This is a genomic window from Paenibacillus sp. FSL R5-0749 (assembly GCF_038595085.1).
In the GTDB taxonomy this organism is placed as follows: Bacteria; Bacillota; Bacilli; order Paenibacillales; family Paenibacillaceae; genus Paenibacillus.
On sequence record NZ_CP152005.1, the window covers coordinates 4,437,415 to 4,495,085 of the forward strand.

Below are 57,671 nucleotides of genomic sequence, written 5' to 3' on the forward strand. Positions count from 1 at the left end.
AATGCTATCGGTTAACACTTTTTCATCCAGCTTCATGGCAGGCAATACACCATCTTCCACAAGGCCGCGAACCTGCATATCTTCATTGTAGAAATTTTTGATAAAAGCCTTTACGGCTTCCAGCTTCTGCGGATCATCCGCCACGGCTGCCGAGAATCCATATCCATTGTTCACATCCCGCATCAAGGACGTCTGATCACCTGCTCCGTTCTCTACCGGAGGCATATTAAAGAATCCAACCTTGCCAATGAGCGATTCCCCGCTTTGGCCTTCCTTGAACACAGATGATTTCCATGTTCCGTCATACATTAATACCGCTTCTCCGCTGGTAAATTGCGTGGTGTATTCGGCATATTCGAAGCCCAGTTCACCTTTTTTGAAATAACCCTTATCAACCCATTCCTTATGTTTGGCAAAACCTTGGACAACACCCGGATCAGTCCACTTCGCTTCACCTGTTGCAAACTTTGCGGTAATCTCCGGCCCGGCATAGCGGGACCACAGGTGGTTGGTTAACATAAGAGGAACCCAGCCTGCCTTGGATGCAGAAGCAAGCGGCACTTTGCCATCAGCCTTAATCTCGGCCAACATGTTGTCCAGTTCAGCCATGGTCGTTGGAGCTTTCCATCCTTTTTGTTCAAAGTACTCTTTATTATAGAAAAAACCTTCGCCCGAACCGCCAATCGGCAGTCCATACACTTTGTCTTCATACGTAAATGGCTCAAGGGATGTAAACTGGTCCTGGATGCCCAACTCTTGAAGGATTGGAGTCAGATCAAGCAGCATACCTTCCTTGGCATACACTTTGGAATCCGGACTGCCGAACAGTTCAAATATATCCGGCGGGTTACCTGCCGCCATCTCCCCGCGAAGCTTCTCTTTGCGATTCACGTCGGATTCGACACCATCCAGCGTAAAGGTCAGATTGGGTATCTCACCCTCCACTTTGTCCACAACGTCCTGCAGAATGGCCAATCGTTTCTGTTTGTCAGCCCCCACCTGCGTGTGGCGAAGGAGCATCTCAACCGGTTCCTTACTTGTCTCCTCCACAGGTGTATTGCCTGCGCCTTGCTGTGGCTCGTTACTTGAGCTTGCACATCCCGCCAAAGTCCATGAAGTGATAAGCAATAATGAAAGCAGCAATGTCATTCTTTTTTTCATCGGGTTGACCCTCCTCAAGATATTGAGCATTTGGCTTTACACTCTGATTATAAAAAGCCGGAGCTTACATCGTAAGGATGACAATTCATCAATGGAGGGATAAAATCCTTCACTGGACAAAAAACAGCCCCTGCGAAGTATATTCGCAAGGGCTGCTTGGCTCTTGGTTTTTACGTTATATATAAAGGTATATCACTTATCGGAACAAGCTATGCCAGCCGTTTCCTGGCGACCTTGTTCGATTAGGCGATACGCCCGCTCCACTTCTTCTTCACTTGGTGAAGGAACGCCATCCAGTGGATATATTTTGCCGAGTGCTTCCCATTTGTAGATCCCCATCTGATGGTATGGAAGAATTTCGAACTTCTCGACGCCATTTAATGTTCCAATAAACCGTCCGAGGTTAAGCAGATCCTCTTCCTCGTTATGAATGCCAGGCACATACACGTGGCGTATCCACATTTTCCGACCTTGCTCCGATAACCACTTGGCCGTTTTCAACGTTCTCTCGTTCGACTTGCCTGTCAGCTTGATATGTTTCTCATCATCAATATGCTTGAGATCCAGCAGAACCAGGTCTGTGTGATCCAGCAGATCGTGAATCCGTTCCGGTTCGTTAAATCCGTTGCTGTCCAGTGTCGTATGCAATCCCCAGCGACGTTTCACTTCTTTGAAAATTTCAGCTACGAAGTGAGCCTGCAACGTTGGTTCTCCGCCAGATATCGTGAGTCCGCCTCCGGAGCTGCGGTAATAGGATAGATATGGCTCAATCTCAGCCAGTACCTCCTCTAGCGTCATTTCTTTTCCACCATCCAGCGCCCATGTATCAGGGTTATGGCAGTACTGACATTTGAGTAGACATCCTTGCATAAAAAGCACGAAGCGGATGCCTGGGCCGTCAACCGTCCCGAAAGTTTCGAGTGAATGAATATGTCCGTTAACCATGCTGCCTCTTCCTTTCTGTATCCGCATCCGCTGTGCGTTTAATATGAGTTGGAATGTCTTGCTCTAGCGGTCTTCTACTTGCATATTACTTACATCGAGCCATGGAACGTACGGTTGATGACATCCAACTGTTGTTCACGAGTCAGTTTAATGAAGTTAACCGCATATCCGGATACCCGTACAGTCAGTTGCGGATAGTTTTCCGGGTGATCCATCGCATCAATCAGTTGCTGACGATCAAATACGTTAACGTTCAGATGATGAGCGTTTTGACCAAAGTAGCCATCCATCATCGCAGTGAGATTGGATTTACGTGTAGTCTCCTCTTTACCCAATGCTTTTGGCACGATGGAGAAGGTATTGGAAATCCCGTCAAGACTGTGTTCATAAGGCAATTTGGCTACAGAGCCAAGGGAAGCCAGGGCACCTTTTTTGTCACGACCATGCATTGGGTTCGCACCTGGAGCAAATGGTTCACCTGCTTTACGACCGTCCGGTGTAGTCCCTGTTTTCTTACCGTATACCACGTTGGAAGTGATCGTCAGAACGGATTGTGTTGGTATTGCGTTACGGTATGCTTTGTGCTTACGAATCATGCCCATGAAGCTCTCAACCAGTTCAACAGCAATGCTGTCCACGCTATCTTCATTGTTACCGTAACAAGGGAAGTCGCCTTCGATTTCGAAATCAACAGCGATGCCTTGTTCGTTACGGATTGGTTTTACTTTGGCATATTTGATGGCACTCAGTGAATCTGCTGTAACCGAGAGACCCGCAATACCACAAGCCATCGTACGTACAATGTCACGGTCATGCAATGCCATTTCGATACGCTCATAGCTGTATTTATCGTGCATGTAGTGAATGACGTTGAGGGTGTTCATATACAGCTTCGCGAGCCACTCCATCATTGGTTTGAAGCGTTTCATGACTTCATTGTAATCCAGCACTTCACTGGTAATGGCAGGATACTCCGGTCCAACCTGTGCTCCGGATTTCTCGTCACGACCACCGTTGATCGCATACAGGAGAGCTTTTGCCAAGTTGGCACGAGCGCCGAAGAATTGCATTTGTTTCCCGATCTTCATCGCCGATACACAGCAAGCAATACCGTAATCGTCACCATAGATTGGACGCATCAGGTCATCATTTTCATACTGGATTGAGCTGGTTTCAATGGATACTTTGCTGCAATAATCTTTGAAAGCTTCTGGAAGTTTCGTTGACCAGAGAACAGTCAAGTTCGGTTCTGGTGCAGGACCCAGGTTGTGCAGGGTATGCAGGAAACGGAAGCTGTTTTTGGTTACACGTGTTTCACCATTCACAGACATACCACCGATGGACTCGGTCACCCATGTTGGATCTCCACTGAACAGTTCGTTGTAATCCGGTGTGCGCAAGAATTTGACAATCCGCAGTTTCATTACGAAATGGTCCACCAATTCCTGAGCCTGTTCTTCGGACAGAATGCCTTCTTGCAGGTCACGTTGAATGTAGATATCCAGGAAAGAAGATACACGTCCCAGTGACATCGCAGCACCGTTTTGTTCTTTGATCGCAGCGAGGTAACCGAAGTACAACCATTGGAATGCTTCTTTTGCTGTAGTCGCTGGCAAGGAAATATCGAACCCGTGCATATCACCCAATTGTTTCAATTCTTGCAATGCACGAATCTGTTCAGACAATTCTTCCCGCAGACGAATGACATCTTCATCGATAACATCAACTTCGAGTGCGTTCAATTCACCTTTTTTGTTACGAATCAGGAAGTCTACTCCGTACAAAGCTACACGACGATAGTCTCCGATGATCCGGCCACGGCCGTAAGCATCTGGCAGACCTGTAATAATCCCTGCTTTACGCGCTGCACGCATATCGGAAGTATAAGCATCGAATACACCCTGGTTATGTGTTTTGCGAATATTTGTAAATATATCAATGACGCCTTGAGGCAATTCGAAGCCATATGCTTCACATGCATCAATCATCATCCGGATTCCGCCTGTTGGTTGAATGGAACGTCTGAACGGAGCATCGGTCTGAACGCCGACAATCTGTTCTTTGGATTGATCCAGATAACCTGGTTGGTGAGACACAATAGTCGCTGGTGTGTTCACATCAACATCAAGTACACCGCCGTTATCCCGTTCTTTTTTGGTCAGATCAGATACGATCTCCCACAATTCTTTGGTATTCTGGGTTGCACCTGCTAGGAATGCTTCATCACCGTAATACGGAGTCAAGTTGTGTGCCAGAAAATCATTCACATCTACGGATTTGGTCCATGTTCCTTTGGTAAAGTTTCTCCAGCCTGTTTGTTGTTTGACATCTTTTTCAATCACCGACATCTTAATCCCTCCACTAATTTGGATTTCTGGACACATAACATCTTGCTTCATTCGTAGCATTGTGTGCCCAGAGCCGCGATTAATGTGAATTGTTTCACATAAACCGGATCATGTTCTCTCTACTTGGGAACCGGAACCGCGGGATGAATGTTTTTCTTACATTTTCAGTATACGTCTTGAGGCTTTCATCATCTGTGATTTTTGTCACAAAGTCAGTGAACTAACTCACTCCACCTGCGCTGTGTCCCATTGAACCCCCTTTAGATTCACACTTAGCCACTGCGCGGGCAGAACAACCTTCCAATCGCTGCTCACTATTTAAATTTACTGAAAAAGCGAATGAACATTAGGTGGTGTACACTGGCCACTGCAAGTAGAGAACAACCTTCCGATCGCTGTTACCCCCGGATTTTTTTTCACTTTTTCAAAGGTGAAAATCCGTTGATAAAGGCGAACGCTCCGCTTCTTCAGGTTTTTTCTCTCCTCTCCGTTATCGTGTACATGTGTAGTTCAACTGATAAAACAACAAAGTTCATAATTTATTTTAAAGACGCATGCTTCGCTTTTTAGGTTTGTTCTGCCCCTCTGTTGTTGTGTAAAGGGAATAGTTCAAACGGCCACATCACGGATTCCGTGTAACCTCTAAAAAGACGGCAATCGGGGCTCCCCTCTCGGGGAACCCTGATCTTTTTTTGCCGCAAGGCACGCTTCGTTCTAGATTTGCTATTCAAACTTTCCGTAGAAAGCGTTGCGGTATACATCAGCCAGTTCAGTTACCAGCGGCAACTTCGGATTGGCGGTTGTGCATTGGTCTTCGAAGGCACGGTCTGCCAGATAATCTACATGTGCTTCGAAGTCTTTGGCATCAAATCCGATTTCTTGGAACGATTCTTCAATGCCCAATGTTTTGTTCAGTTTGCGAATGGCATTGATCAGACTGGTTACGCCTTCTTCTGTCGTACGTGCAGGCAATCCTAGAATCCGGGCAATTTCGGCATACCGCTCATCCGCTACAAAGTGCGAATATTTCGGGAACGATGCAAATTTGGTCGGTTTTTTCGCGTTGTAACGAATAACGTGCGGCATCAGAATCGCATTGGTGCGTCCGTGTGCGGTGTGGTACTGACCGCCCCATTTGTGCGCCAAGCTGTGGTTAATGCCCAGGAATGCGTTGGCAAAAGCCATACCGGCAATGGTGGAAGCATTATGCATTTTCTCACGTGCCAGTTTGTCACCTTGCAATGCCGATTGCTCCAGGTATTGGAATACCAGTTGAATCGCTTTGATCGCAAGGCCATCCGTGTAATCATTCGCCATGACGGATACATATGCTTCGATGGCGTGAGTCAGTACGTCCATACCTGTATCTGCAACGGCTGTTCTAGGCAGAGAGTATACAAACTCCGGATCGACAATTGCTACGTCTGGTGTCAGCTCATAGTCGGCCAATGGATATTTGGTATTCCCTTGATTTTTATCTGTGATAACCGCGAACGATGTTACTTCAGAACCTGTACCGGATGTCGTTGGAATCGCTACAAATTTCGCTTTTACGCCGAGACGTGGATATTTGTAGATCCGTTTGCGGATATCCATGAATTTTTGTTTCAGATCGTTAAAGTCCGTGTCCGGATATTCATAGAACAACCACATGGCTTTCGCAGCATCCATCGGTGATCCCCCGCCGAGTGCGATAATGCAGTCTGGCTGGAAGCGGCGCATCATTTCGGTTCCGCGATCTACCGTTGTTGTGGATGGATCTGGCTCTACATCGGAGAATACTTCGATTGCTACTGGCATTTGGCGTTGACGCAGATAATGTTCTACCTTTTCCACATATCCCAGTTTCACCATCATGGCATCCGTAATAATCGCCACACGTGTGATGTCAGGCATTTTGGCAAGATACTGCGTTGCCCCTTTTTCGAAGTAGACTTTGTTCGGCACTTTGAACCATTGCATATTCACGGTACGGCGAGCCACCCTTTTCACATTGATTAAGTTCACAGCGGTTACGTTGGAAGAAGTCGAGTTACGTCCATATGATCCGCATCCCAGTGTCAATGATGGCATATTCGTGTTGTAGATATCCCCGATGGCACCATGTGTAGATGGTGAATTCACAATGATCCGTCCAGTTTGCAGACGATCTGCGAATTTGCCAATCACTTCTTCATTTGTGGAGTGGATCACCGAGGAGTGCCCCATGCCGCCAAAAGCAACCACTTCTGCTGCACGTTCAATGCCCTCTGCTGCAGTTTTGACTTTGTAACAAGCCAGTACCGGACTTAATTTCTCTGCCGACAATGGGAATTTGGTACCTACCCCTTCAATCTCGGCTACAAGAATTTTGGTGCCTGCAGGAACTTCAATACCGCACAACTTCGCAATGCTCACCGCAGATTGACCCACAATCGCTGGATTCACTGCACATTTCTCGGCGTTAATTGCACCTGCTGTCAATTTTGCTGCTTCATCTTTGTTAACAAAGTAACAGCCATTCGCGATCATTTTTTTCTTCACTTGATCGAAGATCGGTTCTTCAATGATGACCGCTTGCTCGGATGCACAGATCATGCCGTTGTCGAAAGACTTGGACAGGATCAAATCCGTCACTGCCTGATTGATATCCGCGCTTTTCTCGATAAAGCAAGGAACGTTACCCGGTCCTACGCCCAGTGCAGGTTTACCACAGCTGTACGCTGCACGTACCATGCCGGATCCGCCTGTTGCCAGAATGAGAGCCACATCATTGTGATTCATCAGTTCGTTCGTACGATCCATGGAAGGATCATCAATCCATTGGATACAATCCGCTGGAGCACCATGCTTCACCGCTGCATCGCGCAGGATTTTGGCAGCTTCGCGGCTACAATTCTGTGCAGATGGGTGGAAACCAAAGATAATCGGGTTACGCGTCTTGATGGAGATCAGTGCTTTAAACATCGTTGTTGATGTTGGATTCGTGACGGGTGTAATCCCCATAATAATACCGACCGGCTCCGCGATTTTCTGGAAGCTCTCATACTCGTTATCTTCAATTACACCTACGGTTTTGTCATACTTGATGCTGTGGTAGACATATTCTGTTGCAAATATATTTTTGGTGATTTTATCCTCATATACTCCGCGGCCTGTTTCTTCTACGGCCATCTTGGCGAGCATCATGTGTTTATCCAGACCCGCAAGCGCCATCGCTTGCACAATCCGGTCAATCTGCATCTGATCCATCTTCATGAATGCGGCGTGTGCTTTATTCGCTTTGTCGATTAACGTTTGAATATACTGACCTGCTGTCGGTTCTTTTGCTGGGGCGACTTCGTTCTTTACAGCCATCTCCCTCATCCTCCTAAAGGTTCGTATTGGTTTGTCTCTCTTCTTTACATTCACATCGTAACATGACCATAAACTTAATTATGTGATTTTTTTCACAAAGTATAACAAATTTAATTTAAGTTTTGTAGTGTCCTTCATCCAACCATTTTCACTTTCTATTTAAAGTATAGGGCTGTAAAAATCATGCTCTCCAATAAAAGTGAATTTAATCACAATGTTTGAAATTTCGTCATTTTTGCCCCCTTTCCTTCCCCCTCAAACGGTAAGATTAGGTATATACTGAACTTAAAAATTGAACCACCGCAATTTGTACCGTCCTTCCTCCCGGCCGAGATGACCCTGATCAGGACGGCAACGGTTTGCGGCAAACCTCGGAGGCTACTGCAAGCTACAGGAGTCCATCCGACGGACACAAAGGGGAGATAGACTTATGTTAGAACTAACAACTGTACTGGAAAAACGCGGCAATACGAACTGTTTCTCGGAAGCGAATTTCAACCATCTGCTGGTTACCATGAAAGATAGAACCTATCCGGAAGGTACACATCTGTACTGGGAAGGAGACGTCTCTGACAAACTTTATTATATGAAACGGGGCCGTGCCCAGATCACCAAATCCACGGATGAAGGCAAGGAACTAATCATGTACATGTATCAGTCCGGTGATATGATTGGGCAGGCTGATCCCTTCTTCGGCTCGAAACACACCTTCTCAGCGGAAGTACTGGAGGATAGTGAGATCGGTGTACTGGAGCATAAGGACCTGGAGATGCTAATCTGCCAGCATTGTGACTTCGCGATCGACTTTATGAAATGGATGGGCATCCACCACCGGTTGACACAGACGAAGTTCCGGGATCTCATGTTATATGGCAAACCAGGTGCGCTTTGCTCCACCCTCATTCGATTGTCGAATTCGTATGGTGAGCCTCATGGAGAGCATGTCATTATTCATAAAAAAATTACCCACACGGACCTGTCCAATATGATTGGAGCTACCCGTGAAAGTGTAAACCGCATGTTAAGCGATCTGCGCAAGAAAGATGCGATCGAATATGACAATGGCATGATCGTCATCAAAGATCTGAAGATGCTGCAAGGGATCTGTCACTGTGAACTTTGCCCGAACGAGATCTGTCGTATTTAATAATTGACTATGCTAATCGAATGTTGCTTTAATTTTAATGAAAAAAGCCCAGTTCTCCTAAATAGAGATTGGGCTTCTTGGTATGCTTAGGATGCATTGGTCAATTCAAGCTTCACCGCATCACGTGGATTCAATTTCATGTCCAAACCATTTTCCATTAGTTCTTTGTCATTCACCATAATGACCCACCGCTCATTCATGCGGGGTGTGACATTCTCGACGGAAACGACGAATTTGTTATTCTCTGACATTCTTACAATTCCGCTGGACTTCAACACATCGCGAACGGTACACTCTTGAACGTAGACTCCGGCATATTGACGATTGAGGGTTGGCATAATGTTTCCACCGCTCACCTTGAGTAACGTTGTCTGATATGCAACGCCATCCCCCCCACTGTCAGCGGCTTTCACGTAAATGATCACTTCATCTTTGGCATGAAGCTCCATGTCCCAATCTTCCTGTTCAATGTCCTTGCCATTCAATTTGACAGCCCAGCTAAGCGAAGAATCCAGAGAAACTTCACCAACGGATTGTATCCGTTTGCCATCTGCCGTAAAATCAACCAGTCCGCTATTGAGTAATGCCTTTTTGAGTGTCAAACCTTCGCTAAAATCTCGCTTAATGGACTTGGTTGCATCAGGCAAAAACGTACTGCCATCTACAGCCACTGTAATCGTATTCGCTGTTTCTGTCTCTTTGACAATTGGCTGTTCAGAAGGCTGTGTCTCACTACAACCAGCCAAGATCGCCAGTAAGAGCAAACATACACCTATGTAACCGGGGATTTTCTTCATCATGTAGGTAACACCACCCTGCGTAAAATCATTCACCCTGTTGTCCATAACCTCTATTATGGCACAACCTTCAGCAAAAAAAAGTGTCAAAGCCGTTACTTTTAAGGGAGTGCCTCTCCAAATAAGGCTTGTACAAGAAAGAGAGCCTGCACACAGGCTCTCCAATCTGAATCATTTTCTCGATTTCATTGGTTCTGCTGTTACTGGACACTAGCCTGCATGTATGTCCGTCCTCCATCTCCATCTTTCAGATATGGATTAAGTCCGAAGAACTGTTCTTCAGACACATATACACCTGTCAGCAATCGCCCTTCAAGCAAGCCTCCGTCCACCTGCACGCAACATGAAGGTGCGTCTACATACTCCTGATATAACGGAATCTGCCCATATGGTTGATGTATCTTGAACACCTTGCCTTGCTCATGCAAAGGCCGTTCAGAGAAATAGGTAGGCACAATATAACGGGCAATGACATCCAGTTCCTGAACGCTATAGAAGGCGTCATCCCCAAGCCAAGGTGCAAACATTCGAATCTTCTCATATTGAGACCAGACAACCGCCTGAATCAGCATTTCTGCGTGAACCAACCGACCTTCTCCGATATCCAGAAGCAACTGCTTTTCATCGATTGTTTCTTCCATCTGAGACATCGTTAAATCAGGTTGTCTCAGTTCACATCCGATACACTTCCAGCCCCTGGACGTTTGAATCCATTTTTGCAGCACAGCCGGAGCTAATCTCGGGCCATCGCTGTTCACAGAATGTGTATTCACTTCGGTTAGATCATCTTTAACCGAACGGGAGTATGCTGTGCGCTTAAATAACTCTGCAGCTTTTTTGTATATTAGATGGACCTGAATGGATGCGCTCTCAAGTTCTGCAATATCTTTCTTGCCGTAGCGTACTTCACGGGATAAGCTTTCTTCTCTCATGACAAGTGGGCCTCCTTCGCTCCGGCCGTCTGTGGCCATTTTCTATAGATTATACTACAACTCATGACAACATGTGCAACGCCCAAGAGAAAAACGCCGATCCACGTTATTTTTAAGACAAAAACCCCTGATTTCCACAGAAATCAGGAGTCTAAGTCATTCATGCAACGAAAGTGGGTGATGTTGCTTAGACGTTAGTCAACCCACTTCTCAGCCCAGTCTTGAATTTGATTCATGACAGGCTGGAGCGCTCTACCTTTATCCGTCAGTTCATATTCAATACGAACCGGCGTCTCAGGATAGACGTGACGAACCAGAATACCTTCACCCTCCAGATCTTTCATCCGTTCGGATAACATCTTATCACTCATGGATGGAATCAGATTGGAGATATCCTTGAATCGCTTCGAACCACTCATCAACGTTTGAATAATTAAACCATTCCAGCGCTTGCCCAAAAAGGAAAACGCCGTCTCAAAACGCGGACACATCCGCAAGTCTTGACCTTCCACATTAATCACCTCTTTAGAGATCACTCAACTTACATTTTGTTAGTATATTTCATAATAACATATTTAAGCATTAAAGAAAACGTCTGCCCCTAAAAAGTTTAAATTTTAGAAGTATTACTTGTTATATCCCAGTATACCTTACAGCCCGTCTCGTAACCATGGGAAATATCGTATAACTTCCCCATAATACTATCTTACCCAAAAGGAACCCAACTGCCACAGTCATCATCGACTTGCAGAAGGGTTCCTTGGTATGGATATGTTATCCCAGATTTTTTGATTCCTTTCTAGGAATAAAGAAATTGTGAATTAAACCAGCACGCCACCAAATGGTCTTACAGGTTCGCTCTTGCCAAATTCCGGCTTAAAGCTGCGGGCAGGATATGCCCATTTTACTGCGTTACTGATTACTCGCAATATTTCCGGTTTGTAATAGGTCGGATACGTCTCATGACCTGGTCGGAAATAAAAGATTTTACCTTCACCACGCCGGAACGTACATCCGCTCCGGAATACTTCCCCACCCTGGAAGTTACTTACAAACACCAGTTCATCCGGTACTGGAATATCGAAGAATTCACCGTACATCTCTTCTTTTTCCAATACAATCTTGCCTTCAATGCCATCTGCAATCGGATGAGATGGATTTACACACCATACAATTTCCTGCTCGTCAGCTACACGCCATTTCAGATCGCAGCTGGTTCCCATCAGCGCTTTGAATGGTTTGGAGAAATGACCTGAATGTAGCACAATCATTCCCATCCCGTTCAGCACTCGCTGTGCAACCTTCTGTGAGATCTCATCGCTTACACGATCATGTGCCATATGTCCCCACCATATAAGCACATCTGTGGAATTCAGCACTTCATCACTCAATCCGTGTTCAGGCTGATCCAGTGTAGCCGTACGAATAGCAAAGCCTTCGCCGCCAAGTCCGTCAGCCAGTGCTCGATGCAGACCATCCGGGTAGACTTCCCTTACTTCATCGTGAATTTTCTCATGGACAAATTCATTCCAAATGGTGACGTTGATCATATTCAATTTCCCCCTAGTGTAGCTCTAAACCCACCACATATCGCCCAGCGGTTCTTCAATCAATACTTGCTGGAGATTTTGTACGGCTTTAGAGAATCCTTCTTCAACCGACATCAGACCGTCCTCGTGTTCAATACTTACTACGTAATCATAACCGACCAGACGCAAGGCACTAATAATATCTGCCCATGTCTTGTTATCATGTCCATAACCGACAGAGCGGAACTGCCAAGCGCGATCCAGCATATTCGTATAATCTTGCATATCCGTTACACCGTGTTTGTTCACGTTTACCGGATCAATTGTTGTATCTTTGGCATGGAAGTGATGGATGGCTCCTTCACGGCCCAAGATGTGAATGGCCTGAACCGGATCAATACCTTGCCACCACATGTGACTTGGGTCCAGATTGGCTCCGATTACTTCACCTGCTGCCTCACGCAGTCTCAGCAAGGTTGCTGGTGTATGAACGGAGAATCCACCGTGCAGCTCCAATCCGACTTTTACGTTACGATCTGCTGCAAATTTACCCCACTCTGTCCAATACGGAATCACTTTGTTCTCCCACTGCCACTTCAGGACCTCCTGGAAATCATTCGGCCATGGTGCAACAGGCCAGTTCGGATACTTGGCATCCTCATGGTCTCCCGGACAACCGGAGAATGTATTCACTACAGGCACTTCCAGCTTCTCAGCCAGTTCTACCGTTTTAACAAAATCATCGTGGAATCCCTTCGCAATATCCTTTTGCGGATGAAGCGGGTTACCGTGACAGCTCAGTGCACTAATTGTCAAACCACGTGACTCCACTGCGTTTTTGAAGTTTTTAAGTGCCGTAGGATTGCTTAACAATTCATCCGGCTTACAATGTGCATTGCCTGGATGTCCGCCTGTTCCGATCTCTACTGCTTTTAATCCCTTTGATGCTACATAATCAAGAGCATCCTCCAATTTACGTCCTCCGAATAGTACCAAAAATACGCCGAGTTTCAAGTGCGATTCCTCCCTGGATTAGATATCGAATAATTGCTGAATTCATGAAAATTGAACTGTATACACATTTACCGTTCAGAATCATATGCCTGTTTGCTTAGTGTGGAAAATCGAGAGTGTTTCTATCCTGAAATTGAACGTAAGAATACTGGTTATTCTTCATCATTCGTATGGGCATCAAGCGTTAACACTTGTTACTCATACTAGAGCGATTCCACGCTTTCAATCTCAGTTTGAACTGTGCGAGTTACTGCAAAAGCGTCATAGTTGCTCTCCAGATGTATGTGCTTGCCTTCAAGTGAAGAACGCTGGAATGAATGCATAGCTTCCAGTACGTGATAAGCGAGCTTGCCACTGGCTTTGTGTTCGCGTCCGGCACGAATGGATTCAACCATTTCGGTTACGCCGATGCCTCGTTCGTTTTGTCCACTTTCGAAGACTGGTTTGACTGTCTCCCAAGTGTCTTGACCGTATCTGCGAACCTTCACTTCCCCGTTAAAATAGTTGGGGTCCGGTACACTTAGCGTACCTTCTGTACCGTAGATTTCAATACGTGGCAGATCCGAAGCTCCGCGAATATCGAAACTGGTAATCATGGTCGCAATGGCACCTTCTGCGAAATCAATGGTTCCTGCCAAGTGGGTAGGCGTCTCTACTTGCAACGCTGTACCTTCCTTCGGCCCGGAGCCGATCTTGCGATCTGCAATCTGTATGCCTGCCGAGGCGCTAATTCTGCGTATCGGTCCAAGCAGCGTAATCAGAGCGGTCAGGTAGTAGGGTCCCATATCAAACATCGGTCCACCACCTGCAACATAAAAGAACTCCGGATTAGGATGCCAAGCTTCCGGTCCTCCACCCATGAAGAATGAAGTCGCTGCAATCGGCTTGCCGATCAGGCCATCCTCAATCGCTTTACGAGCCGTTTGAATGCCTGAACCAAGGAACGTATCCGGTGCAGAACCCACGTACAATCCCTTTTCTTCAGCCAGCTCAACAACCTTACGACCATCCTCAAGAGAAATTGCCAGCGGCTTCTCGGCATACACATGTTTGCCTGCTTCGAGTGCAGCCAGATCGGTCATGGCATGACTGCCAGGAACCGTAAGGTTCAACACAAGTTCAATTTCGTTATTTTGCAGCAACTCATCTACATTGTAAACGTTTGCGATATTAAATTCATCTGCCCGTTCCTGAGCGCGTTCACGAATCAAATCCGCAACAGCCACGACTTCAATGACCGGGTTGTTTTTGAGATTTTCCAGGTAGATGGCGCTGATGTTACCACACCCGATGATGCCTGCTTTCATTTTCTCCACTGTGACGTTCATCTCCTTACGCATGGTGAAAATCTGCGTTTGAATGGTTGAGATACATATGTTTTGTTGGATGTTTCCTGTTCCTTAAATCTAATACTATGGTATTCCGTTTCAGCTTCAATTAAAATGAATAATATGATTGAAACATGAACTATCTGGTCATAATTTTCAAATTGCAAGGAGTATGCCCATGCCGACAGATCAATCCTGCCAAGTTCTTACAGCAGGCTTTTCATTTCATCGTAAACCCTACGCTATGGTGCAGCCTGAAGGGGTCAAGAACTACCTGTTAAGACTGCAAACAGACGGACGTTGCCGTGCACGCATTGACGGGGACATGTCCCTGGTGGATGCGGGCGATCTGCTTCTTTTTGATCCTGATGAGCCCTATGAGCTGAGAATAGACAATGAAATTAATCCGATGGGAGAACGACTGGTGGAGAGTGGTGACTATCACATCTTCTTCAATGGTTCCTGGGTGGATGAGTGGTGGAAGCGTCACAAACGGCCGACACGGATCAAAGTCGAACTGACGGAAAGTCTTTTAGTCCTGTTTCGACAGCTCGTGCTGGAGCAACGCCGCATCTCTAATCCTTATCCGGAAATTTCAAGTTATTATATGCGAATTTTATGTCTCGAAGTGGATCGTCTGCTTGCGGAGCATCCAACGATAACCAATACCAATTATGTGGCTTATGAGATCAAGAACTACATTGAAGAAAACGCTTCCTCTTTATTCAAGCTGGATGATGTGGCAACACACATTGGCATCAGTGTCTCACGGGGTGTTCATCTCTTCAAAGAGGCATTTGGCAAAAGCATCATGCAATACACGCTTGACGTACGGCTGAACATGGCCAGGGAACGGATTATTTTCAGTCCAATGACCCTGGAGCAAGTGTCCGAATCTTCTGGCTTCAACAACTATACCTATTTCCATCGGGTATTCCGTTCCCGGTTCGGCATGTCCCCGAAGGAATTCCGCGTCATTCACCGGGAACAGATGTAATCATACCAGTATACGTAAGTTGAACTTATTTGCGCGCGGCTATGGCCTCAGATACAACCATCGCCAGATCTTCATTGCCAAACATGGACAACACTCCAAGTACCGTATCATCCGGGATCTCACCGGCTTCCTCCTTGGATACAATCAGCTTCTGCACCTGCTGCAAACGTTCGTTGCTCTGCTGATTCGGGTAGGCTTGCCGGTACATCTCTTCCGGGTCCAAACTATTATTCACACACCACTGGGCAAATACGAGGATCATCATCTCTTCTTCCTGTTTATAGGTTTCAATGACCGCTTCCTCGATTTGCTTGTTACGTTCCTTTTCATATTCATCCATGACGTGTAATCCTCCGTATGTGTATTCTCTAACTATTTGCGAATCAATTGTTCAGCCAGTTCATGACTGTCCATGACATGACTTGCACTGATCAGGCAATCATCTGGCGAGTCCAGACAAGCCAGGAAATTATCAACTGCTCCGCTAAAACCTCTGCGTGCTAACACGGTGTCCCAGCTCCCGAACGCTTCTTTGGTTTCCAGACTCCCCTGTTCCAAGTAGCTAATCGTGTCCATGTTCACCACTTCAGCAGAACGCCCACCACCATGCAATTCGACCTTCTCCAGATCTGCCCCAGCTTCACGCACCATATCGAATCGACCGTAGGCTGTTCTACCCAGCTTGGCCGTTCCGGTTGCATGCAGTAATCGGTCCAGATCATTCTTCCGAATCCATTGGTGAAGCAGCTCCACATTATGATCCGAGTACCACAACATCAGATCGAGCATATGGATGAGATCATCATAGATCGTTTCTGCCGCAGGACGATCCTGAATGCCTGTACGATGTTTGGTCACTGTCAGGGAGTCGAAGCCTTTTCCACCCTCCATCCATTTTTTCGCTTTTTGATACATCGGTGCGAATCTGCGGTTGAAGCCCACGGCCAGCAACAGACCTTGTGCCTCGGCAAAAGCAGTCATCTCTTCCGACTCCCGAAGCGTATAGGATAACGGCTTGTCTACATACACGGCTAATCCCTGTTCCAGACATTGCATGACAATGTCAAAGTGCGCTTCTGTTGCTGTATGTACAAACACCGCATCCAAGTCCCAGGACAACAGTTCTTTCAGATCCGTTGTTCCCCGTTCTAATCGATACGCCTCCTGAACGGCTTTGACCGGCTCCGGAGATCGGTTCATAATGCCTACAATCTCCACGTTCGGATGAGCGGTTAACAGCGGCAAATATACTTTACGTGCAATATCGCCGAGGCCGATAATTGCAACTCGTTTACGTTGGGTTGTTTCCATGATGATCATTCCACCTTCAGTTCGGTTCTATATTTCCACGTCCTATAGTGTAACCCTTCGGACAGCAACTTGCCAGTGATTGCAGCAGACTTCTCACGAATTGTTCAGACCATGGGCGAACGTGGTAAACTTATAATGAAAAGCAGTACAGATCGGGACACGACTAGACCTGCCTGATCTGAAAGGAGCGTTTGGGATTTTGCGAAAATGGTTATGGCTTCTGTTATATGTTTTACTTGCAGGAGTCACGTTTATTTACAGATATGAACTGCTGGCCTGGACCGATCTTCATCAGTCCATTCCGCTGTTACTCGCCATGGCAACATTGTTTGCTCTGGTGCCTGTAATTCCTTATAAGTTTGTTATTATCGCCTTTGGTTACAGTTACGGTACTACCACGGCAGCCTGGATATGCTGGCTTGGCACTACACTTGCTGCCATGCTCGTCTATGGCGGAGCAAGAACCATCTTCAGACATCAGGCGAGATCGTACCTCGAACGCATTCGAGGTCTGAGCCGTTTTACCACATGGATGGAAGCACATCCATTTATGGGTGTTATGTCGATGCGATTGTTGCCGGTCGTGCCTCAGATGGCCGTTAATATCTACGCAGGTATAACGTATACGCCATTCTGGGTCTTCATGGTTGCTACGGCTATTGGCAAAATGCCCGCGATTTTTGTTTTTGCCTATGCAGGTGCACAGGCTGAAACCTCGATCTGGCTGAGCTTGGCGATCCTTGCCGGATACCTGGTGTTCATGGCCATTGTATTGCTCCTATTTCGCTTTCGGTCACGAAACAAAGCCTGAATTCAGAATTCGCAAGTATTCAGATCCAGTTTGTTTTCAATCCTGCTTGGTTGGCTTGCCAATTCAGGATATAATAGAAGAGCAAGCCCAATGCTTGTGTTAACAGGTTAATAAAAATGGTAGATTGCTGGAGCTCGAACACGAGCGCTAAATCTTCATCAGAAATGGAGTGACTATAGCATGGAACAACATTCAAGTGAGTTAGCAACTTTTGCAGGCGGATGCTTCTGGTGTATGGTATCCCCCTTTGAAGAACTGCCCGGTATTCACAAGATTGTATCGGGTTATACAGGAGGACATACCGAGAATCCAACATATGAAGAGGTCTGCTCGGAGACAACAGGACATGTAGAGGCTGTGCAAATTACATTCGACCCTGCTATCTTCCCTTATAAGAAACTGGTTGAACTGTTCTGGCAGCAGATCGACCCTACGGATACAGGCGGGCAATTCCATGACCGCGGATCTTCCTATCAGACGGCCATTTTCTATCATAGCGAAGAGCAGCGCCAGATTGCCGAAGCGTCCAAAGCGGAGCTGGGACAAAGCGGGCGTTTTGACAAACCCATCTTCACGCCGATCTTGCCAGCCAAACCGTTCTATGAAGCCGAAGAACATCACCAGAATTATCACCGGAAGAACCCTGCCCACTACAAACGGTACAGCAAAGGTTCTGGACGCGTAGATTTCATCGAACGCAACTGGTCCGGCAAGGTGGACAAAGACGGACTGAAAGAGCGTCTGACGCCGCTTCAATATGAAGTGACCCAGAACAGCGCGACCGAACCTGCATTCCATAACGAATTCTGGGATCACCACGGTGACGGGATCTATGTGGACATCGTATCCGGCGAGCCATTGTTCAGTTCTACTGACAAATACGATTCGGGTTGCGGCTGGCCGAGCTTCACACGTCCATTGCGTGACCACAATGTGAAGGAAAAAACCGATCTCAGTCACTTCATGATTCGTACCGAAGTGAGAAGTCGTGAGGGGGATTCCCATCTGGGTCACCTGTTCAATGATGGTCCTGCCGAAGCTGGTGGAATGCGTTATTGCATCAACTCTGCGGCACTTCGTTTTGTACCCAAAGAAGACCTTCAAAAAGAAGGATACGGTGAGTACGCCGTCCTTTTCCAATAAGTTTGAATACCAAAAAGAGCAGTGGGATGATCCCGCTGCTCTTTTTGGTACTTTACAATCACATCATATTTACAATCCAACCAATCCAATACGCAAATGGAATTAATAACAGCTGTGCCACCAGTGTACCGAATAAACGGGATACGAGCATACAGCCATAAATCTGGTTCATGCGATCCAAACGGATCTCACCCCGTAATGATTTGTCACTGAGCAAGGAAATCCGCGGATCAATCAGGATAGTTAGCAAAATAGTCGCTATGCCATTAATTAGCCCGGTCGATTGAGATGCAGCTACAGCCTGACCGGGGTAAAGGTACGCTGCATATAAGCTGGACAGGACACCCGTGGTATAGATTGCGGTTACCGCTACATTCAGCATCATTAATCGTCTTGGCATCCCATGCTGTACCAATCGTTTGGCCATCTTCCAGGATGGCGGAGTGATGTAATACATTGCATTTCTAATCTTGCTTCGCTTCAGCATTCCGCGAACCATCACAGGAATGGAACCCGCTGCTTCAAAATGCACGACCATTCGGGATGAGAGTTTAACCATGGTCGGAAAACACAATATGGCTAATGCGGTTCCGATGGTAGCCGCCCCCATCAGCCAATGTAGTTGTGCTGCAAAGTGAGGATTAGCTCCACGTGTTGCGGTATCCACCAGATTACCTACCATCGGACCCTGAGCCATATTGGAAGTTCGAGAAACCAACAGCAAAATACCAGCCAATGAAATGGCTAGCGCGATTCTGCGCGTACGCAAGCCACCTAGACGAAGTGCATAAGATAGGCTGTCTGCTGCATGAATCAACATAGTGAATATCATCGGTATTGCCAGACTGAGGCTAAACATATGTATGTACCCCTTTATCTTCCTTTTGTTGAACTTATTTCTTTCATGCACAGCATTATACTCTTCTGTGTTCTAAAAGTATAGGAACGAGATCCTTCTATATTCGTTGTACTAAAGTATATTTACACTTGACACTCCGATGACAGAACAACCTTCCGATCGCTGTTATCCCCAGATTCTTTTGATTCCTTTATGCTTACGGAGTAGCTTTTCACAGAAAGCTTTTAGCTCTGCTTCTTCCCGTTCCTCTTCATCGTTTATCTCTTCCCTCACAGGGTAATATAGAACTAATCCATTATTGTACAGGAGGGATTCATATGCCTTGGAACAAACAGGATTATCCGGTATCCATGAAGAACCTGGAACCACGTGTCAGACACAAAGCAATTGAGATTGCGAATGCGCTGCTCGAAGACGGGTATGAGGAAGGACGTTCGATTGCCATAGCGACAGCTAAGGCGGAAGAATGGGATGAAAATCATCCCACACCGGAAGGCTCGAAATCGAACTCCACATCTTCTTCCGAAAATTCTAACCATAAAGAGTCATCTTCCACGCAGCGTCGGCATTCCGAACCTGTCTCATCGTCCAAGAGTCATGACAACATTCATGTGGTGCCTACCGACTCCGGTTGGGCAATTAAGGAAGAAGGAAAGTCTACCTATCTGTCTACATTTGAAACGAAAGCTGAAGCTGTGGATGAAGCTAAAAAACGCAGTAGCCATCAACATATTCGCGCCATTATCCATAATCAGGATGGGCAGATTGCTTCTTCAATTAAGCCTTGAATGAATTGCATTACACCGGAAAATGGCCGTATTCATTGTTGGCTGTTATTCTACAGTTCAGCGAATAATTAATCATGATCTGGACGAAAACAACAAAATCCCTTTTGCTGCTGACATGCAGTCAAAAGGGATTTTGTATGAACGTAACCGTCAATTAAGATCTCAACAAGATCCATACAGGTTATGATTATTCTGAAACGTAAGATCAATGGGATACCCCTCTAGCCACCGTAGTCCGCTGTGAAACAGCAGCAGCATTAACTGCTTTGGCTGCAGCCGATGGCATCGGCAATTTCACAGCCGAAGTTGTTACCACGGTTCCACGAGCCGGAACACTAACGACGTACGTAATGACTTTACTGGCGATCCATACGGCCAGAATCGTATATAAAGTTTCTTTTACCGGAAGAAAGAAAAGCGACAATCCCAATACAAAAGCATCACTGACAAAGAAAACGGTCCCCAGCTTCCATCCCTTCCAGCGGCTAACCAGCACGGCGAGAATATCGTCTCCGCCTGTCGCTCCGCCGAAACGAAGCACAATCCCAGCGCCTACTCCAGTCAATACACCGGATAGAACTGCCGGAATCCACAGATTTCCGTTAAACGACAACACCAGTGTGGAGTATCGTTCAAAGCCGTCATAGAATAGGGAAAATGCAGCGACGCCAAGCAATGCCTGAATCATGAATTTCCAGCCTTTGAGGAACCAGGCCAGGATCATGACCGGAATGTCGAGCAACAACATACCGATGGCAGGCGATAAGCCTGTTGCGTATTTTCCGAGCAGGGCCAGACCAACAAATCCGCCCTCCGATAAATGATTCTGAAAGTTAATGTGATAATAGGCAAAAGCTAAAATAAATGTACCGAGCAGCATAATGGCGAATTTGATCGCCTCTGTTTTAACGTGTTGTAAGGTTAACGATGTTCTCTTCATTCAGGTTCCCTCGCAGTTTGTAGGTTGGTTTTTTAGACCGACCGTACCCTGCAAAAGGCAAGCCTGGAAGAAATCATCGTGTGTGTCCTTCGAATATTCATTCCAATCCCCTCTTTCGCAGAGTCAGCCGTTTTTTTGAACCGGTTGATGTACTCTACAAGGGGCGCTATGTGTATGAGAGATCGTAACGTTTCCAGATTGTCCTTGGGGAGATTGTCCTTCGGGGACTCATGGTATCCTGATCCTTTCTGTTCTGTTGTGGTTAGCTGTGCTTGGTTAAACATTATACTTTACACTATAACACTTCGATTACAGTACCCTCTTCCGATCGCTGTTATCCACGGATTTTTTTGATCCCATATTTTAAATGGGAAAATCCGTTGATAAAGGCGAGCACTTCGTTTCTTCAGACGGGTTCTGCACTCTTCGTTACCGTGTAAAGATTCTGCTTAAACACCAAAGCTAACTTGCTTGTTCTTCTATTATATAACACCAACGTGACCGGGTCTAAACAGCGGACCCGTCAAATATGCGCATAAAGCAGCATCTGGGCTGCTCCAGCAGTCGTACGGGCACACCAGGAGTAGCAATGCTTGCTAATGGTGCAACCTGCTCCTTTATTCTATGACCGAAGCTTCCAAAAATAACTGTCAGTCACCCAACTGTGACAAATTGGGGCCTTTTTTTATTTTCTTGTGCTTTTTAAAGGAATCATTTCCCTTTCACACATACACTATAGCAAACGTAATCGGCTTATGATTTGTCCAGTTCAGACGTTTCCAGACTTACTCTGCTTTTTATGGTATAATATAACAATTGAATCCCACTACCGTTTAAGCGAGGCGGATTGATGAAAACGTTAAAGCCAAGAGTCTTTATTGGCTGCTCGCTGGAAGCGAAGCCGATTGCAGCCGCAGTACACGAAAACTTACGTTTTTCAGCTGAAGTTACCCCTTGGTATTCCGGGGTTTTTAATCCAAGCAGCTATACCATGGACGATCTGGAAGTAGAGGTACGCACGACTGACTTTGCAATTTTTATTTTTCATCCGGATGATATATCCAAGATTCGCGGGAAGTACTACGCGTCGGTCCGGGATAATACAATGCTTGAAATGGGTCTGTTTATGGGTCGTCTGGGACGAAAGCGTATTTTTTTCATTCTTCCTGAGGATATTACAGACATCAAGGACACGACCAAGATCGAAGGATTGCGGATGCCCACAGATCTGCTGGGATTAAATCCACTCGTATATGAAATCCGTTCTGACGGAAAGTGGGCACCAGCCGTGTCCGTGGCATGTTCCAAGATTGCAGACAGTATTGAGGAACAAGGACGCTGGAGTGATCCGGAATTGGAGAACATCATTGAGAAGCATAAACGCACCGAGGGAGAAGCAAGGTTACAATTGCTTAAGTTGCTGCGGTTCTTTAGGGAATTGCTGCGTACCCGCAAAGCAGATGCCAAAATGCTGGAACGAATGAGTGATGCCCTGCGTACTGCCTTTGTCTCTCATCCTCCATTCGCTGTACGTGGCACAGCCATATACCGTACAGATGACAGTGGTTATATTGAGCAATTATGTGGTAATGTTGGAGAACCGGGGAGAAAGTATGACTTGTCCGCTAATGACGACAAACAACCGGATGATCCCAAGCGCATCCTGGTGATTGATTCTTACCGGGAGAACAAGATCAAGATCAACCTATATGATGATTACCTTGAGAAAGAGTATCTGCTATGCTATCCTGTAGCCAAGAGGTATGTAATCACCGTTCACATTATTGGACATATTGAAGCGGGTGAGGCGGTTTTTCAGCAGATTGACCTACAGAATCGTCAACTGTTCAACGCCATCAACGATTTGTTAGGAGGCGAACCGGAATGAAACCGGAAACGAAAAAAATAAGCAAGCGCTGGGGCAGCGAGAAAAAGGTACGCCTCAGTTCTGCGCCCGAATCATCACGACCGGTTCCGGAACCCAAGGAAGAAGATCGTTTCCACAAGCCGGCCGTACCGCTAACGACTATTGGGCCCTCCCTGAAGGGCAAGGAAAGACCTTATAAGGTCATCCTTGAAAAAGAGGCGTTCTACGAAAAGCCTCAATATCTTGCTTAATTTCTTAAACACGTCATTAAACCTGCCGCTGAATCGGCAGTATTCCATAGGCCCCGCCGCCCAAGGCAGGGGCTTTTTTGTTGCACATTTTTAGTAGAGTGAATTGCTTTTTCTTGTTGTCATAGCATCAGCATATTAAGGCAAGCCAGCCTTAGATGATTATTGCAATTGATTGCTTTATTTCATTGCTTATTATTACTTCTGTAGTAGGCGCATTGCATAAGGCTTATTTGGTTTATGGCCTTAGGTTTCCTGCAAAACCCATAAATTATACCTAATTTTGGAGCAGGCTTGTCCTCAAATCCTTAGCCTCATACACGATCTGTATCCTCAGGAAAATACGTTAGTGCTTGCTTCCAATATTTCTCGGTTGTATTGTGTATCTCCATTACATATATTGATTATAATATAGGAACACATGTTCTGTAAATAAAAATTTACAATTATAGGTTAAGGAAGTGAACATATGACATCCTCAACTTCCGCCCCATCCCCTGCGGATGAAGACCATCGTCTAATTAAAGGTTTGGTTGTACGCACCCTATTGCTGGATGTACTTGAGCGAGATATTCGAACGTTGGATACACTTATGCTTAAGATGCCTGAAGTCTACATTCTTTCGCTGACACGTATTCAGAACAATGTGCTCAAGGAGATGTTGGGTCTTCGCAAGCAGATGAGAATTCGCGGTGTCAAAGTTCTGGAAGAGAATCGTGAAGCTGATGGTATCGAAACTCTGTATATGTGCAGGGGGTATTGGCAACGGTTCTATATGTTATGGACGTTCGCACGCAATGAAGTCAAAAAAGAACTCAGTCGGCATCTGCAGATGGACTTGGCACAGAGCTGATGCAACTCTGTTCCTATTGAACCGGAGCATACGCCTGTTGTTATCCAAACACATATGGATCTGCGTCCATCCGTCATTACGCTTGAATCCAACTCCTACTCGCTTCGTCCGATTCACTGCTCGTATGATTCCGCGCCCTCCGCTTAATTCAAAACAAGTTGACCACAGAAGGTTATGTTCATTAAGATGGAGGAGAGATAACCAACCATTCCAATAAGGCATGATCTAAATTCAATTCCTATACTAAAACAAGCATCCTGCCATTCATGGCAGACAGATTGTTCCTTAGGGTTTGAGTTCAACTGGATATCTCTCAACGTCTTATCAATCAAGGAGCTGTACTTCATGGATCTGAATACACATTCGATTAAACGAACACAAGCACATACAGGCATTGCTGCAGATGTAACCGAACTGATCGGCCAGACACCTGCCGTTAAACTGAACCGACTCACAGGCAGCGACTCTGCTGAGGTATACGTGAAACTGGAATACTTCAACCCCAGTGGCAGCGTCAAAGACCGTGCCGCATATAACCTGATCGTTCAAGCTGAACGTGCAGGACTGCTTCTTCCCGGTGCAACCATTATTGAACCAACCAGTGGCAATACCGGGATTGGTTTGGCGATGAATGCCGCTGCCAAAGGATATAAAGCCATCCTGATCATGCCAGACAACATGTCCAAGGAACGCATCAACATCCTGAAAGCCTACGGCGCAGATGTGTTGCTCACCCCTGCTGCGGAGCGGATGCCAGGTGCGATTCGCAAAGCGAAAGAACTTCAGGCAGACATTCCGGGAAGTTTCATTCCGCAGCAATTCGAGAATCCGGCGAACCCAGATATTCACCGGATCACGACAGCTCCCGAGATTATGCAGCAGATGGACGGAAGGCTGGATGCCTTCATCGCTACGGCGGGAACTGGCGGAACAATTACGGGAACCGGGGAAGAACTGCGTAAGCAGTTGCCCGATATCCGTATCTATGCGGTGGAGCCCAAAGGTTCTCCGGTGTTGTCCGGTGGCGAGCCCGGACCACACAAGCTCGTCGGTACAAGTCCGGGGTTCATTCCGGACATCCTGAATACCGACGTGTGGGATGCCATCATCCAAGTGTCCGATGAGGACGCACTGGATACGATGCGGCAGCTTGCTGCCCGGGAAGGGCTGTTGCTCGGCCCTTCCTCTGGCGCTTCGGTGTGGGCCTCCCTTCGCATCGCGAAGGAACTGGGGCCGGGGCACCGGGTGCTCTGCATTGCGCCGGATACCGGGGAACGGTATCTGAGCATGGGTATTTTTTAACACAGCTAACATCTTTACACATGAAAAAGTGGCTTCCATGTCCCACAAGCCATGAGCCCATAAGTTATAAGCTTGACAGAGGCCCTCCCTTATGAGCATTCATTTAGTACTCACTCATGTAGTGTTCATTTAGCGCTCATTGCTTCTATTGAACCTGACACACGCTATTCGCTCCTATTTATGCAGGTTTGAAGTGTAACGAATCATAGCGACGTTATTTCTCCGAATGCGGTTGATTTACAGGGTTAGAAGCCATTTTCGGCGGGATAACGTTACTGAGATTCGTTAGAATTTACATCTCTTCATTATCACCCTAATAAGGTGTGGTAGGTTCGTTAGAATTTTGGAGCGATTCCGAGTGAGGGAAAATCCCTCGAAAAAAAGGGAAAAGACGTACATTGCAGGAACCATCAAAATATCATATCAAAATAAAAAAATAAGCTCTTGCTCACATACGGATGGTGTATCCGTTGAGAACAAGAGCTTTTTTCTGATGGGAGCCATTTCGGCCCGGTTAGAACGTATAATCCAATGTAAATGTAGGATTTAGTACGATTTTGTATGATTTAGAATTCAGTCATTAGTGTGTCAGGGTTGTCCATTCCACACCCTCGGGAAGCAGAGCCGCAATGCGGTCTTTGGCTTCCTTTTTGGTATGCAGTGATTCATCGAGAATGACCGCGGAACCGGAATCCGTGCTTGTCCGAATCAGACGTCCGAGACCTTGCTTCACACGCAGGAGCATATACGGAAGATCGATCTCTTCGTATGGTGCTGCCGACGCACTGCGTTTTGCATTGAACACAGGGTCCTGTGGTGGATACGGGAGCGACCAGATCATAACATTGGATAATGACGGTCCTGGAACATCCAGTCCTTCCCACAGATTGACGGAGCACAGCACACTCTCCTCATCCTGCTGGAATGCCGCGATCAGATCACTGATCTCCCGATCACCCTCATACATAAAGCGCAAACCTTCTGCTTCAGGCACATGAACAATATCCTGCTTGAACGCGCGCAATTCTTCCATCGTACGGAACAGGATGAGCGCACGTCCTCCACTCTCCTGAAGCATGGATACTGCGTCGCGCATGCGATTTTCGTTCTCCGGGTGACCCGGTACAGCTTCATCGGTAATCTTCATCTTCATTTTGTCCGCATAATCATACGGGGAAGCCACCGAGAACGATACAAAATCATCAATGCCCAGGCTGTCCGCCACATAACGGAATGAACTGTCCACAGATAACGTTGCAGAGGAGAACACGATTGGAATACCTGTATTGAACACACGCTCGTTCAGCATTTCCTTCACCGTACGCGGCATGATCGATAATGTCGTCTCGTCTTCACTCTCTTCCGCCCAGCAGATATAGCCATCTTCCTTACGGAACAACGCAAGTGCAGACTGAATCATGTCCAAATGTTCTTCGACGACACGCATCTGGTATCCATCCAGCGAGAACAATCCACTCTCAAATACCAGTTCTTCGCCAATGGCATCCAATACGTTGGTCAGACGTTCAATCTCACGCAGCAACGGTGCTTCTACCCGAACTTCTTTCCGTTCCGATCCCGGAATCGCCACCGTGTAGGTATCCAGTAACGCAAACAGGCGTTCACTGCTCTCAATGGCTTCATCCACACGCTCGGCGAGGGATTCACGAATCTCTCCTTCAAGCAGGCGAGTCACGAGTTCCTCGAAGATGCGGTGTTTCAGCTTGTAACTCAGTGCGTTCAGGGCTGCTTCTTCCAGCAAATGTCCTTCATCAAATACAACCGAGCTGTGATCAGGCAGCAGGGGCAGTTGTCCCTCACGTTTGCGCGCATCATACGTCCACACATGCTCCATGTAGTAATCATGGGAACAGATGATGATGTCTTTGGAACGACGGTAATGGTCACGCGACAGCGTCAGGCCGCAGCGTTGTCTTTTTGGACAAACAAAACAATCCTGGAACGGGTCCCAGTTGATTTTGTTCCACTGGCGATCGTTCAGATGTGGATACTGTTTGCGGTCACCATACGGATGGAAGGCCTGAAGCGTACCCGGCGTATTCACAAAATCCGGCAGGCTCTCGTGCACTTCTTCAATAACAGGCGCATCCTCATCGGCGAATCGCACCGCACTTAATTTGTTCAGGCAGACGTATTGGTCTGGTGATTTTCCGAGACGCGCGTCCACTTCCAGATCCAGATGTGCAGCCAGCTTCGCAATATCTCCGCCGGGCTTCACAAGCTGTTCAATCAAGGACTCATCGGCACAGGCGATCACCGCCGGTTTCCCCGTATAACGTGCATAACAGACCGCGTAGAGCAGATAGACTAACGTCTTGCCTGTTCCGACACCGGCCTCCGCCATAATGGTCTTTTTATCTCCATAGGCCCGTTCGAGCTGGTACGCCATAAAAATCTGTTCATCCCGTACCTCGAAGCCGGACTCTGGCAAAATATCGTAAAAAACATCGGCTACCCACTCTCCCAGACGGGATACAAAGGGTTCAGCCGGATCATATGCAAAAGGATAACGTTGTGTAGACAATCCTAGGTCAGCCTCCATTCTTAGACGCGGTCCTCTTTCATTTCCGTTCAAAAAAGGCCGCAGGGCAAAAGTTAATTATCTCATGCAGTAAGGCTGGTGACAAGCTTTTTTTATGAGGAAATCGAAGGGCAGTTGATTAGTTTTTCAAAAGGTCGTTTAGATGTTCGTTGGTTGCCATAATGTATAGAACCTGCCCACAGGGAAAATATATACAGGAATCCAACTTAAGGAAAGGTGGCATTCCACTCCATGGATAACCATTCTTCACAATCCGAGCATTCCTCAGACCAATCAAGCGAGACTTTAACGGACCGACAGGGTCACCCCATCACGGACAATCAGAACGTAAGAACCGTGGGCAGCCGTGGACCGACAACACTGGAGAACTATCATTTTCTCGAAAAGATCACTCACTTCGACCGCGAACGTATTCCGGAACGGGTTGTGCATGCCCGGGGTGCTGGTGCTCATGGCGTATTTGAAGCGTATGGCACGGCCGGGAATGAACCGGTATCCAAATATACACGGGCACGTCTGTTTCAGGAAAAAGGAAAAGAAACCCCCGTATTCGTTCGATTCTCAACGGTTATTCACGGTGGACACTCTCCTGAGACGCTGCGGGACCCGCGTGGCTTTGCCGTGAAATTTTATACCGAAGATGGCAACTGGGATCTCGTCGGTAACAACCTGAAAATCTTTTTCATTCGTGATCCGCTCAAGTTCCCGGATATGGTACATGCCTTCAAACCCGACCCGTTGACCAACGCACAGGATATGGAGCGGTTTTTCGATTTTGTCTCACTCAGTCCCGAAGCAACCCATATGGTGACGTTCCTCTTCTCCCCTTGGGGTATTCCGGCCAATTACCGTCAGATGCAAGGGTCGGGTGTCAATACATACAAATGGGTCAATCAGGAAGGCACGGGCGTGCTCATCAAATACCACTGGGAACCGCTGAATCAAGGCATACGTAACCTGCTGCAAAAAGATGCGAGCGAGATTCAGGGGCAGAATTTCAACCATGCCACGCTGGATCTGTATCATGCCATTGAACAAGGCGACTATCCCGAATGGGAGCTGTGCGTTCAGGTGATGGAAGATGGCGAGCACCCGGAGCTGGACTTTGACCCGTTGGACCCAACCAAGTTGTGGCCCCAGGATCAGTTTCCTTTTCTACCCGTTGGCAAAATGACGTTGAATCGTAATCCCGAGGATTATTTCAATGAAGTGGAGCAAGCGGCATTTGGCACAGGTGTATTGGTGGACGGACTGGATTTCTCGGATGACAAGCTGCTGCAAGGACGCACCTTCTCCTATTCGGATACCCAGCGTCATCGGGTCGGTGCGAACTACCTGCAACTGCCTGTGAATGCGCCGAAGAACCGTGTTGCGACCAATCAGAGCGGCGGACAGATGCAATATCAGGTGGATCGTGCACCGGGGCAGAATCCGCATGTGAACTACGAGCCTTCCTCCCTTGGTGGGTTAAAAGAAGCTACACCACGCGGCCCGGAACATGAACCGTTGGTGGAAGGCAGGCTAGTGCGTGAGAAGATCGAACGTACGAATGATTTTGGACAAGCTGGGGATACGTACCGGGCATTCGAGGATTGGGAGCGGGATGAGCTGATCAGCAACATGGTCGATGCTCTGGCCCAATGCAAACCGGATATCCGGGAGCGCATGATCTCTCATTTTACCCAAGCGGATGCCGACTACGGTCGTCGTGTGGCGGAAGGACTGGCGTCAGTGCCAACCGATGATAGTGCGACGGTCCAACCAAAACATGAACCAAGTGTCGAGCAAGCGAAGAAGCGCAGTCGTGAGACGGACGGATATTAAAGTGGGCAGCGTCGTAGAACTCTCGTCTATGCATCGCTTATAGTGCATGAGATTGTTCGGACGATAAGTCCCAGCGTTGGTTTAATGGAGCACATCGCTTGATTCGATGAGTCTTGCCATGAATGACAATGCCTACAATGATCAGATAATGTCACTTCGAACATCGCCCCAATAGTCTCGTTGCCCCTGGCAGCCGCTATGGGGCTTTTTGTTATGCGTTAATTGCCCCTTCATTTCGATAGAAGGCAAGGATTATGTTTATGTCCCCCTAGTTGGATGCGTGCTGCTCTTTATTTGAAAATGCGAAGTTCATTTGGGTGGATTGAGGGTGAGTCTCGTGCCTTGAAGGTTGTAAAAGCATGCATCTCTAGGTTCATTTCAGATGATTCATCGTTAAATCAGGGCTACCAGCCAATGTCAGGATTACATGTAACCTGTGAAACCCCAGGCAATGGGAGCAACTACGCCTAACCTGCCTGTGTCTAGACCCATCTGATCAAATGATTATTGAAGATAACGTTTACAACATTTACCATAAAACTATGCTGTACAGAGAGTATTCATCCCATCGCAATGAGCTACTTCATCGATGCATCTGTCCGGCATACCGCAACAGCTCACACATTCTATTTTCCATTAAACAAGGAGGTCTATTAATGAAATTATTCCCATCCACATCTACTCATGTATCTGCACGATCTGTACATTCCCTGAAGGAGCGTTCCCTCAAATCAAAAATGGCCCAGATCTGTCTGAGTGCCGCGTTTCCTCTTTTATTGATTGGTGGTGGATCAGTTAGCGCGGCGGATGTAATTGAGAGCAGCTTGCAAAATAATCCATCAGAAGCCATGGCTACCTCAAGTGTGACACTTGCTGCGGGTGATCTCTATGTCTCCCCTAACGGCTCAGCCAGCAATCCGGGAACCATAAATAGTCCAACATCTCTGGCTAACGCATTGACCCAGATCGCTCCGGGTAAAACAATCTATCTGCGCGGCGGCACCTACAGCTTCTCCCAGACCATTACCATCGAACGTGGTAACAGCGGCACCTCCTCACAACGTAAAAATCTGGTGGCGTATGGATCGGAAAAACCGGTCTTTGATTTCTCCGCTCAAGCCTTCGCCTCCACTAATCGTGGACTACAAATGTTCGGAGACTACTGGTTCGTCAAAGGTCTTGAGGTGAAAGGTGCGGGTGACAACGGGATCTTTATCGGAGGCAGCTACAACCGCCTGGAACAGATCGAAGCCCATCACAATCGGGATACGGGGATTCAAATGGGACGTTATGCTTCCACAGCCGCCAAGAGTGAATGGCCTGCGTATAATGAAGTCATTCGTTCCTACTCCCACAACAACTACGACCCGGATGACGGTGAGGATGCAGACGGTTTTGCCGCCAAACTGACCGTTGGCCCAGGCAACGTCTTCGACGGTTGTATTGCCGCCTATAACGTGGACGATGGCTGGGATCTGTACAGCAAAACGGACACAGGCGCCATCGGCGCGGTCACAATCCGTAACAGCATTGCTTACGCCAACGGTGCAACATCAGACGGTACCTCCACCTCCAACAGCGATGGCAACGGCTTCAAGCTTGGCGGCGAGAAGATTGCGGTGAACCACATTGTCGAAAACAACATTGCATTTAATAACAAAAAACATGGCTTCACCTACAACAGCAATCCAGGTTCGATCCAGATGAAAAACAACACTTCCTGGAACAACGGGCAAAGCAATTTTGCCTTTGATGTAGGCACCCACATCTTCACCAACAACCTGTCCTTCCAAGGCGGCGCCAGTGACAAAACGAGCGGAACCGACGTCAGCAGCACCAACGTCTGGTGGAAGAACAAAAAAAGCGAGAACGCCAAAGGCCTGCTCGCCAGCGCAGCCGACTTTGTCTCCCTCGTGCCTTCGGTAACACGTAGCGCGGACGGAACGCCTGTCCTGGGTAATTTCCTGAAGCTTGCGGGTGGTAGTGATCTGATTGGATCAGGTACGCCATCGGGTACGAATATTGGTGCGCGGTAAGTATGTAAGTAAATAAGATATAAGAATAATTTAAAAGCAAGTCCCCTCCCCCAATGCCAGCCTAATCGGTGGTAATGGAGGAGGGGATTTTTGAATTGCTTTGTAATGTCTGCTGGCTTATGAGGTAGATAGATACTTACGTTCTGGCTAAAACCTCAATCATCAGTCTGCCGCCTGTGCGAAATCCTTGCTCAAATGCCGCTTCCACATACATCGATGTGGATTGTCCGATCAAGTCTATCAGTTGTTCCAGGGCATCGTATTCTGTATCTGTGAGATTTGTTTTGTAGTTATGCATCATGTCCGATATTTGACGATTGATCTCCTGATACTCTTCTTGCTCCGGATGAATCGACTCGTCCAACCGCAGGTTCCCGTGAAACAAATCCTCGATCAGGTTTGACATGTTATCCCCACCTAGTCTTTTTACCAACTATTCTCACTATACTTTAGCGGATTTTCCGCTAAAAATCAATAGCGGATAACACGCTAAAGTATGATATTGGTGAGGTGATGATAATGTATGCTCGTATACGCAATTTGCGTGAAGACAAAGACTTATCCCAAACACAAATGGCCTCTTATCTTGGCTGTAGTCAACGTGTGTATAGTAACTACGAACGAGGCGAGTTGGACATTCCTACCGCTATATTGATAAAGCTGGCTGACTATCATCAGACAAGTACAGATTATCTTTTGAATCGGACGGATGTAAGAAAGCCTTATCCATCAAATTGATTTGGCTTGAACTTCATATACCCGTGGCTAAGTCCTTTCATGCTGAAAGCAAAGCCAAACTAGTACCCTGGTAATGTATTCACCCTTTCAAACTTGCTATGGGCGTTCGTTTGTAAGGATCATCAACCATAAGATAGAACTCTCTATAGATGAATGTCGGCGTATTAATCTTTTTCTATTGACCAACCATTCCTTAACAGCACGGGGACGTGGATTTTTTGATGTATTTCCAAGTAACAAGTTGATTCATATCCTCTTCTCTCCTGAACCAAATTGTCGCAGGGTCAACAGCTACGATATCAATCACATCGTTACAACGTTCGTTAAGAATTACTTCACCAGCACAAGCTCCACGCACCATGATCATAATCCGCTGAATCGTATCAAGCTTGTCCAGCGACCTTCCATTCTGATAACCAGGCGAGGGAAGTGGAGAATCCAGTAAGTTCTTGATTGCATCTAACGATTTCTGCCATTCTAAGTTGGCGTGTCTCCCATACGCAGAAAGTTGTAGAGCGCATGAGAAATATCGGGATGAACAGACACTACTGCGGCCGAAAGAACTGAATTCGCAAATGAAAAAATGGCTTTATGATACCATTTCAATGTTTCACCAGACATAAAAATAGAAGGTAGGAAAAGTTTCCTTACCTTCTACATTTCTTCATACTTCTATGGATTTATAATATCATCGAGTCACTATAGTGTTACTACGGATTTAATCAGTAATCCTCATACATTCATCCCCCAATTATTTAATTTGGGACTTCGTATTCCGATATTAAATTCAAAGGAGGAGATATATGTTTTATACTAAAGTGCAATCTCTCGAAGAGTACTTAAATGCAATAAAAATAAAAAATCCTGAGCACGTAGAGAAAGTAAGAATAAGCCTGGGATACATAGTGCATAATTCCGCGAAGCAAGGAATAAACGTTGAAAACGAGCTGAAGAATATCCGAACCCACTATCAAGCTCAATTATCACTAGGGGGTGCCCAAAGCAATAATATTGCAATTTTCGCTGTTTTAATTAGCTTGATTGTCGGATTTTTTAGTATAGTTCCTTCTTCAGTACCAGAAAAGTTACTATTTATTCCTATGTACTTGTTTATTCTTTTTATTATGATTGGCGCAACTCAAACTAACAAACGGTTTAATAAAAAAGTAGTCACATACACTATTATCTTGCAAATTATCGATGAGTTATTAGAATCCAAAGACTTTCATTAAATTCACAACTCATCCTGCTGAAGCTTGATATCCAACTCGATGAGACGTTCCAAATCCTTTACAGTCTGCATCTTTTTTATTTTCAGACTGTAGGTCTTTCAACCACTGGGCAATCTATGCCTTGACGATTTTACGATACTGTTCCTTTGACTCAAGGATGCCCTCCATGACTTCAAGTTCGCGCTACAACAAAGTTTCATCTGCTTCTCATGTGTATCCCTCAGCTTTCCGTTATGATGGAATGCAAAAAAAGCGGCGGAGTCGATAAATGCCGCGCGCGACGGGACGTTATCTCAGCCGGGGGATACCCTGGGTAATAAGGAGTACATTAGCGCGTCCTCCTTTTTTTATTTTTCCAACAAAATTAACCGCTTTATCTAAGACCGAAGGTTACCTGTGTTTTATTGAGTTTTAAATATGCGCTCTCTGTGATATTCCAAGTAAACCTTGTGCCGCTCTAGGAGATTTACTTTCATTTCTTCATGTACGTTCATCAATATCTTATTATGGGCTTCAAGTAATGGAGAGACCAAAATAAAGCCGTCATCACGAAAACTTATTAGACCCTTATCAAGAAGGATGTCATGGGTTGGACATAGTAGAAAACCGTTATATTGATCGAGTCTTTCTTTGTTACTAGACACACTCCAAGGCTTTGTGTGGCTAGCTCTTAAAAGATTCGGATTATCAATCCCACACAACTTACATTTTTCCTCAAGTGCTCGTAATCTCTGTTTGAAAATACCCTGACCGATTCTGTTTTTAACAATTTGTTCTCTAACTGTCTCTTGCGGCTCATCTGAAACTGCAATTATTTCAGCTTCAATTAATTCATCTTCGCTTTTTTCAACGGCGACAACATCCTCCAATTTAAGTTCTAGCAAGGAGAATAAGTGTCAGCAAGTTGATCTGTTACCTGAAATAGGTATCCTGTATTTCCTCGGCCTAATGAATTAAAAGGGGCGTACTTTTCACCTTGTAAAGCTAAAATGTCATCCATATAATCCTTGTATCTTATAGATTTATCCACTTGAACGTATCTTGCATCAACTTTCCATCCGTCATTCTCCCATAGATAAACTTCTGCAAGATCGGCAGGCTTAGATGACTCTTTAAAACCGTTCTTGGCAACAATAATTGATAACAATTCACCATTAAAACTATTAAAAATTACGTCACCTTTTGATACTAAGGTCATGGAATTCCAGTGATGGAAGGTCTGACCTTCTTTATTTGCTTTAAGAGCCCATAAGAATTCACCTTTCTTTTCTTCTTTGTAGCTTTTATTTTGAAACACTAAGAAATATCTCATGAAGTTCCTGCCCCATATCGTTTATATTTAAGTATCTAGTTCGACATAATGCAACAATTCTCCTTTCAAAATAGTGATTCGAAAACTACTAATTAATTGAACTTAACTGAAATAAAAGTACAGGCTTTATACCAGGGACTTCTGGTATCGATGTTTAATTACATGGCATAACTTCGGATAAATCTCTTAGTTCTGTAAGCTCGATCAATCTGATCACAAGTCATCAATTTGGAGGTGCTGCCACCAAGTCGGCTGATGGCCACTGACTATATGTCCTGTTCAATCGTTTCAGACAAACGGCTCAACATAATCAAATTCCTCTATACCACAACGAAGATTTTCATATTCAACGTCCTCAGGTTGAAGGTTAACACGGGGTGTAGGCTGCTGCATTAATCTAATCAATTGGTACGATTCTGATGTTTATGTTCTCTACCTCCATTTATTTCAGCAACAATACTTATACATAAAACGATTCTTATTGTGAGACCAATAGAGGGGAGGAGAACGCCATGTTGTTGCCTATTCTATTCACAATCATGGTAATGTTTGTAGCTGTAGCTTATAGCATATATACTATTTGCAGCTACAAGATTGCCAAGCTCAAACACGACCAAGGTCAGTAAAACAGGAAGGGCAGTCCACGAGGATCTGCCCTTCATATCTATTTCCAGAACAAAAATCTATTCCACCGTCTTTTCTGAGTAGTGTACCTATTCAATAACTCTTTTTCCATTTGTTCACACTCTTCAATTTTGCTCGCGAGTACTAACAACACAGCCTGAGTTAAACTTTTCAAACTTTCATCAGTCTTCACGTTGCGTGTATAGTTGTCCACTAAATTATCGATGCCATCAATTGTTTGGAGCACCAACAAGACCAAAAGGCCGTCTGTTCCAACAGCTGCCGACAGGTAGACCTTCATGCTACTAATAATTTCGTTTGTTTTTAAGATAGCATCACTGGTATCTTCGAAATCTTCTCTCATAATTGCCCACCAGTACTTATCGCAGGTGTTCCTTATTCCAACAATAATTTCTCTAGTTCTTTGATCTATCATTGGTTTCTCGTTCTTTTTTTGTTTCCACATAGTGTACCAAGCTGCGCCGAATGCTCCCATGGTACCGATGATTCCACCTGTAAATCCACCCCAGTCAAAGCTCATCCATCTTCCCCCTTTTGCTGTCAATTTTCGACGCATAATAAGGAAATCCTTTTGTAGATTTGTGTTGAGTTGGTTTCAACGTTTGGGTGACCATCATATGCATGCGTACACTCACTCAGATGCTGTTCTTCGCTCTTCAATGGACTGATACCTGCAAACATACGTTCTCATGTTAAGAAGCTCAGAACGGCTCACATTCTGTTATATGAAGGCAAAAGAAAAGCACCTCTTAAGGTGCCTTGCTTGCAGTGAGTGGAATAAAATTATTCTTAACTTGCATTAACTGAGAACCATCCTTTCCGAATCCAGGACCTGATACTCTCCAAGCTAGAACGTAATCTCCTTCACTAACTAAAGGGACTTTGAATTTGAAATGACTGAGATTGAATTCCTCCCCGTCCCAAAGTGGACTATGGTGTGGCAGAGCAAACAGTTTGTAGTAACATGTAGTCGATATATTTAATCCATCTCTTTCAATAATGTAATCATTGCTCAACTTAACAAAATCACCTTCTGAACTAATTTCAATTCTATTATCAATATATGCTCGTACACCATAGTATTCTGCAGGTACCGGAGAAGTATTAGCAGCATTTAGTGCTATTTTTTTTTCAACAATTTCATCTTCTACATCTTCTACTGTAAACCATAGATTCACATTAGGAACATTATTCCTTCTTCTTACATCACGAACCTCATAATCTTCCATAGGCGCCGATTTAAAGTTGAATCTTTTGTAATACTTATGATCGTTTGCCATGTGAGGTCCGTCTAAACTTTGGGGGATTGAGATTATGTAAATAACTCTTCCTGGGTTGGTTATTTTCAGATCAACCTGAAAGATCCGAATACCTTCAATACGTCTCTGAATTCGGCCATGAATATTATCTTCAATCCATTCCCGTTTTACTATATTAGGATCATACCCGTCATCAATCTTTACTGCGACATTATCCTTCTCAATTACACCATAGATTAAAATGCCACCATCTGAGTTTGCAAAAGCCGAGACATCCTTTGAGAGTTCATTTTTGCACTTCTCATCATTTTTTAAGGAAGCGCAAGCCTTATAGTCGAGCTTTATGTTTTCCTTGACTTGGTTAGTTATAAGCTGCTGAATATCTTGTTCCGTCCAATCTGTTTTAGTAATCATTCAATACCTCCTCACTTCTTTATAAATTCGGCCTTGGAAAGGTTGCTCCGCTCAAGGAAAAAAAGCACCACGAAGGATGCTTTTTTATTTCCTTACTCTCTTTATTATAGCTTCATTGATCATATCTTCAACTTGTGCATGGATCATCCTGTTATTGGTATCAATGATGCCTGCCACAGTATTAATGATAATTTCATCCTGAATACCAGCGTTCCTCAACAAATTTTTAACTCTATCAATTTCAATGCCTAAAGCTTTAATCTCAGTTGACAAATCGGTCACCCCCTAGGTCATCAAGATTCGACATTTAGAAAGGCTCTTCCTTTAGAAACACCACATAGGTAGTCCCGTTTCCGCTTCGAATGCATGTAATAGGACACTTATGTTCTTTATTTCTGCAAAATTATCCTTTTCAATCTGTTTTTTCACTTTTTCTGCTTGATCAACACCATATCTAGCATTCGTTAAGTATGTATGGTATTTTTCAAAAGTTTCTCCTTCTTTAATGCCTTCTCGTTCAAGTTTTGAGTAAATGTTTACTAAAAAATTACTTAATTCCAACCTTTCACGCACATCTACATTATTAACACTGTCCTTTGGAGTGTGCTGAAACTGTTCTACCGTATAAATTTTGGTCAGTTTTTTTCCAAAGATTCGATGTGATCTCTACAAGTTTTAATTGCTTGTTCTTTCATAGCGCACCTCCTGTTTACCTAATTTTACCTCCTTACAACACATAGGTCTACTACAAAACTGCTTCACTCCATCCCATCTACTACACAGTCTTTGCATTTCTCCGGCTGCTTGTTGGGGCGAATGCGTATCTTCTTCCGTCTTCTGCTGATCACTTCAATTCCTCCAATGAAAAAAAGCCGATCCATGAAGGAAGGACTTTAAAATTTGATATGTATGAAGTTGGTGTTACGTCCTAAAAGCATGCGCCCGAAACGGTCGCCGCAAAAGCGCTACGCTCTTTGCTTTAAATGCATACGTACTATGTAACTATGGAGAAAGAACAAGACCATTTTACTGAAGCTACCAAATGCAGGTCAAAGAACAGAAAACGGGTGAGTACCAATGATCTGGAACAAACCCGTTGTTTCCTGCTTAATCCTTGCTATTTCACATTTGGACCATATCGAGCATTACCTCAAAATGATCATTACAACCAAATTGCATCAATTTCGATAATTTAACAACCAAGCAGTAGAAAAGGCGAGAAGAGGAACGCCCCAGTCATATGCCGCTATTGCAGCTGTGCGTTTCATTCTTGCCCGATTTTCAAAGTACAAATATATCAATTTAAAGGTCTATTAAACGGTCATCATTAGGTAATAATCCGGTCAATAGAGCAATTAACGTAATTAACCATTTCTTTTTTTACGTATACTTTTAAACTTTAGGTAATAAGTAATCAAATTTATTGCCTCTTCCTGCCTCTGTTCAATTGGTGCTCTTAGATTAGTTCTTTCTGAATTTAAACTCTGCCTTTTAAAGACCTCCAAAACATACCAATATACGGAATTCATATATCTTTGGAAATGACCTAAATCAAGATTTATTTCCTGACCGAGCTCAAGATCTAACCATGGACAATTTGTTATTACTCGTTCATCACTCAGACCATTCTTGTGAACAAGAATATTTCTTATTTGAGAAAGTTCCATCAACTGTTTGGATACCAAGTTATTAATATGACCACCATGATCAAAGATGTTTAGCAAACTCTCAAATTTACCAACACCAAACTGTCCATTAATTTTCTGATCTGCCTTCAATAAATCAAGTAATAAATCTGCTTGTTCATATTTAGGCTTATATAAAAAATTAATCAATTCGCCCTTTAACCTTCCTAACTGAGAAATACTTCTAAGATCCTCTTTTTCGATCAATATTTTTATTATAAATTCATCTACAAATGCTTCTAGTAAACTCCAAATTCGAATGGACAACAGGTTGTATAGGAATGGAAAACCTTTTTTTTCTTGAATTTCGATAAAGTGTGCCAAATCCATCGTTTTCATTAGTTGAGAAGTATCTCTCTGTGAGTTGTTGTGCACCAACTCATTTCGCACCTTGTAAGACGCATCGCTTCCAATCTCAAAAATCTCCGAAAACAAATTAATATCTTCTATTTGACGAATATAAGTGTTGAAAAATTCTTCATTTATCATTACATCCTCCATTACCATTTAGTTTTAGTTGGTTAAAAAATGGATAATATCCGATCCATATTTTTCGAATGTGTCTTTTACTCCACCTAGATATATTTGTGCTCTTCCATCAACAGACTCTATTTTCTCCTTGTATTCCCTAACTTGTGAAAAAGGAGCGGCCTCTTTAAAGGCTTTTGCAATGAAACGAAGCATTTCATTTTCTGGCCATCCCATAACTGAAATATCAGGACACCAATCAGAAGGATTAGGGAAATAAGAAATTATCACTATCTTTCGACTTTCTCCATGGTTGCGAATAACTCTTTCTAACAAACTATTAATGTGATAGTCACCAAAGGAGTAACCTATAATCAGTAGACGATCATTTTCAAGCAATGATTTCTGCAGCTGAAAATAATATGTACTATAAGGATACGGCAGAAGCTTATCAGTTTTTTTTAATCCAGTAATAATTGGTCCAATGTGCGCTTCATCGTGGGATTGAGCGGTAAAGCTAGATTGATTGAACCAAGTTTGATATGCATCTTCAAATGTGGGATATAGATAGAGATCATGAAAATCATCTTCAAATATGTTTCTATTATCCGAAGTGGTGAGATGACCATATAAAATGCTCCCATGTAAGTGCATTATTCTTGTTTTCTCATGATTATTTAGCAATTTTTTGGGATTAAATCTTTTGAAAATCTCCCCTTCTATTTCATTTTCAAATCCGTCTTCATATTCAGAAATACTTACTTCCATGCAATTATCATAGTTTAATGTTGATATATCCCAATGACATTGACTAGTTGCATTTTCCCAAAACGAAGCAAACCAAGAATGTTCTTCCCTCGGATCATACTGAACACTATAGTTATTGATCTCTTTAGATACTTGAGTAATTAGGTCTCGTTTAGCATGTTGCAACAGTTCTTGATTAAAAAAATTAGTGTTACTAGGGACTAAAAACCCTCCTAAATGAGGTTTGAATTTTTTCATAGTCCCAGACTGTGATAATCTTGCAAAAGAGATAAGACTCTCTAATGTATAAAAAACGTCTTCAAAGTGACAAATAGAAGGGGAAAAAAAATTATCCAGTTCCGAAGACACTTCCTCAAGAAACTCATATTCGACAAAATTATGGGTTTCAAAATCATAAATCCTTTGGGGTGTTTCCCTCACTATTCTTGTAAGATGTGTGGATAACGGACCTCCTATATCGACGCTAGCTCCTGCTCCAAGAAGTGCTGTGACACGCATAAAAATCCTTCTCTCCTTTACGTTTATTTTTATAATAATATAGAAAAAAAAGAAAAGGTAGTCAGCTAGAGAACTTCCCTTTCTTTTTCCTTTATTCACTATCTAATTCAAAATAAAATTCCTACTGCCACTGACAGAATCCAAATAGCATCATTCTTTATACGTCAGTGTATATAGCTTTAGTGCTCTATACGCTTACGGACTCGCGCTGATGACAACTGAACATCCTTTAGTCACGAAAGTATATTAAGCTGATGTTTTTACTTTAAGTAAATCCATTTTACCTTTTTATTGATACTATCCTATTGTTGGAGTCATTATAGACTGTGGTGCTCCCATCAAATATTTACCGAAGGTGAGAACATATGCGTCAGCTCTGTCAGGTGATTTTAATCCGCGCTTTTTCATGTCCTTCTTACTTTCAAGTAGTATCTTCCCCTTACTGGTCATTGACCATTTTCTTGCGGTCAATTGAGAAGTCAACGTATCATCATTAAGTAATTATAGTACCGCAGATCAATAGTTCATATAATTGCTCATTTTAAACCACGGGTATTCGGTGATCCGAATTTTCAACGCTCCCCCTTTGCTTACTGTCTCGATTATTAGTTGCTTCAACTGTTCAAGTTCATGTTTATGGGCCAATAAAATATGTAAAACATAATTAGCCTTCTCAAACTGCTTTATTAAGTCTTCTATGAGATATCCCTTATAGTCATTCAGATTTATGACGATCCGTTCTGCTTGAGTCTCTTGGCGTGGATCATTGTGGGCTCTCGTGGCCGAATACGTTCAAGCTCCATCTTTTGACCCAAAACGCAAACCTCAATATATTTTTTGTTTATCCACTATAATGCTAATTCTGCTTCTTCTCTCACAATAACGCCTGTCTGGCTTTTATATTGAAAGTTCTCTTTTGCCCATAACAATAGTATCTTTAAATATTCTAACGTCTCAATTTCACATACACTGTCCTCTTCATCTTCTTCTGCAAAGATATCTTCAAAAGTTGTAAAACACTTATCAGATTTAATTAAGTTCACATTCCCTCCTCCCTCGTATAACGTTATTTCCCCTTTCAATAATTTGATTAAGTTTCCGATCTCTTCCTGGATCGTGGCGAAGTCTCCAAATATATCCGATCCCAAAGAATTACTAATCAGATACCCATTCTTTAACGATGAATCGATGCCTAAGTCCACGATAACTTCGTTGAAATCTTTTTTATATTCAATGGTTTACCTATACTTAATCATGTTGATATCTCCAATCTGTTGTGTCCAAGTCATTTCTTAAAAAACGCAGAAGAACCAAGGTAACAAAAAAAACAGATCAATCATAGTGGTATCTCACCAATGCGAAAGAGTATCATTAATTAGGAATGAACCCAAACCCTTTTCCTGCGTACAACTCAATTGATAAAATGGTTATGGCTTTAAAAGGAGCATGACCTGCTTCAGCATTTCTTAATAAAGTCGGTTTTCTAAAATGTAAACTGGTTTCCAGCTTGAAGATAGCGGTATCTCCTTCAATTTTAAAAAAGATACATTAATCCATATTGGAGCTTTCGGAAAAAGCCCTCCTAAAACCCAACATCTTCTAACCATAGTTTTTTACTGCCAACATTCTCTTTAGATAACACAAGGTGTTTCATCATTTCATCGCCACCATCTAACATTTCCCCCTGTTCCCCAACGGGCTCTATGACAAACTTAACGATATCGCTCGAAATGTTTTTTGCCTTTTTTATCTTATCAACGGCTTTAGATAAATTAGTCGAAAAAATTACCTCATTCATTTGAGTAGTCAACATATCTCCTCCTATTCAAACCATTGATGAAGTCTTTTATAGGGTCACCATCTTAAATGATACCTGGACATGGATTACTTATTTTCAAAATTTTTAACTTGCTCAATCTTTTGTGTAAATTCACAAGCCTTTCGAAGATCTTCTTTCATGTAAAGTTCGATTAAAGTATTCGCCTCTTCCTCCCAATCGGGACCATATTGTAAAAGGTAATCTGTAAACCTTTCATAGTAGGAACGGTTGGATGGATTTAACCAAATCAATCTTTGATACATCTTCATTACACAAGGAATGGACAGAAAGAAATGAGTAAGTTCGTAATTGATTGCTTCCAATAAATGATCCGAGTTGTCCGTATGATCTATTTCAGATAGCAATTTATTGTATAAAGAGTCTACAGTCTCTCTCGTTATCTTTAATTCTGTCTGATTTAATGTCGATCAATTCTGATCAATCCACTGATGCAATGTTTCCACTGTTTTTTGTAAAGTCAAAGCCATCATCCTTACTCTTATTAAACTCATTTGTTATCTACAAGATGGCCGGAAAACGAAGATATGACAAACAGGTCAATCATCGTGGTACCTAACTAAGATCAACCTGTTTAATGTAATGAAATAAATATTTAAGATTCACATTTTTCTAAAAACCATCTCCTAGCTTCTTCTTTTTCTAACAGCAATGGTTTTTCCGGTGTGCCAATATTTATACTCTGAAAAAAAGCTTCTTCTATCCCTTTAATACCCTTTAGTGTTACTCCGTTTAACAACGTATCTTTAAATGTCGATACGCTTATATCTATATTTTCTAGTCTTGCATTTCTAAAATCGGTTAAATGGAAAGATACATTAATCAGATTACAATCAACTAAACATGCGTTATTAAATGCTGCTTCCCAACAATCACCTTTACTAAATCTACTATTTTTAATGATGCAGTTGGAAAAATCCGTATACCTGAGATCTGATTTATAAAAATCACATTTATCTAAACATGTATTGATAAAAGTTGATGAGGCTAATAATGATGAATGAAAATCAATATTTTCCAGTTTGAGATCATCAAACGTGCAATCTATTAAATAGGATTGTTCAAGTAATACATCAGATAAGTCAAAAACTCTTAAATCAACTTCATCTAACTTTAACTGTTCACCTTCATCACCAATTGTCTCAACCCACTTTTTATGCAAATCAAACATATTGATAATATCTTTTTCTTCCATTTTTCCACTCCTTTAGGGGAACCATAATATTCTATCTGCTATTCCTTCTTTATCAATTGCTTTCTTCAGTTGTTCAATATGCTCTGGCACCATTTTTTTCGTATCAATAATTACGTCATGCCCCTTAGCAAATTCTTCATGTATTTTTTGCATACCATTTTGAATAGTAAAAGCACCCTTTTTAGGATTGGTTATAGGTATTCCGTTCCTACCACTTGGATATGATTCAAAACTCTTCACGTCCCACTTTATGCCCGTAGTGGTATCAATGAACTCTGCGCCCTTATCTGCTTGTGAATCACGTATTATTCTCCCTAAATCACCTCTTGCTTCTAATTGTAATCCAACCTCTCTTTCATTTATATTTTTGGGTTCTATTTTCCCACCACCAGAAGGATCTCGAGCCAAATCATCCAACTCTTTGTGATTCCTGCCTCCAGTGTATGTATCTTTACCCATCCCTTTAATTTTACTCGTTTTCCTCGCTTCAGCCGCTTCCAAATTCTTTTTAATCCTCGCCACAGCTGGATGAGAAGAAGGCAAGCGAAAAGGTCCTTTACCGCCCGGCATACTCCCGCGAACCATCTGAAATGCCATGAATAGTTGGCTGAACTTCAGGGAAGTTAGCATCATCTGAGCATACTTATCGGATACAGGCTCGCCTGTGAACGGATCGATTCCCATTTCAAATGCCTTGATCTGCATCGCAAAGATATCTTCCCCTGACGCTTCAGCATTTACAGCTTGCATTCGATTAATATCCAAATGCCCTTGATCTCTCTCATAAGCTTGGAGCGCAGACTGATCCGCAACTCCATTCTCGTTGACAGGCATCCACATCCATTTTCCAAAAACATTGACTTGTGCCATCCCATAGCCCTTATCATCCGAACCGGCATAATATCTCGAGGTCTCCATCATCGTTACAGCGCCAACAGTACCAACGGCATTACCCAGACTCACCTTCTGAGCATCAGCATTCTCAAACCGCATGGCGATATCCTTAAGTTCCTTGGAGATGCCCACCATACTTTCCAGCGCCTTCTGCAATACAGGGCGCGACTGCTCAAATTCATAGAAGAATCGCTCCTGCGTTACACCCAGCCACATCTGCTGAAGGAACATAATCTGTCTTGAGAGATCCTCCCGTATATGCTCCAATTGTTGCCTCGCCTGATCTATTTGATTCGATACGTGATGTAACTGTTCAGGGGTAACTTTAATGGTACTCATCCATGTTCACCGCTCATCTAATATATGATAAGACTATGTTAGCAGAAGTTTAATGGCAATGATATCCGGCTAATCTCCTGATTTCACTGCATCAATCCACGCTTAGAATGATCCATATCCGTCCTTCAGTCCCATACGATTTCTATGTAGGTGTATACATTCCAAAGGGTTTTCATTCAATTTGACGACAAAGGATACTGTGGCATTTCACTGCGACGAACAACAGACTTTAATTATTCATGGCATTAATGAAGTAACTTGACTTTAACTGGAGATCAGAGGTACTATATGTTTATATATATGTAATATATTTCAATTTAAATAATTATTTTGGAATATTATACTCCAACATATGTGTCAGAGCCTACCACAGCTAAGATATTAATTCTTATAATTGAGTTTCACATTTTGTCTGCAACACATAATCATTGGCAGGCATTCATTTTACATATACATTCCTACTTCATAGAGTTTTCTAGCCTGTAGAGTTCTATCTCCTTTATTTCTGTTTTCAGTAAAGAACAAAGAGGGTAGAACCATTTTCATAAGAGAGGAGGGCAAGGGGCTTTATCTGCAAGCAGGTCTATTTGTCGTTATCAATATTTTCTAAAAGAATACCCATAACAAGAAAGGTGGAATTTATTGCTATGAGAAAAATGTTTAGTTTAGCTCTTATACTTGTTCTCGTGCTTTCGTTTAATGTAGCTGCCTATGCAGATGGTGACGTGACCCAAGCCAAACCGTTGACAAAGGAAGAGATTATTAATTCCAAAGAATTCCGTGAAGCTGTTGAGGCTGCTAAGGCTGAATTTAAAGCGCAGAAGGCTGATAATGCGGGTGGTCCAGTTCTGTTTGCGCCTGCTCCGAACGTATCTCACATTAATGTATATGGTGTCGTATCTCCTAATGGCGGTCAAGAGATTTACGGCTTCAATAACAACCCGCTCTCCACGACCAATGATCATGGGGGTGCATGGATTCAGTGTATTACGTTCCAGATCGGTTATGACAGCAGTCACTTCGGCAAACTCGCCGGCAATACAATGACAAACAACTGGTCTGAAGCTATTGATCTGGACGGTGATCGTGTCATAGATGCTTTTGCCCATTCTTGGGTTTATGAATCCCCTAATACAACAGGCGGACAATTTGTAGGTACGGTCTATTCCATTAACATCCCAACACAGTGGACCGCTTGGATTAATGTTCGTTAACAGGAAGGATGTTATCTGAATATTGGAGGAACTGGCTATCTTGGTTCTATCCTGAGGAATACGGGAGGTAAACCCAAAAGCTCATCAGCTTTGGAAACGAATCGGATCGCCCCCAATATGATATGACAGCTCAATTCTTCAGCTAACAATTACGTTAGCTTGATCAGGCGCAGGGATATGTATCCCTGCGTCTTTTCTCAATGTGACGTTACCCTAAGAGCAGTAGCCGAGCAAAAATTGCCAAGGCAATGCCGAGCATCTTTTTGCCACAATAAGCCTGAACTTGTACCCAACAATGCTACGTTCGCACTACTCTTGAATCCAAACTTTAGACTAAATAAATCCAGTGCCTCTTGTCGTACCTCTGAAATGCATCAAAAATAAACAAGCCAGCCCACGATTGGACTGGCTTGTTCATTTGAATTTCAACACATTAATTTGTTGAGAAAGCAAGGCGTGCATTTTCAACCGCTAATTAGGGAGATACGCTTCCCGCGCCACTATTTTGCTCTACTTTAGTACCCGGCAATTGAATCATTGGCGTATTTGATCCACTCACATATGGAAGGGCTCCATCCCATTTCTTGATGGTTTCATATTCAACGAGTTGACTGGATAAGGATTGTTGAAGCTCTTTATTGGCTTTAGCTTGACCCTCTGCTTCAATTAATAGTTTGTCTGCATTACCTTGCGCTTCCACGCGCTTGCGCTCTGCTTCTTTCTTGGCGATCTCAAGTTCAGTCGTTTTGCGTTCCAATTCTTGAGAAGCTTCGACACGTTTATCGATGGCTTCCTGCGTCTTGGCGTCAGGTTGAGGAACACCTACAGTAACGTTGGATACGATAAAACCTAACTCTTTAACGTCATCCGAAAAACGTTGTTGCACGTCCACACCTGCTTCAGATGACTTTTCACCATACACATCAATGACTGTAAACTTGGAAATACCTTTACGAGCTGCATCACGGAAACGTGTTTTGAGATATGTATCCTCAATTTCTTGAATGCTAATTGGCCCAAATGTGTTGAAAATAGAAGATACTTTACTTGGTTCTACTTGGTAGTTGTAAGCAAAATCGATGGTGATGTTCTTTCCGTCAGATGTAGCAATTTGAATATCTCTGTATTCCACCGTTTGAATTCGGATCGGATATTTGGTTACTTTATCAAACGCTCCAACCAGTTTCCACCCTTGACTCAGTGTGCTATCTTTTACCCCTCCATTGGGTGAATACACGACCCCAACATAACCATTAGGAATTCGTGTGACGAAGAAGGTCACCAGTAATACTCCCACAATAATAACGAATGCAACTGTAATTGCCCCTACTCTAAACGTCTTTGAATTTTTCATCACCATTCTCCTCTTGTTTGAATTTATTATATTTCTTCAGAATTCTACTACCTATTTTATTGAATAGCGGGATCATTAATGCCCATAGAATAAATGCTAGGATCAAGATTAAAATGATTCCCCCAATAAATGGCATATTCATCCTCCCCTCTTTTGATGTAACCGAGTACAAATTTATAAATAGCAACTAATTATATCCTTCTTTATATATACTTTGTAAATTCATATTAGGTTTCAATGATATCCGGCGTCGCTTCCTGTAGACCTCTGTAGGTACAACATATTCCGAATAAGACTGCCTTAGTCTACAAAAAAAAAGAGCCATCAAATTATTTGATGGCATTTACCAATGTGTAACCTATACGAACCAAAATTTATAAACCTTTGTACATCAGGCTACTGTCCCTCTGAATATATAAATACATAAGTACTCTCTTCCGACTTCTCTTCTGAAAAAACAAAACCTAACCGATCAAAGCTTCTGATATCCTCCACATCTGTAATCTTCCGCTCAGCCATATATCGTACCATCTCACCTCTGGCCATCTTGGCCCGGGTTGCCTTTTCAACAAGTTTTCCATCGACCATTTGTCCGAATACACAAGTGATCATCCGGGTTTCCTTCTTCAGGAAAGGTGTGATGTTCTTGCTATACTCTTTGGAAGCCAAATTCAGAATACAATTGCTTTCAGATTGAAGCTGATCCGCCAACTTGCTGCCCCAGAATTGATAGAGCGATTTGAAACCTGGACCTTGCAGCTTACCCTGCATCTCCAATCGATACGGCGTAACGCCATCCAAAGGCCGTAAAATGCCATAAAAACCGGATAATATGCGTAAATGCTGCTGAAGATACGCCAGTTCCTCATGTTGAAAAACGCCCGGTGCCATATATTGATACTGAATGCCCTCGTAGGCATAGATGGCTGGCGTAAGATTTGTTTTTATATTCATATTCCGAATCCGCTCCACGTTCTGTTCAGCGATTGCATCGTTACACTTCCACATCGCTTTGAGCTCGTCATAGGATAACTTTTGAAGCAAACTCAATAGCTGTTCTGATTCGTTTATAAATTGCGGCATCTGCGCGATAGCCATCAAATCGGTGTCGATCTTCATCTTTTTAGCTGGTGATATAATAATTCTCATCGTGCTAATCCATCCTTAATCTACCTTTGTTTTTGTCGTTATCCATTGTACAGGATTGGATGGGTAAATCCAATGGTGTTGCATATCATCCTCTATTATCTTAGTTCGTATGATTGAATTATTCATTCGGATCAGGCGTCAGCTGAATCCATTCATCTGCTCTATAGTAGATATATTCCTGCGGATTGTCCTTGAATCGGACGACAACAGGATACATCGGCATTTTGCTTCGACGAGCCGTGATGCTTATAATCGTATTCCCATCTATTCCTTTTTCGGCGGTTAAATATGTTCTAAAGTCATCTTCCAGCTGCTTCATATCACTCTTATACGAGCCATACCATGTAAAAGAAGCGATGACCACTAGTGCAACGATAACTAATGAGGTCTTTAGCAACTTCATTTCTACTCACCTCACTTAGCCTGTAATTTGTATTATCACTAATATCTATCTCTGCCTTTAACACCATTATTTGGTAACAATTATCTTCTCCGAGTTTCCTTCCCAATCAATCTGAACTATAAATTCATTCTCATCCAAAAATGGGGACATCCCTTCACCTTTTCCTCTGATTATATTATTAAAAGGTACTTCTCTCTTTGAATGAATATTTTCACTCATAAATTTGGTTTTAACTTTTTCAATTAATGAAGGATTATCTCCTAAGTACCTAATTTCATATTCATAACTTGCTACATCGCTATTACTTTGAACTGTACATGAAACACTCCAATTCGCACTCTCCCCTGTATATGAAGCGACTTTGTTTGAACAAGCGGATGCTGTCAATAGAAGAAAAAAAAGAAAAAAAAACGATACTTTCTTCATAATAAATCCTCCTTTTTAGTCAAGCTATAGTAAATACATCTAAGCAAAATAGAGAATTAACATGAGTTTCAAGAAACCCTGATATTTCGTACTAAAAATGAAGTTCTAACATATTCATCAGTACTGATCTACATGTTTGTAAAATCGTTTAAAAATCGTTCTCAGAGGATATGTCACACTTGTTGTGACAATCTGTCAAAGTGAGCTATAACACTCCGTTCAAGCCACCGAATAATCTCCCTAGAATATTAAAATATATTATGATGAAAGATAATATTAAAGATATTGGTAGTATAATCAAAAATTTAAGTCTGCTCGTAGGAACAATAAATAATAAAACAATAATCATGATTAGATATATTCCCATAAGTATTGGAATCAAATAATAATGAGTATGATCCGGCAAGTATGCGTCGCGTAATTGATACCCTTCGGAAAGTAGAGCTGTGATTGGAGTGCATAAAACTAAACTAGATACCCATCCATTCCCACGTGCATACCACATCACATAAGCACACACCGGAGATACTACTGCACATATCCCCCAAAAAACGATTTCTCTCATGGGAAAGAAATGTAGGAAAAACACGGTGTATACATAATAAACGGTTAGCAGCGACAAAAAAAAGAAGAGTACTTTAGCTGCTGCTAGTTTAGGAGAATAACTAAAAACTGATATGAGTGTGGCAACAAAAATCCAAATACCTAGACGTCCACCGATATCATCAAATATAGGGTTAATCCCCTGAGTATCCACAAGCTTTGCCGCTAAGCCTAAAACTATCCCTATCGTTATCACAATTACGATTGAAAGGACATTTTGTTTTGTAGCTGATTGTTTTTCAACTCTAATTTGATTTAACTTATTATGTATTCCCATTTCGATCCTCCAACTTCCATAATTCCTATATTCTAACACATTCGATCCAACCTGTTCGATTTGTTCCTCAGATCCATTTTGTAGATATCTCACTAATTACGGTTCTATGCATCAACTCATATCCGACCCTGGTTCTTAAGGAACAGAAACTTCTTCTTTATCGCCTGGGTACTAAACCTATACATAAAACAAACCCCGGTAGCACGAACTGCATTCAGCAGCGTACAACCGAGGTTCACCCTTATTATCTCAAATATTAAACTACATCTCTCTACTTAAACTCATCTCGTAAAATCATGCTGCCCAATGGTCAGCAGAGTTGGCCTGCTCTTGCTCCACACCGAAGTAGCGATCTTCGGATTGTAATAATAAAGTGCTCCATTCGTTGGATCAACGCCATTTAATGCTTGGCGTGCTGCCTTATAAGAGGTGGCGGTCGGCTTTGTATTGAACTGCCCATCGTCTACCGCCGTGAACTGACCTTTCTGGAAAATCACCTTGGAGATCGACGACGGAAATGCATCCGAATGCACCCTGTTTAAGACAACCGCTCCTACAGCAACCTGTCCTTCAAAAGACTCCCCGCGCGCTTCACCATGGATCAGCTTCGCCAACTGGCGTAGCGTCTCGCCCTCCGCTTTGGCCTTTTTATTCAGTCTGTTCAGCGTTGCGGGACCTGCAACTCCATCCGCACTCAGTCCTTGCGCCTGCTGGAACTCGCGGACAGCGCTTTTGGTAATCGAACCATAATAACCGGTCATTCCCGCGTCAAAATACCCCAGGTCACTTAATTGCTCCTGCAATTGCAGCACATGTTCACTGCGAACGCCCTGTTCAAGCTTCTGTGCTCCCGCAGAAGGTGCTGCTACGGTCAACCCGACAGCCATCGCACAAGTACCGAGAAGCATACCCACTCGTCCTGCTCTTTTGTCTGCCTTTCTCCCTCTCCGATGCGTTACTTTTCGGCTAACGGTGATGGGTTCTATGAAGTCAGCACTCAACTGCTCATCAGACCCCTCATTTGTGCTACCGGCTCTAACCCGTACATCCTCACTGCCCGTGTACTCCATATTTTTCGTATACGTCATGTTATTCATAATATTAGTGACCTCCATCTCTTTCGTAGGTTTACTTTTATCTACAACATACACATCATACATTTCGTTCATCTCACTCAGTTGTTTACAGTTATTATCGCGGTACGCTACATGTATGTCGTTATTTCCATGTACTCGCACCATGTCAATCACGTTGTTGTGGCTTCCATTTATGCTATTCGCACGAGTCGCTTCACCCATCTTATTATTTTCATTGAATTCATTCATCTGATCCATTTCACGCTTGGTCTGCATCTTTTCGTTACCCTCCATTTTCTGAATCCAGATCCCATTTCTCTCCCCTGAATCCTCACGGCTCTACATCCCGAGTGTCATTATAGGATATAGAAAAAATGAAGTCTATCGGACCGATGGAGCATGTAAAAATGAGTCTTGGACACAACAAAAAAAGGCATGAGCCCATGGTCGTATCAGGGTCACACCTCTTCTTGTATCAACCTTGTACCGCTTGTCTAGCCCCCGTTTCCGTAGGCAGGCAGACCCGTACAAAAGTTGCGCTTGAATATAATGACAATTACTCGGCGAGTTCTTGTCCCTTCGTTTCCCGGCCCCAGAACAGCACAGCCGCTGCGCCAATGAGGATGGTCACGAAGAAAATGGTGAAAATCAGGCTGATTGCCACTTCACGCTGAACCAGCATACCGACCATCAGTGGAGCAAGTACCCCACCGATCCGGCCTACCGATGTGGCAAGACCCACACCTGTCGAACGAACAGAAGTTGGATACAATTCCGGGCTGTAGGCGTACAGACCACCCCAGGCTCCCAGGTTAAAGAACGAGAGGCAGATCCCTGCGGCCAGGATCGTCGCTTCCGTTGTTGCCAGTCCGAACGCAATCGCACTGCATGCAGTCAACGTAAGATAGACAACAAGTACGAACTTGCGACCGTAACGTTCAATGAAGTACGCTGCGGTGAAGTAACCTGGCAACTGTGCGATCGTCATGATCAGCACGTATTGGAAGCTTTTAACCAACGTAAATCCTTTCGCCATCACAACCGATGGCAGCCATAGGAACATGCCATAATAAGAGAAAATGACGGTAAACCACAAAATCCAGAGCATCAACGTTGTACGGCGATGTGGTGCTGACCAGACGGTAGCCACTTTCTCGCGGAACGTGATTTTACGAAGCTTGGCATGATTCTTATACCGCGGCGGGTCCTGAATGGCACGACGCAGATACAGTGCATAGAACGCCGGAAGTGCACCGATGGCAAAGGCAATTCTCCATCCGTACTCCGGGATGACAAAGTTGGCAATGAGCGCCGATACAATCCAGCCCCCAGCCCAGAAACTTTCCAACAATACAACGGCACGTCCACGTTCCGCTGTAGGCATCGACTCCGATACCAGTGTGGATGCTACCGGCAACTCCCCACCAAGTCCAATACCTGCAACCAGACGCAGTGCACACAACACTGCGAATCCAGTCGCCAATGCAGATAGACCGCTTGCAATTGTAAATATAAGCAAGGTCCACATCAGGATGGCCTTCCGTCCAAAACGGTCCGCAAGTGCACCTGCGAGCAAAGCACCGAGTGCCATACCAATCGAGTTAATACTCGTAAGTACCCCGACTTGTCCGGGACTAAGACTCCATTCCTTGGCGAGTGCAGCCACGATAAAGGAGATCATCCCAACTTCCATCGCATCAAACAGCCAGCTCATGCCGGCACTGAACAGCAGCTTGCGCTGCTTGGGATTCCGCAACACTTCCAGTTTGCTCATCACTATAGCTCCCTTGATCTCTATGTAGTCATTCTGACACTAGATCATTATTATGCAGAATGCTCCAGAAATCAATGCAAAATAAGCTTTTCCTTCCGATTTCTGCGATACCTCACCCCTTGAGTGAACCTGCTGTCAGACCTGCAACAAAATAACGCTGGAGTAGAAGGAACAACACGATCATCGGAATGGCGGTGACCAGCACACCCGTAAGCATCATCGGATAGTTCGTCACGTATTCCCCGCGGAACTGCATAAGCGCAAGCGGTAACGTTAGCTTTGACTTACTGCTGAGCATTAACATCGGAATAAGCAAATCATTCCAGACCATGACGAGCAGGAACGTAGCCGTTGCTGCCAGCGAAGGTGCAGCCAGTGGCAGTGCAATCCGCGTATAAAGTCTCCATTCACTTGCTCCATCCATACTGCCCGCTTCCAGAATCTCCGAATTGAGCATACGCATGAAGCCTGTCAGCATGAACACAGATACAGGCATCAGCATCGCCGCGGATACGACAATCAGGCCCGTCAGACTGTCCGACCACCCGAGTGTACGCGTGAGGGAATAGATTGGCAGCATGCTCACCTGAGAAGGAACAATTAGGCCTGCCACGAACAACGCAAATACGATTTTGCCTACGCTGCCGCCCCAGCGGACAATGGCGTAAGCAATCATACTGCTCAGCACTAACTCAATGGCAACCGTACCGAGCGTCACGACCAGACTGTTCCCGAAATATTGCCACATCGGCTGGTTGCGGAACATGCCCGTGATGTTATCCCACGTGAATGGGTCCGGCCAGCTGAATGGACTGGTGAAGAAGTTGCTGCTTGTTTTGAACGAAGACACAAATACAAAGTATAGCGGCACAAGGATCAGTAGCGCGTACACCAATAGGATCAGGCGATTGAACCATTTTAAAAACATGTGAACTCCCTTCTGCCCCGGTTGCAGGATGAATGCTCCAACATCAACCTCAATAGCTTACCCGGTCGGCACGCAGTGCCTTGAACTGCAAAAGTGTCAAGAGCGCGAGCAACACCAGGAAGATCATCGAACCGGCAGAAGCCAGACCAAATGAATAGCTGCCAAAGGCGGTATGATAGATATAGGTTGTCAAAATTTCAGTTGCGTAGTTCGGCCCTCCGTCCGTCATCGTGAAAATGAGGTCAAAGGCCTTGAACGACTGAATCGTTGTATAGGCCACAACAATCGTTGCCGAAGGTGCCAGGAGTGGCCAGGTCACGGTACGGAACACCTGCCATTTGCTGCCGCCGTCCATGCGAGCCGCTTCATACAGTTCTGCCGGGATGCCTTGCAGACCTGCGATGAATACAATCATCATCTGGCCGGCATGGGCCCAGACTTGAACCGCAGCGATGGAATAGATGGCGATCTTGGGATCTCCAATCCAGTTACGAGCAATGCTGCTCATGCCCGCTTCATTCAGTCCATAGTTGATCAATCCAATGGATGGATCATACATAAATGCCCAGATCAGTCCGACCGATACGGAGGACAGAATCGCAGGCAGGAAATACAATGCCCGAAGCACAATGCGTGTCTTGGTATTACGTACCAGAAGTAGCGCCAGGACAAGTGAAATAAAGGTTTGTGCAATTACAACCGTTAACATGAACTCCACGTTATTGCCAAAGGCTTTGCGGAATACGATGCTGCTGAGACTGTCCTTGTAATTATCCAGCCCTACAAATGCATACGACGGGGATACCCCGTCCCAATCCGTAAAGGAGTAGAACAGCCCCGTCAATGTAGGAAATACGAACAATCCAACGTACAGCAGCAACCCGGGAATCAGAAACAGGGATAGCTGAAGACGGTTTTTCATCGTTTATTTCCCGATATGCTGATCAATGATCGCTTGTGCCTGCTGTGCTGCTTCTTCTGGAGAAGTACCGCTCAGCACGGCCTGAATGGAGTTGGTTACTGCTTTTTGATTGTCTCCGTTCAGGATGGTGAACCGTGGCTGGAACACGGTCTTTTTGCTTGCCCATTCTCCGGCTACCTGAAGCTCAGGCGTATCGTACTTCACATCATTCACCGTTACATTCTGTCCCGTCTGGTTGGCGTAGTCACTTGCTACTTCGGGATTACTCAGGAATTCGATGAACTTCTTCGCTTCTTCCGGATGTTTCGACTTGCTGTTCACTGCAAGCATGAATGTGGTCGTATGCACCCCTTCATACTTCGCTTGATCTGCACTTGCTGTAATTGGTGCAAGCAGTTTTTGCTCCAGATTTGGATTCTGCTGTTTGTTCTGAGCGAGTTGATATGATCCACTTGCCAGCATGGCTGCTTTTTCCTGAATGAACAGTGCGCCAGCCGCAGGGTCCTTCGTACCCAGTGCATCTTGTTGGAAGTAACCTTTATCGTTCAATTCCTTAATTTGAGTCAACGTTTTCACCCAGAACTCATCTGTGAGTTTGGCTTCGCCCGCTTCTACTTTGGTAAAAATGTCGTCACTTGGTGCGTTGTTCATCACCATCGTATTCATGAATTGCCCTGGGCCAATGTCCGCTCCAGCAAAGGCAATCGGAATGATACCATTGTCTTTCAGCTTCTGGCAGAGTGCCAGGAAGCCTTCCCAATCGGTTGGTGGCGTCAAGCCGTATTTTTCAAACAGTTTGACGTTATAAATGGGATCGTTATATACGAGTTGATACGGGATCGCATATTGCTTGCCATCGTGCTGTCCTGCTTCGATCAGCTTCGGATTGTAAGCGGACAGGAACGAGGATCCGGTCAAGTCTGTGAACAATCCCGCCTTGGTGAAGGCTTCGAATTGTGCACCCGGGAAGGATGCAAATACATCCCCTACCGAACCGTCACTGATTTTGGATTGAACAGTGGACTGATATTGATCGGAGGGCAATGTCTGCATCTCCACGTTAATGTTCGGGTTGGCTGACTCAAATGCATCGATGGTCTTGTTGAGTGCTTCCACATCTTCTCCACGCCAGTGCATGAAGCTGATCGTAACTTTGCCTGAACCCGAGGAGCCGTTATCTCCAGAGGACGCGTTATCCCCACCACCGCAAGCTGACAACAGGATGGACATCACCAGCATACTGACGAGCGGCAGGATCATTTTTTTATTTTTTTTCATGAAAGACGACCTCCTGAGGATGATTAATATGTTAACTAAAGAATGTTTATACTGAGCGCACTCCGATGACAGAATAACCTTCCGATCGCTGTTATCCCCAGATTTATTTGATTCCCTTTTATAAAAGGAAAAATCCGGGGATAAAGGCGAACGCTTCGCTTCTTCACGTTATTTCTGTCCTCTCCGTTTTCGTATAAAAAGATTAGTTGAACCTATTTAGTTAGTAGTAACAGTAACTTAGTTAGTAGTAAATGAATGCTGCTTCTGTCTTGTTTTCCATTTTTCGCGAATGATCGGCATCACGGTCCGGCCGAAAATTTCGGCCTCTTCCAGATGCGGATAACCGGACAGAATGAACGTCGTAACGCCGAGATCTCCATATTCCATCAGGCGTTCTGCGACTTGTTCGGCTGTACCTACAATGAGGATTGCACCGCCGGAACGCACAACGGACAAGCCTGTCCACAGGTTGGGACCTACGACAAACTGCTGCTTCTCAGACAGTTCCCGTAACTCATTCTGTCTGCGTTGGTTGGTTGCATCTGTCTCGGCAAATGCGGCTTTTGCTTTCTCAATAGCTTCTGGTGGTACTTTGCTAATAATCTCCCACGCTGCTGCCCATGCTTCTTCTTCGGTATCCCGAATGAGTACCTGAGCACGCATGCCGTAACGGAGCTGACGATCTTGTCCAGTCTCCTCTTTCACCTGCTGACGAATGACCTCAATCTCTTCAATCTGCTCCTGAATCCAGTCATGAGGTTCTCCCCACATCAGGAACGTATCCGCATGTTCCACAGCGACCTTCTTGGCAATCGGTGAACTTCCTCCCAGATAGAATGGTGGATACGGATTTTGTACCGTCTCCGGCATGCCTACCGGCCCTTTGAAGTTGTAATACTGGCCG

General features: G+C 44.2%; 52 protein-coding genes and 1 pseudogene (2 of these 53 only partly in view). 14 read left to right on the top strand and 39 right to left on the bottom strand.

Annotated features, from left to right (window positions below):
• The 4 genes from MKY85_RS19770 to adhE all read right to left on the bottom strand — a co-directional run.
• Positions 1 to 1,161, bottom strand: the 5' portion of a protein-coding gene (locus MKY85_RS19770) for an extracellular solute-binding protein (RefSeq protein ID WP_342570580.1). It extends 207 nt beyond the left edge of the window; 1,161 of the gene's 1,368 nt are visible here — the first part of the coding sequence; it begins with the start codon at positions 1,159 to 1,161; its stop codon lies off the left edge, out of view.
• A gap of 192 nt (positions 1,162 to 1,353) precedes the next feature.
• Positions 1,354 to 2,106, bottom strand: a complete 753-nt coding sequence (gene pflA, locus MKY85_RS19775) for a pyruvate formate-lyase-activating protein (protein WP_342570581.1) — start codon at positions 2,104 to 2,106, stop codon at positions 1,354 to 1,356.
• An 89-nt stretch (positions 2,107 to 2,195) separates the two neighbouring features.
• Positions 2,196 to 4,454, bottom strand: coding sequence for a formate C-acetyltransferase (pflB, locus tag MKY85_RS19780; RefSeq protein WP_342570582.1), 2,259 nt, complete (start codon positions 4,452 to 4,454; stop codon positions 2,196 to 2,198).
• 723 nt (positions 4,455 to 5,177) lie between these two features.
• Positions 5,178 to 7,790 (bottom strand): bifunctional acetaldehyde-CoA/alcohol dehydrogenase, encoded by a 2,613-nt coding sequence (adhE, locus tag MKY85_RS19785; RefSeq protein ID WP_339235545.1) that lies wholly within the window; start codon positions 7,788 to 7,790, stop codon positions 5,178 to 5,180.
• Positions 7,791 to 8,220: 430 nt separating this feature from the next.
• Here adhE and MKY85_RS19790 point away from each other — a divergent pair, with 430 nt between their 5' ends.
• The gene (locus MKY85_RS19790) at positions 8,221 to 8,937 is read left to right on the top strand and encodes a Crp/Fnr family transcriptional regulator (RefSeq protein WP_339235547.1); all 717 of its coding nucleotides are present in this window, start codon (positions 8,221 to 8,223) and stop codon (positions 8,935 to 8,937) included.
• An 86-nt stretch (positions 8,938 to 9,023) separates the two neighbouring features.
• Here MKY85_RS19790 and MKY85_RS19795 read toward each other — a convergent pair whose 3' ends face one another.
• The 6 genes from MKY85_RS19795 to MKY85_RS19820 form a co-directional block, all read right to left on the bottom strand.
• Positions 9,024 to 9,737, bottom strand: a complete 714-nt coding sequence (locus tag MKY85_RS19795; RefSeq protein ID WP_017687552.1) for a hypothetical protein — start codon at positions 9,735 to 9,737, stop codon at positions 9,024 to 9,026.
• Between the two features lie 197 nt (positions 9,738 to 9,934).
• Positions 9,935 to 10,666 carry a hypothetical protein gene (locus MKY85_RS19800; RefSeq protein WP_342570583.1) on the bottom strand — a complete coding sequence of 244 codons (732 nt, stop codon included), beginning with the start codon at positions 10,664 to 10,666 and terminating at the stop codon, positions 9,935 to 9,937.
• 194 nt (positions 10,667 to 10,860) lie between these two features.
• On the bottom strand, positions 10,861 to 11,157 hold the full coding sequence (locus MKY85_RS19805) for a helix-turn-helix domain-containing protein (protein WP_253442681.1): 297 nt from the start codon (positions 11,155 to 11,157) through the stop codon (positions 10,861 to 10,863).
• A 330-nt stretch (positions 11,158 to 11,487) separates the two neighbouring features.
• Positions 11,488 to 12,216: a trehalose utilization protein ThuA gene (locus MKY85_RS19810; RefSeq protein ID WP_017687549.1), complete on the bottom strand. Its 729-nt coding sequence runs from the start codon at positions 12,214 to 12,216 to the stop codon at positions 11,488 to 11,490.
• Positions 12,217 to 12,240: 24 nt separating this feature from the next.
• Entirely contained in the window at positions 12,241 to 13,209 is a 969-nt protein-coding gene (locus MKY85_RS19815; RefSeq protein WP_253438881.1) for a sugar phosphate isomerase/epimerase, read from the bottom strand.
• Between the two features lie 203 nt (positions 13,210 to 13,412).
• The gene (locus MKY85_RS19820; protein WP_342570584.1) at positions 13,413 to 14,525 is read right to left on the bottom strand and encodes a Gfo/Idh/MocA family oxidoreductase; all 1,113 of its coding nucleotides are present in this window, start codon (positions 14,523 to 14,525) and stop codon (positions 13,413 to 13,415) included.
• A gap of 190 nt (positions 14,526 to 14,715) precedes the next feature.
• Here MKY85_RS19820 and MKY85_RS19825 point away from each other — a divergent pair, with 190 nt between their 5' ends.
• Positions 14,716 to 15,534 (top strand): AraC family transcriptional regulator, encoded by an 819-nt coding sequence (locus MKY85_RS19825; RefSeq protein WP_339307136.1) that lies wholly within the window; start codon positions 14,716 to 14,718, stop codon positions 15,532 to 15,534.
• Between the two features lie 25 nt (positions 15,535 to 15,559).
• Here the strand turns inward: MKY85_RS19825 and MKY85_RS19830 are convergent, their stop codons facing one another.
• On the bottom strand, positions 15,560 to 15,874 hold the full coding sequence (locus MKY85_RS19830) for a hypothetical protein (protein WP_342570585.1): 315 nt from the start codon (positions 15,872 to 15,874) through the stop codon (positions 15,560 to 15,562).
• A gap of 32 nt (positions 15,875 to 15,906) precedes the next feature.
• On the bottom strand, positions 15,907 to 16,845 hold the full coding sequence (locus tag MKY85_RS19835; RefSeq protein WP_342570586.1) for a Gfo/Idh/MocA family oxidoreductase: 939 nt from the start codon (positions 16,843 to 16,845) through the stop codon (positions 15,907 to 15,909).
• 199 nt (positions 16,846 to 17,044) lie between these two features.
• On the opposite strand from MKY85_RS19835, the gene MKY85_RS19840 reads away from it, so the two are divergent.
• Both MKY85_RS19840 and msrA read left to right on the top strand, forming a co-directional pair.
• Positions 17,045 to 17,656, top strand: coding sequence for a VTT domain-containing protein (locus tag MKY85_RS19840; RefSeq protein ID WP_342570587.1), 612 nt, complete (start codon positions 17,045 to 17,047; stop codon positions 17,654 to 17,656).
• Positions 17,657 to 17,836: 180 nt separating this feature from the next.
• Positions 17,837 to 18,799, top strand: coding sequence for a peptide-methionine (S)-S-oxide reductase MsrA (msrA, locus tag MKY85_RS19845; protein WP_339235569.1), 963 nt, complete (start codon positions 17,837 to 17,839; stop codon positions 18,797 to 18,799).
• A 58-nt stretch (positions 18,800 to 18,857) separates the two neighbouring features.
• On the opposite strand, the gene MKY85_RS19850 is transcribed toward msrA, so the two are convergent.
• A complete protein-coding gene (locus MKY85_RS19850) occupies positions 18,858 to 19,658 on the bottom strand; it encodes a lipid II flippase Amj family protein (RefSeq protein ID WP_342570588.1) in 801 nt (266 codons plus the stop codon).
• Positions 19,659 to 19,975: 317 nt separating this feature from the next.
• On the opposite strand from MKY85_RS19850, the gene MKY85_RS19855 reads away from it, so the two are divergent.
• Entirely contained in the window at positions 19,976 to 20,446 is a 471-nt protein-coding gene (locus tag MKY85_RS19855; RefSeq protein ID WP_339256249.1) for a DUF2188 domain-containing protein, read from the top strand.
• Between the two features lie 205 nt (positions 20,447 to 20,651).
• Here the strand turns inward: MKY85_RS19855 and MKY85_RS19860 are convergent, their stop codons facing one another.
• Positions 20,652 to 21,386 (bottom strand): YitT family protein, encoded by a 735-nt coding sequence (locus MKY85_RS19860; RefSeq protein WP_339256251.1) that lies wholly within the window; start codon positions 21,384 to 21,386, stop codon positions 20,652 to 20,654.
• An 850-nt stretch (positions 21,387 to 22,236) separates the two neighbouring features.
• Between MKY85_RS19860 and MKY85_RS19865 the strand changes: the two genes are divergently transcribed.
• The 4 genes from MKY85_RS19865 (at position 22,237) to cysK (ending at position 25,656) form a co-directional block, all read left to right on the top strand.
• Positions 22,237 to 23,274, top strand: a complete 1,038-nt coding sequence (locus tag MKY85_RS19865) for a nucleotide-binding protein (RefSeq protein ID WP_342570589.1) — start codon at positions 22,237 to 22,239, stop codon at positions 23,272 to 23,274.
• Positions 23,271 to 23,504, top strand: a complete 234-nt coding sequence (locus tag MKY85_RS19870; RefSeq protein ID WP_017687536.1) for a hypothetical protein — start codon at positions 23,271 to 23,273, stop codon at positions 23,502 to 23,504. The genes MKY85_RS19865 and MKY85_RS19870 overlap by 4 nt, the downstream gene beginning before the upstream one ends.
• A gap of 466 nt (positions 23,505 to 23,970) precedes the next feature.
• Entirely contained in the window at positions 23,971 to 24,354 is a 384-nt protein-coding gene (locus MKY85_RS19875) for a hypothetical protein (protein WP_253438912.1), read from the top strand.
• A gap of 345 nt (positions 24,355 to 24,699) precedes the next feature.
• Positions 24,700 to 25,656 carry a cysteine synthase A gene (gene cysK, locus MKY85_RS19880; RefSeq protein WP_342570590.1) on the top strand — a complete coding sequence of 319 codons (957 nt, stop codon included), beginning with the start codon at positions 24,700 to 24,702 and terminating at the stop codon, positions 25,654 to 25,656.
• Positions 25,657 to 26,236: 580 nt separating this feature from the next.
• Here the strand turns inward: cysK and MKY85_RS19885 are convergent.
• The gene (locus MKY85_RS19885) at positions 26,237 to 28,201 is read right to left on the bottom strand and encodes an ATP-dependent DNA helicase (RefSeq protein ID WP_342570591.1); all 1,965 of its coding nucleotides are present in this window, start codon (positions 28,199 to 28,201) and stop codon (positions 26,237 to 26,239) included.
• 249 nt (positions 28,202 to 28,450) lie between these two features.
• Between MKY85_RS19885 and MKY85_RS19890 the strand changes: the two are divergent.
• Together MKY85_RS19890 and MKY85_RS19895 are read left to right on the top strand one after the other, a co-directional pair.
• Positions 28,451 to 29,950: pseudogene (locus MKY85_RS19890) on the top strand (catalase); the annotation flags it as partial.
• Between the two features lie 941 nt (positions 29,951 to 30,891).
• Positions 30,892 to 32,079: a right-handed parallel beta-helix repeat-containing protein gene (locus MKY85_RS19895; protein ID WP_342573431.1), complete on the top strand. Its 1,188-nt coding sequence runs from the start codon at positions 30,892 to 30,894 to the stop codon at positions 32,077 to 32,079.
• Between the two features lie 136 nt (positions 32,080 to 32,215).
• On the opposite strand, the gene MKY85_RS19900 is transcribed toward MKY85_RS19895, so the two are convergent.
• Entirely contained in the window at positions 32,216 to 32,485 is a 270-nt protein-coding gene (locus tag MKY85_RS19900; protein ID WP_342570592.1) for a DUF6809 family protein, read from the bottom strand.
• Positions 32,486 to 32,598: 113 nt separating this feature from the next.
• Between MKY85_RS19900 and MKY85_RS19905 the strand changes: the two genes are divergently transcribed.
• Positions 32,599 to 32,817: a helix-turn-helix transcriptional regulator gene (locus tag MKY85_RS19905; RefSeq protein WP_342570593.1), complete on the top strand. Its 219-nt coding sequence runs from the start codon at positions 32,599 to 32,601 to the stop codon at positions 32,815 to 32,817.
• Positions 32,818 to 33,620: 803 nt separating this feature from the next.
• On the top strand, positions 33,621 to 34,049 hold the full coding sequence (locus MKY85_RS19910) for a hypothetical protein (RefSeq protein WP_339307107.1): 429 nt from the start codon (positions 33,621 to 33,623) through the stop codon (positions 34,047 to 34,049).
• A gap of 401 nt (positions 34,050 to 34,450) precedes the next feature.
• Here MKY85_RS19910 and MKY85_RS19915 read toward each other — a convergent pair whose 3' ends face one another.
• The 12 genes from MKY85_RS19915 to MKY85_RS19970 all read right to left on the bottom strand — a co-directional run bounded on the left by MKY85_RS19915 (position 34,451) and on the right by MKY85_RS19970 (position 45,363).
• On the bottom strand, positions 34,451 to 34,933 hold the full coding sequence (locus MKY85_RS19915; RefSeq protein ID WP_342570594.1) for an HNH endonuclease: 483 nt from the start codon (positions 34,931 to 34,933) through the stop codon (positions 34,451 to 34,453).
• The gene (locus MKY85_RS19920) at positions 34,927 to 35,361 is read right to left on the bottom strand and encodes a hypothetical protein (protein WP_342570595.1); all 435 of its coding nucleotides are present in this window, start codon (positions 35,359 to 35,361) and stop codon (positions 34,927 to 34,929) included. The genes MKY85_RS19915 and MKY85_RS19920 overlap by 7 nt, the downstream gene beginning before the upstream one ends.
• A gap of 664 nt (positions 35,362 to 36,025) precedes the next feature.
• Positions 36,026 to 36,526 (bottom strand): hypothetical protein, encoded by a 501-nt coding sequence (locus tag MKY85_RS19925; RefSeq protein WP_342570596.1) that lies wholly within the window; start codon positions 36,524 to 36,526, stop codon positions 36,026 to 36,028.
• 229 nt (positions 36,527 to 36,755) lie between these two features.
• Positions 36,756 to 37,679 (bottom strand): ATP-binding protein, encoded by a 924-nt coding sequence (locus tag MKY85_RS19930; protein WP_342570597.1) that lies wholly within the window; start codon positions 37,677 to 37,679, stop codon positions 36,756 to 36,758.
• Positions 37,680 to 37,763: 84 nt separating this feature from the next.
• The gene (locus tag MKY85_RS19935) at positions 37,764 to 37,952 is read right to left on the bottom strand and encodes a hypothetical protein (protein WP_342570598.1); all 189 of its coding nucleotides are present in this window, start codon (positions 37,950 to 37,952) and stop codon (positions 37,764 to 37,766) included.
• A 51-nt stretch (positions 37,953 to 38,003) separates the two neighbouring features.
• Positions 38,004 to 38,240, bottom strand: coding sequence for a hypothetical protein (locus MKY85_RS19940; RefSeq protein ID WP_342570599.1), 237 nt, complete (start codon positions 38,238 to 38,240; stop codon positions 38,004 to 38,006).
• 803 nt (positions 38,241 to 39,043) lie between these two features.
• Positions 39,044 to 39,853, bottom strand: coding sequence for a hypothetical protein (locus MKY85_RS19945; RefSeq protein ID WP_342570600.1), 810 nt, complete (start codon positions 39,851 to 39,853; stop codon positions 39,044 to 39,046).
• 24 nt (positions 39,854 to 39,877) lie between these two features.
• Positions 39,878 to 41,098, bottom strand: a complete 1,221-nt coding sequence (locus MKY85_RS19950; RefSeq protein ID WP_342570601.1) for an SIR2 family protein — start codon at positions 41,096 to 41,098, stop codon at positions 39,878 to 39,880.
• An 848-nt stretch (positions 41,099 to 41,946) separates the two neighbouring features.
• Positions 41,947 to 42,141 (bottom strand): hypothetical protein, encoded by a 195-nt coding sequence (locus MKY85_RS19955; RefSeq protein ID WP_342570602.1) that lies wholly within the window; start codon positions 42,139 to 42,141, stop codon positions 41,947 to 41,949.
• Positions 42,142 to 42,680: 539 nt separating this feature from the next.
• Positions 42,681 to 42,911: a hypothetical protein gene (locus tag MKY85_RS19960; protein WP_342570603.1), complete on the bottom strand. Its 231-nt coding sequence runs from the start codon at positions 42,909 to 42,911 to the stop codon at positions 42,681 to 42,683.
• Positions 42,912 to 43,530: 619 nt separating this feature from the next.
• Positions 43,531 to 44,130, bottom strand: a complete 600-nt coding sequence (locus MKY85_RS19965) for a pentapeptide repeat-containing protein (RefSeq protein WP_133385454.1) — start codon at positions 44,128 to 44,130, stop codon at positions 43,531 to 43,533.
• Between the two features lie 12 nt (positions 44,131 to 44,142).
• Entirely contained in the window at positions 44,143 to 45,363 is a 1,221-nt protein-coding gene (locus MKY85_RS19970; protein WP_342570604.1) for a WXG100 family type VII secretion target, read from the bottom strand.
• A gap of 647 nt (positions 45,364 to 46,010) precedes the next feature.
• Here MKY85_RS19970 and MKY85_RS19975 point away from each other — a divergent pair.
• Positions 46,011 to 46,577 carry a DUF4879 domain-containing protein gene (locus tag MKY85_RS19975; protein ID WP_342570605.1) on the top strand — a complete coding sequence of 189 codons (567 nt, stop codon included), beginning with the start codon at positions 46,011 to 46,013 and terminating at the stop codon, positions 46,575 to 46,577.
• Positions 46,578 to 47,052: 475 nt separating this feature from the next.
• Here the strand turns inward: MKY85_RS19975 and MKY85_RS19980 are convergent, their stop codons facing one another.
• The 11 genes from MKY85_RS19980 to MKY85_RS20030 all read right to left on the bottom strand — a co-directional run.
• Positions 47,053 to 47,931, bottom strand: a complete 879-nt coding sequence (locus MKY85_RS19980) for an SPFH domain-containing protein (protein ID WP_342570606.1) — start codon at positions 47,929 to 47,931, stop codon at positions 47,053 to 47,055.
• A 396-nt stretch (positions 47,932 to 48,327) separates the two neighbouring features.
• Positions 48,328 to 49,080, bottom strand: a complete 753-nt coding sequence (gene yaaA / locus MKY85_RS19985; RefSeq protein WP_342570607.1) for a peroxide stress protein YaaA — start codon at positions 49,078 to 49,080, stop codon at positions 48,328 to 48,330.
• A 118-nt stretch (positions 49,081 to 49,198) separates the two neighbouring features.
• A complete protein-coding gene (locus MKY85_RS19990; protein WP_342570608.1) occupies positions 49,199 to 49,483 on the bottom strand; it encodes a hypothetical protein in 285 nt (94 codons plus the stop codon).
• A 66-nt stretch (positions 49,484 to 49,549) separates the two neighbouring features.
• Positions 49,550 to 49,909, bottom strand: a complete 360-nt coding sequence (locus tag MKY85_RS19995) for a hypothetical protein (RefSeq protein WP_342570609.1) — start codon at positions 49,907 to 49,909, stop codon at positions 49,550 to 49,552.
• Between the two features lie 205 nt (positions 49,910 to 50,114).
• Positions 50,115 to 50,789: a hypothetical protein gene (locus MKY85_RS20000; protein WP_342570610.1), complete on the bottom strand. Its 675-nt coding sequence runs from the start codon at positions 50,787 to 50,789 to the stop codon at positions 50,115 to 50,117.
• Between the two features lie 281 nt (positions 50,790 to 51,070).
• A complete protein-coding gene (locus MKY85_RS20005) occupies positions 51,071 to 52,141 on the bottom strand; it encodes a cell wall hydrolase (protein WP_342570611.1) in 1,071 nt (356 codons plus the stop codon).
• 280 nt (positions 52,142 to 52,421) lie between these two features.
• On the bottom strand, positions 52,422 to 53,639 hold the full coding sequence (locus tag MKY85_RS20010; protein ID WP_124116114.1) for an MFS transporter: 1,218 nt from the start codon (positions 53,637 to 53,639) through the stop codon (positions 52,422 to 52,424).
• Positions 53,640 to 53,751: 112 nt separating this feature from the next.
• Positions 53,752 to 54,567 carry a carbohydrate ABC transporter permease gene (locus MKY85_RS20015; RefSeq protein ID WP_133385463.1) on the bottom strand — a complete coding sequence of 272 codons (816 nt, stop codon included), beginning with the start codon at positions 54,565 to 54,567 and terminating at the stop codon, positions 53,752 to 53,754.
• 49 nt (positions 54,568 to 54,616) lie between these two features.
• A complete protein-coding gene (locus tag MKY85_RS20020; protein WP_017687487.1) occupies positions 54,617 to 55,489 on the bottom strand; it encodes a sugar ABC transporter permease in 873 nt (290 codons plus the stop codon).
• A 3-nt stretch (positions 55,490 to 55,492) separates the two neighbouring features.
• Positions 55,493 to 56,767 carry an extracellular solute-binding protein gene (locus MKY85_RS20025; protein ID WP_342570612.1) on the bottom strand — a complete coding sequence of 425 codons (1,275 nt, stop codon included), beginning with the start codon at positions 56,765 to 56,767 and terminating at the stop codon, positions 55,493 to 55,495.
• 237 nt (positions 56,768 to 57,004) lie between these two features.
• Positions 57,005 to 57,671 carry the 3' portion of an LLM class flavin-dependent oxidoreductase gene (locus tag MKY85_RS20030; RefSeq protein ID WP_342573432.1) on the bottom strand. It continues 518 nt past the right edge of the window, so only the last 667 of its 1,185 coding nucleotides appear in the window; its start codon lies beyond the right edge, outside the window; it ends in the stop codon at positions 57,005 to 57,007.

Coding starts and splice junctions, on each gene's coding strand:
- MKY85_RS19900 (WP_342570592.1), bottom strand. CDS start 32,485: ATGTCAAACCTGATCGAGGATTTGTTTCACGGGAACCTGCGGTTGGAC.
- MKY85_RS19905 (WP_342570593.1), top strand. CDS start 32,599: ATGTATGCTCGTATACGCAATTTGCGTGAAGACAAAGACTTATCCCAA.
- MKY85_RS20025 (WP_342570612.1), bottom strand. CDS start 56,767: ATGAAAAAAAATAAAAAAATGATCCTGCCGCTCGTCAGTATGCTGGTG.
- MKY85_RS19830 (WP_342570585.1), bottom strand. CDS start 15,874: ATGGATGAATATGAAAAGGAACGTAACAAGCAAATCGAGGAAGCGGTC.
- MKY85_RS19825 (WP_339307136.1), top strand. CDS start 14,716: ATGCCGACAGATCAATCCTGCCAAGTTCTTACAGCAGGCTTTTCATTT.
- MKY85_RS19995 (WP_342570609.1), bottom strand. CDS start 49,909: ATGAAGAAAGTATCGTTTTTTTTTCTTTTTTTTCTTCTATTGACAGCA.
- MKY85_RS20000 (WP_342570610.1), bottom strand. CDS start 50,789: ATGGGAATACATAATAAGTTAAATCAAATTAGAGTTGAAAAACAATCA.
- adhE (WP_339235545.1), bottom strand. CDS start 7,790: ATGGCTGTAAAGAACGAAGTCGCCCCAGCAAAAGAACCGACAGCAGGT.
- MKY85_RS19875 (WP_253438912.1), top strand. CDS start 23,971: ATGACATCCTCAACTTCCGCCCCATCCCCTGCGGATGAAGACCATCGT.
- MKY85_RS19970 (WP_342570604.1), bottom strand. CDS start 45,363: ATGAGTACCATTAAAGTTACCCCTGAACAGTTACATCACGTATCGAAT.
- MKY85_RS19980 (WP_342570606.1), bottom strand. CDS start 47,931: ATGAAAAATTCAAAGACGTTTAGAGTAGGGGCAATTACAGTTGCATTC.
- MKY85_RS19810 (WP_017687549.1), bottom strand. CDS start 12,216: ATGATCAACGTCACCATTTGGAATGAATTTGTCCATGAGAAAATTCAC.
- MKY85_RS20015 (WP_133385463.1), bottom strand. CDS start 54,567: ATGTTTTTAAAATGGTTCAATCGCCTGATCCTATTGGTGTACGCGCTA.
- MKY85_RS19930 (WP_342570597.1), bottom strand. CDS start 37,679: ATGATTACTAAAACAGATTGGACGGAACAAGATATTCAGCAGCTTATA.
- MKY85_RS19790 (WP_339235547.1), top strand. CDS start 8,221: ATGTTAGAACTAACAACTGTACTGGAAAAACGCGGCAATACGAACTGT.
- MKY85_RS19975 (WP_342570605.1), top strand. CDS start 46,011: ATGAGAAAAATGTTTAGTTTAGCTCTTATACTTGTTCTCGTGCTTTCG.
- MKY85_RS19910 (WP_339307107.1), top strand. CDS start 33,621: ATGTTTTATACTAAAGTGCAATCTCTCGAAGAGTACTTAAATGCAATA.
- MKY85_RS19960 (WP_342570603.1), bottom strand. CDS start 42,911: ATGTTGACTACTCAAATGAATGAGGTAATTTTTTCGACTAATTTATCT.
- MKY85_RS19865 (WP_342570589.1), top strand. CDS start 22,237: ATGAAAACGTTAAAGCCAAGAGTCTTTATTGGCTGCTCGCTGGAAGCG.
- MKY85_RS19835 (WP_342570586.1), bottom strand. CDS start 16,845: ATGGAAACAACCCAACGTAAACGAGTTGCAATTATCGGCCTCGGCGAT.
- MKY85_RS19965 (WP_133385454.1), bottom strand. CDS start 44,130: ATGGAAGAAAAAGATATTATCAATATGTTTGATTTGCATAAAAAGTGG.
- MKY85_RS20005 (WP_342570611.1), bottom strand. CDS start 52,141: ATGCAGACCAAGCGTGAAATGGATCAGATGAATGAATTCAATGAAAAT.
- pflB (WP_342570582.1), bottom strand. CDS start 4,454: ATGTCGGTGATTGAAAAAGATGTCAAACAACAAACAGGCTGGAGAAAC.
- MKY85_RS19870 (WP_017687536.1), top strand. CDS start 23,271: ATGAAACCGGAAACGAAAAAAATAAGCAAGCGCTGGGGCAGCGAGAAA.
- msrA (WP_339235569.1), top strand. CDS start 17,837: ATGGAACAACATTCAAGTGAGTTAGCAACTTTTGCAGGCGGATGCTTC.
- MKY85_RS19925 (WP_342570596.1), bottom strand. CDS start 36,526: ATGAGCTTTGACTGGGGTGGATTTACAGGTGGAATCATCGGTACCATG.
- MKY85_RS19800 (WP_342570583.1), bottom strand. CDS start 10,666: ATGAGAGAAGAAAGCTTATCCCGTGAAGTACGCTACGGCAAGAAAGAT.
- cysK (WP_342570590.1), top strand. CDS start 24,700: ATGGATCTGAATACACATTCGATTAAACGAACACAAGCACATACAGGC.
- MKY85_RS19945 (WP_342570600.1), bottom strand. CDS start 39,853: ATGATAAATGAAGAATTTTTCAACACTTATATTCGTCAAATAGAAGAT.
- pflA (WP_342570581.1), bottom strand. CDS start 2,106: ATGGTTAACGGACATATTCATTCACTCGAAACTTTCGGGACGGTTGAC.
- MKY85_RS19990 (WP_342570608.1), bottom strand. CDS start 49,483: ATGAAGTTGCTAAAGACCTCATTAGTTATCGTTGCACTAGTGGTCATC.
- MKY85_RS19855 (WP_339256249.1), top strand. CDS start 19,976: ATGCCTTGGAACAAACAGGATTATCCGGTATCCATGAAGAACCTGGAA.
- MKY85_RS19795 (WP_017687552.1), bottom strand. CDS start 9,737: ATGATGAAGAAAATCCCCGGTTACATAGGTGTATGTTTGCTCTTACTG.
- MKY85_RS20020 (WP_017687487.1), bottom strand. CDS start 55,489: ATGAAAAACCGTCTTCAGCTATCCCTGTTTCTGATTCCCGGGTTGCTG.
- MKY85_RS19895 (WP_342573431.1), top strand. CDS start 30,892: ATGGCTACCTCAAGTGTGACACTTGCTGCGGGTGATCTCTATGTCTCC.
- MKY85_RS19805 (WP_253442681.1), bottom strand. CDS start 11,157: ATGTGTCCGCGTTTTGAGACGGCGTTTTCCTTTTTGGGCAAGCGCTGG.
- MKY85_RS19950 (WP_342570601.1), bottom strand. CDS start 41,098: ATGCGTGTCACAGCACTTCTTGGAGCAGGAGCTAGCGTCGATATAGGA.
- MKY85_RS19920 (WP_342570595.1), bottom strand. CDS start 35,361: ATGAGATATTTCTTAGTGTTTCAAAATAAAAGCTACAAAGAAGAAAAG.
- MKY85_RS19850 (WP_342570588.1), bottom strand. CDS start 19,658: ATGTTTAGCCTCAGTCTGGCAATACCGATGATATTCACTATGTTGATT.
- MKY85_RS19860 (WP_339256251.1), bottom strand. CDS start 21,386: ATGAAGAGAACATCGTTAACCTTACAACACGTTAAAACAGAGGCGATC.
- yaaA (WP_342570607.1), bottom strand. CDS start 49,080: ATGAGAATTATTATATCACCAGCTAAAAAGATGAAGATCGACACCGAT.
- MKY85_RS20010 (WP_124116114.1), bottom strand. CDS start 53,639: ATGAGCAAACTGGAAGTGTTGCGGAATCCCAAGCAGCGCAAGCTGCTG.